Origin of the sequence: Lentzea rhizosphaerae (genome assembly GCF_042649515.1) — a bacterium.
GTDB classification, from domain to species: Bacteria; Actinomycetota; Actinomycetes; order Mycobacteriales; family Pseudonocardiaceae; genus Lentzea; species Lentzea aerocolonigenes.
The window spans coordinates 115,344-170,087 of sequence record NZ_JBHRZI010000004.1 but is presented as its reverse complement, the minus strand read 5'-3'; the positions used below and the strand labels follow the sequence as shown (position 1 = coordinate 170,087).

59 protein-coding genes (2 of these 59 running past the window's edge) are annotated in these 54,744 nt (G+C 69.5%); 34 read left to right on the top strand and 25 right to left on the bottom strand.

Annotation, left to right across the window (positions count from 1 at the left end; translation table 11 throughout):
- From ACFOWZ_RS02310 to ACFOWZ_RS02300, 3 genes are all read left to right on the top strand, one after another.
- On the top strand, nt 1-858 hold the 3' portion of the coding sequence (locus ACFOWZ_RS02310) for a sporulation protein (RefSeq protein ID WP_382367841.1). 84 nt of this gene lie to the left of the window's left edge; 858 of the gene's 942 nt are visible here — the last part of the coding sequence; the start codon falls outside the window, past its left edge; the stop codon is at nt 856-858.
- A gap of 113 nt (nt 859-971) precedes the next feature.
- Nucleotides 972-1,325: a DUF6292 family protein gene (locus ACFOWZ_RS02305; RefSeq protein WP_382367839.1), complete on the top strand. Its 354-nt coding sequence runs from the start codon at nt 972-974 to the stop codon at nt 1,323-1,325.
- A gap of 190 nt (nt 1,326-1,515) precedes the next feature.
- The gene (locus ACFOWZ_RS02300) at nt 1,516-3,240 is read left to right on the top strand and encodes an AfsR/SARP family transcriptional regulator (protein ID WP_382367836.1); all 1,725 of its coding nucleotides are present in this window, start codon (nt 1,516-1,518) and stop codon (nt 3,238-3,240) included.
- Here ACFOWZ_RS02300 and ACFOWZ_RS02295 read toward each other — a convergent pair.
- The 8 genes from ACFOWZ_RS02295 to ACFOWZ_RS02260 form a co-directional block, all read right to left on the bottom strand.
- Nucleotides 3,237-3,599 carry a peptidase inhibitor family I36 protein gene (locus tag ACFOWZ_RS02295; RefSeq protein ID WP_382367833.1) on the bottom strand — a complete coding sequence of 121 codons (363 nt, stop codon included), beginning with the start codon at nt 3,597-3,599 and terminating at the stop codon, nt 3,237-3,239. The genes ACFOWZ_RS02300 and ACFOWZ_RS02295 overlap by 4 nt on opposite strands.
- 1 nt (nt 3,600) lies before the next feature.
- The gene (locus tag ACFOWZ_RS02290; protein ID WP_382367830.1) at nt 3,601-4,011 is read right to left on the bottom strand and encodes a peptidase inhibitor family I36 protein; all 411 of its coding nucleotides are present in this window, start codon (nt 4,009-4,011) and stop codon (nt 3,601-3,603) included.
- A gap of 71 nt (nt 4,012-4,082) precedes the next feature.
- Nucleotides 4,083-6,248 (bottom strand): MMPL family transporter, encoded by a 2,166-nt coding sequence (locus ACFOWZ_RS02285; protein WP_382367827.1) that lies wholly within the window; start codon nt 6,246-6,248, stop codon nt 4,083-4,085.
- A 5-nt stretch (nt 6,249-6,253) separates the two neighbouring features.
- Nucleotides 6,254-6,805, bottom strand: coding sequence for a TetR/AcrR family transcriptional regulator (locus tag ACFOWZ_RS02280; protein ID WP_382367824.1), 552 nt, complete (start codon nt 6,803-6,805; stop codon nt 6,254-6,256).
- Between the two features lie 168 nt (nt 6,806-6,973).
- The gene (locus tag ACFOWZ_RS02275; RefSeq protein ID WP_382367821.1) at nt 6,974-9,406 is read right to left on the bottom strand and encodes a non-ribosomal peptide synthetase; all 2,433 of its coding nucleotides are present in this window, start codon (nt 9,404-9,406) and stop codon (nt 6,974-6,976) included.
- Nucleotides 9,403-10,404: an ABC transporter ATP-binding protein gene (locus tag ACFOWZ_RS02270; protein ID WP_382367818.1), complete on the bottom strand. Its 1,002-nt coding sequence runs from the start codon at nt 10,402-10,404 to the stop codon at nt 9,403-9,405. The genes ACFOWZ_RS02275 and ACFOWZ_RS02270 overlap by 4 nt, the downstream gene beginning before the upstream one ends.
- On the bottom strand, nt 10,401-11,840 hold the full coding sequence (locus tag ACFOWZ_RS02265; protein ID WP_382367815.1) for an ABC transporter permease: 1,440 nt from the start codon (nt 11,838-11,840) through the stop codon (nt 10,401-10,403). Before ACFOWZ_RS02265 ends, ACFOWZ_RS02270 begins: the two co-directional genes overlap by 4 nt.
- Before the next feature lie 62 nt (nt 11,841-11,902).
- Nucleotides 11,903-12,913 carry an iron ABC transporter substrate-binding protein gene (locus tag ACFOWZ_RS02260; protein WP_382367812.1) on the bottom strand — a complete coding sequence of 337 codons (1,011 nt, stop codon included), beginning with the start codon at nt 12,911-12,913 and terminating at the stop codon, nt 11,903-11,905.
- A gap of 203 nt (nt 12,914-13,116) precedes the next feature.
- Here ACFOWZ_RS02260 and ACFOWZ_RS02255 point away from each other — a divergent pair, with 203 nt between their 5' ends.
- Complete coding sequence (locus ACFOWZ_RS02255) at nt 13,117-13,293, top strand: DUF1905 domain-containing protein (RefSeq protein ID WP_382368279.1); 177 nt, start codon at nt 13,117-13,119, stop codon at nt 13,291-13,293.
- Here the strand turns inward: ACFOWZ_RS02255 and ACFOWZ_RS02250 are convergent.
- Together ACFOWZ_RS02250 and ACFOWZ_RS02245 are read right to left on the bottom strand one after the other, a co-directional pair.
- On the bottom strand, nt 13,266-14,399 hold the full coding sequence (locus ACFOWZ_RS02250; protein ID WP_382367809.1) for an endonuclease/exonuclease/phosphatase family protein: 1,134 nt from the start codon (nt 14,397-14,399) through the stop codon (nt 13,266-13,268). The two genes, ACFOWZ_RS02255 and ACFOWZ_RS02250, sit on opposite strands and share 28 nt — an antisense overlap.
- A 134-nt stretch (nt 14,400-14,533) precedes the next feature.
- Nucleotides 14,534-14,905 (bottom strand): hypothetical protein, encoded by a 372-nt coding sequence (locus tag ACFOWZ_RS02245; protein ID WP_382367806.1) that lies wholly within the window; start codon nt 14,903-14,905, stop codon nt 14,534-14,536.
- Nucleotides 14,906-14,999: 94 nt separating this feature from the next.
- On the opposite strand from ACFOWZ_RS02245, the gene ACFOWZ_RS02240 reads away from it, so the two are divergent.
- Entirely contained in the window at nt 15,000-17,651 is a 2,652-nt protein-coding gene (locus tag ACFOWZ_RS02240; RefSeq protein WP_382367803.1) for an AfsR/SARP family transcriptional regulator, read from the top strand.
- Here ACFOWZ_RS02240 and ACFOWZ_RS02235 read toward each other — a convergent pair.
- Complete coding sequence (locus ACFOWZ_RS02235) at nt 17,648-18,856, bottom strand: MFS transporter (protein ID WP_382368276.1); 1,209 nt, start codon at nt 18,854-18,856, stop codon at nt 17,648-17,650. The genes ACFOWZ_RS02240 and ACFOWZ_RS02235 overlap by 4 nt on opposite strands.
- Before the next feature lie 58 nt (nt 18,857-18,914).
- On the opposite strand from ACFOWZ_RS02235, the gene ACFOWZ_RS02230 reads away from it, so the two are divergent.
- Genes ACFOWZ_RS02230 through ACFOWZ_RS02210 form a run of 5 tightly spaced genes read left to right on the top strand, consistent with a single transcriptional unit; the run spans nt 18,915 to nt 22,332 of the window.
- On the top strand, nt 18,915-19,526 hold the full coding sequence (locus tag ACFOWZ_RS02230) for a DUF6928 family protein (protein WP_382367800.1): 612 nt from the start codon (nt 18,915-18,917) through the stop codon (nt 19,524-19,526).
- 32 nt (nt 19,527-19,558) lie between these two features.
- Complete coding sequence (locus ACFOWZ_RS02225; protein ID WP_030470107.1) at nt 19,559-19,891, top strand: putative quinol monooxygenase; 333 nt, start codon at nt 19,559-19,561, stop codon at nt 19,889-19,891.
- Between the two features lie 51 nt (nt 19,892-19,942).
- Nucleotides 19,943-20,221: a hypothetical protein gene (locus ACFOWZ_RS02220; RefSeq protein WP_382367797.1), complete on the top strand. Its 279-nt coding sequence runs from the start codon at nt 19,943-19,945 to the stop codon at nt 20,219-20,221.
- The gene (locus ACFOWZ_RS02215) at nt 20,218-21,897 is read left to right on the top strand and encodes a GMC family oxidoreductase (protein ID WP_382367794.1); all 1,680 of its coding nucleotides are present in this window, start codon (nt 20,218-20,220) and stop codon (nt 21,895-21,897) included. Before ACFOWZ_RS02220 ends, ACFOWZ_RS02215 begins: the two co-directional genes overlap by 4 nt.
- A 60-nt stretch (nt 21,898-21,957) precedes the next feature.
- Nucleotides 21,958-22,332, top strand: coding sequence for a YciI family protein (locus ACFOWZ_RS02210; RefSeq protein WP_382367791.1), 375 nt, complete (start codon nt 21,958-21,960; stop codon nt 22,330-22,332).
- Here the strand turns inward: ACFOWZ_RS02210 and ACFOWZ_RS02205 are convergent.
- Nucleotides 22,317-22,847, bottom strand: a complete 531-nt coding sequence (locus ACFOWZ_RS02205) for a hypothetical protein (RefSeq protein ID WP_382367788.1) — start codon at nt 22,845-22,847, stop codon at nt 22,317-22,319. The genes ACFOWZ_RS02210 and ACFOWZ_RS02205 overlap by 16 nt on opposite strands.
- Nucleotides 22,837-24,375, bottom strand: coding sequence for an FAD-dependent monooxygenase (locus ACFOWZ_RS02200; RefSeq protein WP_382367785.1), 1,539 nt, complete (start codon nt 24,373-24,375; stop codon nt 22,837-22,839). Before ACFOWZ_RS02200 ends, ACFOWZ_RS02205 begins: the two co-directional genes overlap by 11 nt.
- A gap of 56 nt (nt 24,376-24,431) precedes the next feature.
- On the opposite strand from ACFOWZ_RS02200, the gene ACFOWZ_RS02195 reads away from it, so the two are divergent.
- The 5 genes from ACFOWZ_RS02195 to ACFOWZ_RS02175 all read left to right on the top strand — a co-directional run bounded on the left by ACFOWZ_RS02195 (nt 24,432) and on the right by ACFOWZ_RS02175 (nt 28,837).
- Nucleotides 24,432-25,424: an ABC transporter substrate-binding protein gene (locus ACFOWZ_RS02195; RefSeq protein WP_382367782.1), complete on the top strand. Its 993-nt coding sequence runs from the start codon at nt 24,432-24,434 to the stop codon at nt 25,422-25,424.
- Nucleotides 25,421-26,149, top strand: coding sequence for an ABC transporter ATP-binding protein (locus ACFOWZ_RS02190; protein WP_382367779.1), 729 nt, complete (start codon nt 25,421-25,423; stop codon nt 26,147-26,149). Before ACFOWZ_RS02195 ends, ACFOWZ_RS02190 begins: the two co-directional genes overlap by 4 nt.
- A complete protein-coding gene (locus ACFOWZ_RS02185; protein ID WP_382367776.1) occupies nt 26,146-26,895 on the top strand; it encodes an ABC transporter permease in 750 nt (249 codons plus the stop codon). The genes ACFOWZ_RS02190 and ACFOWZ_RS02185 overlap by 4 nt, the downstream gene beginning before the upstream one ends.
- A gap of 111 nt (nt 26,896-27,006) precedes the next feature.
- Complete coding sequence (locus ACFOWZ_RS02180; protein WP_382367773.1) at nt 27,007-27,183, top strand: hypothetical protein; 177 nt, start codon at nt 27,007-27,009, stop codon at nt 27,181-27,183.
- A 523-nt stretch (nt 27,184-27,706) separates the two neighbouring features.
- Nucleotides 27,707-28,837, top strand: a complete 1,131-nt coding sequence (locus tag ACFOWZ_RS02175; RefSeq protein WP_382367770.1) for an HNH endonuclease signature motif containing protein — start codon at nt 27,707-27,709, stop codon at nt 28,835-28,837.
- Between the two features lie 261 nt (nt 28,838-29,098).
- On the opposite strand, the gene ACFOWZ_RS02170 is transcribed toward ACFOWZ_RS02175, so the two are convergent.
- The 3 genes from ACFOWZ_RS02170 to ACFOWZ_RS02160 are packed head-to-tail and all read right to left on the bottom strand — an operon-like array spanning nt 29,099 to nt 31,351.
- Nucleotides 29,099-29,767 (bottom strand): CE1759 family FMN reductase, encoded by a 669-nt coding sequence (locus tag ACFOWZ_RS02170; protein ID WP_382367767.1) that lies wholly within the window; start codon nt 29,765-29,767, stop codon nt 29,099-29,101.
- On the bottom strand, nt 29,764-30,189 hold the full coding sequence (locus ACFOWZ_RS02165) for a MarR family winged helix-turn-helix transcriptional regulator (protein WP_382367764.1): 426 nt from the start codon (nt 30,187-30,189) through the stop codon (nt 29,764-29,766). Before ACFOWZ_RS02165 ends, ACFOWZ_RS02170 begins: the two co-directional genes overlap by 4 nt.
- Before the next feature lie 4 nt (nt 30,190-30,193).
- The gene (locus ACFOWZ_RS02160) at nt 30,194-31,351 is read right to left on the bottom strand and encodes an LLM class flavin-dependent oxidoreductase (protein ID WP_030472437.1); all 1,158 of its coding nucleotides are present in this window, start codon (nt 31,349-31,351) and stop codon (nt 30,194-30,196) included.
- 87 nt (nt 31,352-31,438) lie between these two features.
- Here ACFOWZ_RS02160 and ACFOWZ_RS02155 point away from each other — a divergent pair, with 87 nt between their 5' ends.
- Nucleotides 31,439-31,567: a hypothetical protein gene (locus tag ACFOWZ_RS02155; protein ID WP_382367761.1), complete on the top strand. Its 129-nt coding sequence runs from the start codon at nt 31,439-31,441 to the stop codon at nt 31,565-31,567.
- Nucleotides 31,568-31,663: 96 nt separating this feature from the next.
- Complete coding sequence (locus tag ACFOWZ_RS02150; protein WP_382367758.1) at nt 31,664-33,187, top strand: nucleotidyl transferase AbiEii/AbiGii toxin family protein; 1,524 nt, start codon at nt 31,664-31,666, stop codon at nt 33,185-33,187.
- Here ACFOWZ_RS02150 and ACFOWZ_RS02145 read toward each other — a convergent pair.
- Complete coding sequence (locus ACFOWZ_RS02145; RefSeq protein WP_382367756.1) at nt 33,179-33,841, bottom strand: type 1 glutamine amidotransferase domain-containing protein; 663 nt, start codon at nt 33,839-33,841, stop codon at nt 33,179-33,181. The genes ACFOWZ_RS02150 and ACFOWZ_RS02145 overlap by 9 nt on opposite strands.
- 56 nt (nt 33,842-33,897) lie before the next feature.
- Between ACFOWZ_RS02145 and ACFOWZ_RS02140 the strand changes: the two genes are divergently transcribed.
- Nucleotides 33,898-34,791: a LysR family transcriptional regulator gene (locus ACFOWZ_RS02140; protein ID WP_382367753.1), complete on the top strand. Its 894-nt coding sequence runs from the start codon at nt 33,898-33,900 to the stop codon at nt 34,789-34,791.
- Here the strand turns inward: ACFOWZ_RS02140 and lexA are convergent.
- Nucleotides 34,788-35,444 carry a transcriptional repressor LexA gene (lexA, locus tag ACFOWZ_RS02135; protein WP_030472431.1) on the bottom strand — a complete coding sequence of 219 codons (657 nt, stop codon included), beginning with the start codon at nt 35,442-35,444 and terminating at the stop codon, nt 34,788-34,790. The genes ACFOWZ_RS02140 and lexA overlap by 4 nt on opposite strands.
- Nucleotides 35,445-35,502: 58 nt before the next feature.
- Here lexA and ACFOWZ_RS02130 point away from each other — a divergent pair, with 58 nt between their 5' ends.
- The 4 genes from ACFOWZ_RS02130 (at nt 35,503) to ACFOWZ_RS02115 (ending at nt 38,366) form a co-directional block, all read left to right on the top strand.
- Entirely contained in the window at nt 35,503-36,069 is a 567-nt protein-coding gene (locus ACFOWZ_RS02130) for a GNAT family N-acetyltransferase (protein ID WP_382367750.1), read from the top strand.
- A gap of 70 nt (nt 36,070-36,139) precedes the next feature.
- Nucleotides 36,140-36,730 (top strand): RNA polymerase sigma factor, encoded by a 591-nt coding sequence (locus tag ACFOWZ_RS02125; RefSeq protein WP_382367747.1) that lies wholly within the window; start codon nt 36,140-36,142, stop codon nt 36,728-36,730.
- Complete coding sequence (locus ACFOWZ_RS02120) at nt 36,723-37,799, top strand: CU044_5270 family protein (RefSeq protein WP_382367744.1); 1,077 nt, start codon at nt 36,723-36,725, stop codon at nt 37,797-37,799. Before ACFOWZ_RS02125 ends, ACFOWZ_RS02120 begins: the two co-directional genes overlap by 8 nt.
- A 9-nt stretch (nt 37,800-37,808) precedes the next feature.
- Nucleotides 37,809-38,366: a TetR/AcrR family transcriptional regulator gene (locus ACFOWZ_RS02115; protein ID WP_382367741.1), complete on the top strand. Its 558-nt coding sequence runs from the start codon at nt 37,809-37,811 to the stop codon at nt 38,364-38,366.
- Here ACFOWZ_RS02115 and ACFOWZ_RS02110 read toward each other — a convergent pair.
- Entirely contained in the window at nt 38,313-38,801 is a 489-nt protein-coding gene (locus tag ACFOWZ_RS02110) for a MarR family winged helix-turn-helix transcriptional regulator (protein WP_382367738.1), read from the bottom strand. The genes ACFOWZ_RS02115 and ACFOWZ_RS02110 overlap by 54 nt on opposite strands.
- Before the next feature lie 94 nt (nt 38,802-38,895).
- Here ACFOWZ_RS02110 and ACFOWZ_RS02105 point away from each other — a divergent pair, with 94 nt between their 5' ends.
- Both ACFOWZ_RS02105 and ACFOWZ_RS02100 read left to right on the top strand, forming a co-directional pair.
- Nucleotides 38,896-39,669, top strand: a complete 774-nt coding sequence (locus tag ACFOWZ_RS02105; RefSeq protein ID WP_382367735.1) for a DUF4142 domain-containing protein — start codon at nt 38,896-38,898, stop codon at nt 39,667-39,669.
- Nucleotides 39,670-39,684: 15 nt separating this feature from the next.
- Nucleotides 39,685-40,839, top strand: a complete 1,155-nt coding sequence (locus tag ACFOWZ_RS02100) for an FAD-dependent oxidoreductase (RefSeq protein WP_382367732.1) — start codon at nt 39,685-39,687, stop codon at nt 40,837-40,839.
- Between the two features lie 36 nt (nt 40,840-40,875).
- On the opposite strand, the gene ACFOWZ_RS02095 is transcribed toward ACFOWZ_RS02100, so the two are convergent.
- Nucleotides 40,876-41,232 carry a winged helix-turn-helix transcriptional regulator gene (locus ACFOWZ_RS02095; protein WP_382367729.1) on the bottom strand — a complete coding sequence of 119 codons (357 nt, stop codon included), beginning with the start codon at nt 41,230-41,232 and terminating at the stop codon, nt 40,876-40,878.
- A gap of 101 nt (nt 41,233-41,333) precedes the next feature.
- Here ACFOWZ_RS02095 and ACFOWZ_RS02090 point away from each other — a divergent pair, with 101 nt between their 5' ends.
- The 5 genes from ACFOWZ_RS02090 to ACFOWZ_RS02070 are packed head-to-tail and all read left to right on the top strand — an operon-like array spanning nt 41,334 to nt 44,641.
- Nucleotides 41,334-41,849, top strand: a complete 516-nt coding sequence (locus ACFOWZ_RS02090; RefSeq protein WP_382367726.1) for a nuclear transport factor 2 family protein — start codon at nt 41,334-41,336, stop codon at nt 41,847-41,849.
- On the top strand, nt 41,795-42,940 hold the full coding sequence (locus tag ACFOWZ_RS02085; protein WP_382367723.1) for an AI-2E family transporter: 1,146 nt from the start codon (nt 41,795-41,797) through the stop codon (nt 42,938-42,940). Before ACFOWZ_RS02090 ends, ACFOWZ_RS02085 begins: the two co-directional genes overlap by 55 nt.
- Before the next feature lie 23 nt (nt 42,941-42,963).
- On the top strand, nt 42,964-43,461 hold the full coding sequence (msrA, locus tag ACFOWZ_RS02080) for a peptide-methionine (S)-S-oxide reductase MsrA (RefSeq protein ID WP_382367720.1): 498 nt from the start codon (nt 42,964-42,966) through the stop codon (nt 43,459-43,461).
- The gene (locus tag ACFOWZ_RS02075; RefSeq protein ID WP_382367717.1) at nt 43,440-43,925 is read left to right on the top strand and encodes an MOSC domain-containing protein; all 486 of its coding nucleotides are present in this window, start codon (nt 43,440-43,442) and stop codon (nt 43,923-43,925) included. The genes msrA and ACFOWZ_RS02075 overlap by 22 nt, the downstream gene beginning before the upstream one ends.
- The gene (locus tag ACFOWZ_RS02070) at nt 43,922-44,641 is read left to right on the top strand and encodes a polysaccharide deacetylase family protein (RefSeq protein WP_382367714.1); all 720 of its coding nucleotides are present in this window, start codon (nt 43,922-43,924) and stop codon (nt 44,639-44,641) included. Before ACFOWZ_RS02075 ends, ACFOWZ_RS02070 begins: the two co-directional genes overlap by 4 nt.
- Nucleotides 44,642-44,721: 80 nt before the next feature.
- On the opposite strand, the gene ACFOWZ_RS02065 is transcribed toward ACFOWZ_RS02070, so the two are convergent.
- Both ACFOWZ_RS02065 and ACFOWZ_RS02060 read right to left on the bottom strand, forming a co-directional pair.
- Nucleotides 44,722-45,594: an SDR family NAD(P)-dependent oxidoreductase gene (locus tag ACFOWZ_RS02065; protein WP_382367711.1), complete on the bottom strand. Its 873-nt coding sequence runs from the start codon at nt 45,592-45,594 to the stop codon at nt 44,722-44,724.
- A complete protein-coding gene (locus tag ACFOWZ_RS02060) occupies nt 45,594-46,319 on the bottom strand; it encodes an SDR family oxidoreductase (RefSeq protein ID WP_382367708.1) in 726 nt (241 codons plus the stop codon). The genes ACFOWZ_RS02065 and ACFOWZ_RS02060 overlap by 1 nt, the downstream gene beginning before the upstream one ends.
- Before the next feature lie 93 nt (nt 46,320-46,412).
- Here ACFOWZ_RS02060 and ACFOWZ_RS02055 point away from each other — a divergent pair, with 93 nt between their 5' ends.
- The gene (locus ACFOWZ_RS02055) at nt 46,413-47,084 is read left to right on the top strand and encodes a TetR/AcrR family transcriptional regulator (protein WP_156094298.1); all 672 of its coding nucleotides are present in this window, start codon (nt 46,413-46,415) and stop codon (nt 47,082-47,084) included.
- A gap of 3 nt (nt 47,085-47,087) precedes the next feature.
- Here the strand turns inward: ACFOWZ_RS02055 and ACFOWZ_RS02050 are convergent, their stop codons facing one another.
- Nucleotides 47,088-47,834 (bottom strand): NPP1 family protein, encoded by a 747-nt coding sequence (locus tag ACFOWZ_RS02050; protein ID WP_382367705.1) that lies wholly within the window; start codon nt 47,832-47,834, stop codon nt 47,088-47,090.
- 335 nt (nt 47,835-48,169) lie between these two features.
- Between ACFOWZ_RS02050 and argG the strand changes: the two genes are divergently transcribed.
- Nucleotides 48,170-49,615, top strand: a complete 1,446-nt coding sequence (argG, locus tag ACFOWZ_RS02045; protein WP_382367702.1) for an argininosuccinate synthase — start codon at nt 48,170-48,172, stop codon at nt 49,613-49,615.
- Nucleotides 49,616-49,643: 28 nt separating this feature from the next.
- Here argG and ACFOWZ_RS02040 read toward each other — a convergent pair whose 3' ends face one another.
- On the bottom strand, nt 49,644-50,852 hold the full coding sequence (locus tag ACFOWZ_RS02040) for an MFS transporter (RefSeq protein WP_382367699.1): 1,209 nt from the start codon (nt 50,850-50,852) through the stop codon (nt 49,644-49,646).
- Between the two features lie 82 nt (nt 50,853-50,934).
- Here ACFOWZ_RS02040 and ACFOWZ_RS02035 point away from each other — a divergent pair, with 82 nt between their 5' ends.
- Nucleotides 50,935-51,858, top strand: coding sequence for a LysR family transcriptional regulator (locus ACFOWZ_RS02035; RefSeq protein ID WP_382367696.1), 924 nt, complete (start codon nt 50,935-50,937; stop codon nt 51,856-51,858).
- Here ACFOWZ_RS02035 and ACFOWZ_RS02030 read toward each other — a convergent pair.
- Nucleotides 51,827-52,675, bottom strand: a complete 849-nt coding sequence (locus ACFOWZ_RS02030) for a LysR family transcriptional regulator (protein ID WP_382367693.1) — start codon at nt 52,673-52,675, stop codon at nt 51,827-51,829. The two genes, ACFOWZ_RS02035 and ACFOWZ_RS02030, sit on opposite strands and share 32 nt — an antisense overlap.
- A 70-nt stretch (nt 52,676-52,745) precedes the next feature.
- Between ACFOWZ_RS02030 and ACFOWZ_RS02025 the strand changes: the two genes are divergently transcribed.
- Nucleotides 52,746-53,606 carry an EamA family transporter gene (locus ACFOWZ_RS02025; RefSeq protein ID WP_236703128.1) on the top strand — a complete coding sequence of 287 codons (861 nt, stop codon included), beginning with the start codon at nt 52,746-52,748 and terminating at the stop codon, nt 53,604-53,606.
- A gap of 25 nt (nt 53,607-53,631) precedes the next feature.
- On the top strand, nt 53,632-54,744 hold the 5' portion of the coding sequence (locus ACFOWZ_RS02020) for a neutral/alkaline ceramidase (RefSeq protein WP_382367689.1). It continues 888 nt past the right edge of the window; 1,113 of the gene's 2,001 nt are visible here — the first part of the coding sequence; its start codon is at nt 53,632-53,634; its stop codon lies off the right edge, out of view.

Here is a 54,744-nt window from a genome sequence, read left to right as displayed (position 1 = left end):
CAGGTCGTCACCGGGCAGGTGCGCATCCAGGGTGGCAGCGCGGACGCCGAGATCGGCCAGGTCGTGCTGTCGCTCGTCACCCGCGTCGAGGTCGAGCACGGCGACCACGAGTACGGCGGCGTGTCCGAGTTCATGAGGGTCGTCGTGCAGCAGGGCGTGCGGGTCGCCGCAGGTCAGCTGCTGGCGATCCCGTTCCAGCTGCCGATTCCGTGGGAGACCCCGATCACCGCGGTGGGCGGCGCGCCGCTGCCGGGCATGACCGTGGGCGTGCGGACCGAGCTCGTGATCGCGGGTGCGCCCGACAAGGGTGACCTCGACCCGGTGCTGGTCCACCCGCTGCCCTCGCAGGACGCGGTGCTCAACGCGTTCGGGCAGCTCGGGTTCGCGTTCCGCAGTGCCGACGTCGAGGCGGGGCGCCTGCACGGCGTGCCGCAGGAGCTCGGTTTCTACCAGGAGATCGAGTTCTTCCCGCCGGCCCACTTCGCCGGCCGGATCCAGCAGGTCGAGCTGACGTTCGTGGCCAACCCGCACGAGCTCTACGTGGTCCTCGAGGCCGACAAGCGCGGCGGGATGTTCTCCTCTGGCGGTGACGCGTTCGGCCACTTCCGGCTGTCGCACCAGGAGGCCCAGGTCGCCGACTGGGCGTCGTCCATCAACGGCTGGCTCTCGCAGATCGCCGAGCGCGGCGCCGCGATGTACGGCTACGACCAGCACGGACACCACGGCGGTCACCACGGTCGCGGTCCCGGCATGGGCACGGTCGTCGCGGCGGGTGCCGCGGGTGTCGTGGGCGGCATGGTGATGGGCGAGATGCTCGACGACGCGTTCGAGGACTTCGGCGACTTCGGCGGCGAGTGAAGAACGACGGCTGAGCGAGGTTTGCCCGGTTTCCGGTCGGCGGAACGGGGTATTCGGCCCCTGCGTCAAGCAGTCGGCGCTGTTGCCCCGTTCGGACGGAAGGCGGTGACGACGTGGTGGCGCTGGCGCAGGTGCTCGACTACGCGCTGCGAGTGACGCGGGAACTGGGTCTGAGCGGCGAGTCGTCGTGCGTGGACAGGGACAGGCCGTTGCGGGTGTACATCGCGGTCGACGGCAGGCTGCCGGGCCATCCGGACTGCGATGTCGCGCTGCTGTGGTCGGAGTGCCACGGGTGGGCGATCGCGGTCGAGGAGCCCGGCGGCTCCGAGCTGACCGTGGTGGCCCACCTGGGTGGCGCCGTGGAACCGCCGCCGCGCACAGTCGCGCGGTGGGTGCGCCGCGTGTTCGCTCAGCCGTCCCGGCCGGCGACGGTCAACACGGCCGTGCACAGTGGACACGTCGCCTGACCGGAAATCGGTTCACAAATGTTTTCGGGTAATTCTCGGCGGAATTGCCGCTTCTTGAAAAAATGTTTCAGAACTGCGGCGTTATTCCATGCGAGTGATCCACGTGTGCGACGTTTTGGATTGCGCCGAAGTGCATGCGACGAGTTCACCTGCTGTGCCACCCTGAACAAAGGGGAGGTACTGGGGGAGCATGGTGTACTTCAGAATGCTGGGTTCGTTGCGCGTTGAACGAGAGGGTCAGGAGATCGCGATCGGCACCCCGCAGACGCGCACGGTGCTGGCGCTGCTGGTGTGGCACGCGAACGACGTCGTGCCGCTGGGGCGGGTGTTCGACGAGCTGTGGGGTGACGCGCCGCCGTCGTCGTCGAAAGTTCAGGTGCAGGGGATCATCTCGCGACTGAGACGTCTGCTCGGCAGGGAGCGGATCCGGACCACGGCAACGGGGTACGTCCTGCGCGCCGATTCGGGGGAACTCGATGTCGAGCTGGTGCGCGAGGACCTGGCCAGGGCGCGGGAACTCGTCGCGAACGGTGACGTGGCGCTCGGCGCGACCCGGCTGCGGGAGGCGCTCGGCCGCTGGCACGGACCCGCGAACCCGGAGTTGGCCGAGCCGGTGGCCGGTCAGCTCGCCGAGCTGCGGATGACAGTGCTGGAGGAACGCGTCGACGCCGATCTCCTGCTCGGCGGCAGCGCGGACCTGGTCGGCGAGCTGACGGCGGTGGTGGCCGAACACCCGCTGCGGGAACGGGTGCGCGCCCAGCTGATGACCGCGCTGGCCCAGCGCGGCCGCGTGCCCGAGGCGCTGGAGGTGTTCCACGCGTACCGGCGCACGATGATCGAGGAACTGGGTGTCGAGCCGTCCGCGCGGCTGACCGCGCTGCACGCCAGGATCCTGAGTGGCGAGGAACGGCCGACATTTCCGTTGCGGCGCAAGGAACACCGGCCGAACCAGCTGCCCCCGGTGCCGTCCGACTTCGTGGGCAGGGCAGGCCTGCTCGCGGAACTGGCCGCCGCGCTCACCGCACCGGAGCGCGCCCGGCCGCCGCTCGTGGTCATCTCCGGCACGCCGGGCGTGGGCAAGACGTCGTTCGCGGTGCAGCTCGCTCACCGCGTGCGCGAGCGGTTCCCGGACGGCCGGCTCTTCGCGACGGTGCACGGTGACGACACAACGCCTGTGCTGCACCAGTTCCTGCGCGCGCTCGGGGTGCCCGCCGACCTCGTGCCGGACGGAGGGCAGGAGTGCTCGGCGCTGTTGCGCGACCTGCTGACCGGCCGCAGGGTGCTGCTGGTCGTCGACAACGCGGCCGACGCGAGCCAGGTGCGCCCGTTCGTGCCCGCCGAACCCGGTTGCGCGGTGCTGGTGACGAGCAGGCGCGCACTCGGTGAGCTCGAAGGTGCGCGACTGGTCCGTCTCGGGCTGCTCACCGCGGGCGACTCGGTCGAGCTGATCACGAGGATCGCCGGTGCGCCACCCGGTGACGCGCTGGTCGCGTGCTGCGGCGGTCTGCCGCTGGCGTTGCGGATCGCGGGCGCGCTGCTCGTCAGTCGTCCACATTGGACCTGCGACGATCTGGCCGGCCGGCTGGCCGATCACCGCACCCGGCTCGACTGGCTCGAGGCGGGTGACCTGGACGTGCGGGCGTGCTTCACCGCGTGCTACCGGCGGTTGCCCGCGGAGCACCAGACGTTGTTCCGCCGCATGGGTCTGCTGCCCGCGGCTCCGGTGCCCGCGCGGGTCGCGGCCGCACTGCTCGACGGCGGACTCGACCACGCGGAACGGGTGCTGGAGGACCTCGTGAGCTGGCACCTGGTGACCGTGGTCAGGCGTGGCGGCACCACCTGCTACGGAATGCACGACCTGTTGCGCTGTTTCGCCGCCGAACAGGCCGAACCCGACCAGCACGCGGTCGTTTAGCAAGGACGCAGCGACGACACCTGATTGCTCATGGACGGCAGCAGGTTCCCGAAGGTGTTGGGCGCCACTTCAGCGAGAAGTCCCCTGTAGTTGCGTCCGTCGTAGAGGCACCAGGGCACCTTGGTGCGGTTGAAGACGCTCGCAACGTTGTTGTCGATGCCGACGGGCAGCTCGGGGGCGCCTCTGGTGAACGAGGCGAACAAGCCCGTGGCGCCGGGGCCGGTCCACACGCAGAACCGGTTCACGGCGCACTGGTCGATGGAGGCGGTGGAGGCCGGGGAAGCGACGGCCGGGGCCGCTGCGAGCAGCGACCCCGCCATCACCACACCGGCGATCAGCGCCGATGTCGTGCGTGCCATGTCAGGGACACACCCGCAGGGAGGTGATCCTGTTGCGGTACTGGGCGTCGAGGTTGCCCTGGACGCCGGGCGGGATGTGGCCGAGCAGCGACGTGTAGTTGGCGCCGTCGTAGAAGCACCAGTACTGGCTGGTGCGGTTCCACGCGCTCTCGGTGTTGTTGTTGAGCCCGCTGGGGCCGGGAGCGGCACCCAGGTTGGCGTCACCGACGGCGAAGTAGCCCCACGGGCGGCCACCGTTGAGGTTGTTCCAGATGCACATCCGGTTGGCGGGGCAGTCGCTGTAGGCGGTGATCGACACGTCACCGGCGGGCTCGACGATTCCCCGGCTGGGAGTGGACGCACTCGCGGGCATCGACACCAGCGCGGCCGCGAACGCGGCGCCGGCCAGGACCGTCATCGTCTTGCGAATCAAGAGAGTTCCCCCTTCTCGGTGAGGCGGGGTTCGCCTCACCGAGAAGACTGGGGAATGCCGCTATGCGCCCGCTAACCGCGGCTAACCGCGCCGACGGGTTCCGGCTCGTCCGTCTTGGACAGCTCGTCGAGTGCCGTGCCCTCGACGTCGAGCTCCGGCAGCCAGCGCAGCCCCTTCGGCAGCCACCAGGCGCGCTCACCGATCAGGGCCAGCGCGGCCGGCACGAGCACCATGCGGACCACGAACGCGTCCACGAAGATGCCCACGGCCAGGGCGAAGGCGATCGACTTCACGGTCGCCTCGCCCGCGGGGACGAAGCCCGCGAACACCGAGAACATGATCAGTGCCGCGGCCATGACGACCGGGGCCGCCTGGCGGAAGCCCGTGGTGATGGCCTCGATCGGCTTGGCACCGCGGTGGTGCGCCTCGTGCATGCGGGACACCAGGAAGATCTGGTAGTCCATGGCCAGGCCGAACAGGATGCCGATCACCAGGATCGGGGTGAGGCTGATCAGCGGGCCGGTGGCGTCGAGGTTGACCGCGCTGGAGAGCCAGCCCCACTGGAACACCGCCACCGTGGCGCCGAGCGACGCGCCGATGGTCAGCAGGAAGCCGAGGACGCCGACGAGCGGCACCAGCAGCGAGCGGAACACCAGGATCAGCAGCACGAGTGCGAGGCCGACGACGACCGCGAGGTAGATCGGCAGCGCGCGGTCCAGAGACGTCGCCACGTCCACGCTCACCGCGGTGGCGCCGGTGACGTAGGCCTTGCCACCCTCCACACCGGACAGTTCGGTGCGCAGGTCGGCGACGAGCTGTTCGGTCGCGGGGCTGTCCGGGCCCGACTTCGGGATGACGGTGACCATCGCGGCGCTGCCGTCCGGGCTCGGCTGGGCCGGCGTCACGAGAGCGACGTCCGCCATCTTCGCGATGGGTTCCGCGGCCTTGGTGGCCGTGGCGGCGGCGCCGTTGCCCTCGACCAGGACGATGATCGGGCCGTTGAAGCCCTCGCCGAAGCCCTGCGCGAGGATCTGGTCGGCACGTTCCTGGGTGGAGCCGGCGGGCGGCTTCTGGATCAGCGTGGTGTCCATGGACGCCACCGGGATCGCGACGACGCCCAGCGCCACGACCGAGAGCAGCAGCGCGACGACGCGGTTGCGGGTGACGCCGCCCGCCCAGCCGCGGATTACCCCGCGGTCCTTCGGTTCGGCGTCGGGCTGCGAGCGTTCCTTGCGGGTCAGCACGCGGCGGCCGAGCATGCTCAGCACCGCGGGCACCAGCGTGATGGCGATCAGCACCGCGACGACGATCGTGGCGGCGGCCGAGACGCCCATCTGCGTCAGGAACGGGATGCCGGCGATCGCGAGGCCGACCAGCGCGATGACCACGGTGAGACCGGCGGTGACGACGGCGGAACCGGCCGTGCCGACCGCGGTGGCGACGGCGTGTCCGACGTCGGAGCCGCGGCGCAGTTCCTGGCGGTAGCGGTTGATGATGAACAACGCGTAGTCGATGCCGACCGCGAGTCCCAGCATCGAGGCGAGGACCGGCGTGGTCGACTGCAGGTCCATGAACCCGGACACGATCGTGATGCCGAGCGTGCCGATGCCGACGCCGATGCCGGCGGACAGCAGGTTCATGCCCGCGGTCACCAGCGAGCCGTACGTCAGCGCGAGGATGACGAGCGCCAGCACGACACCGAGGACCTCGCTGGGCCCGCCGACGTGCGGCGTCTCCTGCATCGCGGTGCCGGTGACCTCGACGGTCAGCCCGCTCGCCCGCGCCTTGTCGACGGCCTTGGTGAGCTCGGCCCGCTGATCGTCGGTGACCTCGCCCGGCTTCACGTCGTAGGTGACGGTGCTGTAGCCGACGTTGACGTCGCGGTTGACGCTGGGCGCGGCGGGGTCGAGCGGGTTGGTCGCCGACCGCACGCCCTTCAGCGCGGACTCGTCGGCCACCAGGTCGGTGATCGCCTTGACGTGCTGCGGCAGCTTCTGGCCCTCGGGCGCCTTGACGACGACACGGGCGGTCGCGGTCTCGCCGGAGCCGAACTTCTGCTGGATGCGCTCCAGGGCGGTCGTGGACTCCTGGCCGGGGATCGACATCGACTGGGACGTCTCACCGCCGAGCGTGAAGGCGCCGACACCGGAACCGACCAGCACCAGCAGCCAGATCAGGACGACGGAGAGCCGGTGCCTGTGCGCACCCAGTCCCAGTCTGTAGAGCAGTTTCGCCATGGTGGTCAGGCCTCCTGGTGGCCGAGTGCGTCGTAACAGGTAGCGAGGATCAAGGGGCGCCACGTCGTCTTGTCGCCCTCCTTGTTGGCAAGGAGGGTCAGCACGGCCATGGCGCTGAGCGCGCCGACGATCCGGACCGCGCGCGGGAGCTCTTTCTCGGGGTCGATGACGAACATCTCGTTGATCAGCAGTTCGTCCTGCGCCTGCTGCGGGTCCTCACCCGGTGCCGTCATCGACCGGAACAGCAGTGAGACCAGCCCGGGACGGTCGAGCGCGACGTCGGTGAGCAGCTCCAGCGCCCGGCGTTCCCGCGCGTGTCCGGCCGGCATGGGGGCGACGAGGTCGGCCACCTGCTTGCTCAGCACGCGGCTCTGCGCCCACGCCGCTTCGAAGAGAGCTTCCTTGCTCGGGAAGTGGTGCAGCAGGCCCGCTTTGGACAGGCCGACGGCGTCCGCGAGCGACTTCAGCGAGGTCTGCTCGAAGCCGTGCCGGGCGAAGAGCGCGGCGGCGGCGTCGAGGAGCTTCTCGTCGACTCCGGTCCTGGGCTGTCGTGGCATGCCGACGACTTTACGACGTTTACCGACCGGTTCGGTAGGTAAACCGACCGAAATGGTCGGTGGCGTTCGTCACCACAATGGGTGAGTGATCGAGATGTCCGCCGTGGTCGCCGCGCACCACCTGGATGGGGGAGGAGCTCGCCGAACGGTTCGACGAGCACTTCCAGATCAGCGCGCCGCTCTGGCGACCCTGGTGATCCCGCTCCACACCGCGCAGCCCACCGCGATGCACACCACCCAGACGATCGCCGCCGGCACCTCCGGTTGCAGGTGCGGGAAGACGGCGTAGTGCGTCAGGTAGATGGCGAGTGAGGCGCTGGCGAGCAGGCTGAGCGGGGTGAGCAGGGCGCGCGGCACCGGCAGGCGGGACAGTGACAGCAGCAGGATCAGGCCCGCGATCACGACGATCTCGCGGGAGAGGTCTTCCATGCGGCCGGGGACCATCGCGACCACGACCACCACGACGAGGCCCTTCTGCCACAGCGCGGCGTGGTTGATGGCACTGCGCTGGGCGAGCCAGCCCAGCGCGATGAACCACGCCGCGCCGAGAGTGGTCATGTTGCGCATGAAGAAGTCGCCTTCGACGGTGAACCTCAGCGCCAGCGTCAGGCCGAGCAACGCCAGCGCGAACGCGTAGCCGTGCCGTTGTTCCCAGCGCCTGAACGCCGGGATCACGAAGACCAGGGCGCACAACAGGAGGAAGTGCACCAGGACCTCGGCGAACCAGTAGCCGGCGGCGCCGACCCGTGTGAAGTTGTTGACCAGCAACACGTTGTCGAGCGTGACGTCGTCGGTGACCGCGGCCCGGTAGACGAGCCAGAGCGACGTCGGCACGGCGATAAAGGCGGTGGCGCGCAGGATTCGCACCGGATCGGCGGGCAGCAGGAAGCGGGCGAGGTTCCAGCCCGCCACCACGAGCAGCAGATGTGCGCCGCCGAGCAGCTTGAAGAACCCGACGTGCGAACCGACGATCAGCAGGATCGACAACGCCCGCAGCACGATCGTGGTGTCGATCATCGGCAGACGACCGCGCCTGCCGCGGAGTTCTTCCAGTGACGACACCGGCGTCGTCGGCCAGTCGCGGGGCAGGTCGCCCAGCAACCGTTGCAGCCGCACGGTCATCTGCACGTAGCGCAGGGAGTCGCCGCCCAGCGAGTTGAACGTCGCGTCGGACGGCACCGACCGCACGCCGAGAACCGTCGCGAAGATCTCGCGCACCGACGCCGACTCGGGATCCTGGGGCGCGGCGACGGCCTTGTAGTCGATTTTCCCGTTGGACAGCAACGGAATCGACGTCACCGAGTAGGCGCGTACGGCGGACGCGGGGAGGCCGGTGAGGGCGCGGATCAGCCGCACCGCGCGGTCGGCCGGGCCGAGCACCGCGACGACCAGACCCTCGTCGTCGCCCGTGCAGGCCACGCGGAGGCCGTCCGCCAGCAGGGAGCGTTCGACCTGGTCCAGGTCGACGCGCAGCCCGAACGGCTTCACGAACCGGTTCTTGCGGCCGGTCACCGAGTACACGCCGTCCTCGACCGAGCCGAGGTCTCCGGTCCGCAGCTCGAACGTCGTGCGGCCGAGCGCCAGGTCCGCGGGGGAGTGCGCGTAGCCGAGCATGACGTTGGGGCCGCGGAAGACCAGCTCACCGTCGTCCAGCAGCAGCTCGCCGCCGGGGATGGCGACCCCGATCGCGGACGGGTGGGTTGCTGCGAGTTGCGGCGGCAGGTAGGCCATGCGCGCGGTGGCCTCGGTTTGGCCGTACATGACGAAGAACTGCCAGCCGCGCTCCAGGCCCAGCGCGGCGTATCGTGCGACGTCCGCAGGGGCCAGCCGCCCGCCGGCCTGCGTCACGTACCGCAGCGACGGCACGTCCATGCCGGCGAACCCGACGCCGTCGAGGAGCCCGAACGTGTGCGGCACGCCGTGCAGGCTCGTCACGCCGTGGGAACGCACGAGGTCCCAGAACTCCGGCTCGATCACCGAGCGCCCGGTCAGCACCAGGCCGGCTCCGCGCGCGAGGTTGCTGTTCACGACGGACAGGCCGTAGCAGTAGTGCAGCGGCAACGACGTGATGGCTCGGTCGGACGGCCTGATGTCCAGGTAGGTGGCGATCGCTGCGGCGTTCGCGGTGAGGCTGTCGAGGCTCAGCCGCACCAGCTTCGGTGATCCGGTGGTGCCGGACGTCGACAGCAGAAGGGCGAGTTCGGGATGCAGGTCGTGGACGGTGCCGTGGTGCCGTTCGATCCACGTGCCGGAGGTCCTCGCGTCAGAGTCGTGCGCCGTGCCCTCGTGCCGGTCGTCCCACGAACCGGAGATCACCACATCCGGGTCGTAGGCCGACACGAGCGCCGGAACCTGCGCCGCCGCCGCGAGCACCACCGGGTGCCGCCCACGCAACGCCGCCAGGTACGCCACGATCGAGTCGATGTCGTTCTCCGCGGCGAGCAGCACGAGCCGGCGCGTCGTGCCGAGCCGTTCGCAGGCCGCCGCCACGCGCCGGTCCAGCTCCTCGTAGGTGAGCGAGCCGTCCTCGGTCACGAGGGCGAACCGGTTTCCGTGGACGGCCAGGTCGTCGGCGAACCCGAGGTCCGCGGTCGCCGTCACGGTGTGTCCCCGAAGAACAACGCCGGACCGTCGACCGACACCGAGACCGAGTCCCCGGCCCGCACCTCGACGCGTCCCTGGACTCGGGACCGCACCTGCGTGCCGTCGGCGAGGCGCAGCAGCACCGTCGCGTCGTGGCCGTGGAACCGCACGTCGTCCACAGTGGACATCACTCCGCCGGAGCCGAGGATCAGCTGTTCCGGGCGCACCAGGACGGTTCCGGGTCCGTCGCCGGACGTCCGCAGCTCGCCGAGCGGCGTGGCGACCAGGCCGGAGCGGGCGACGCCGGGGAAGGTCACCGCCTCGCCGACGAACAGCGCCACGCCGAGGTCGGTGGGGGAGGTGTAGATGGTCTGCGGCCTCGCGAACTGCGCCACGGCACCGTCGCGCAGCACCACCACGTGGTCGGCGATCCCCAGCGCCTCTTCCTGGTCGTGCGTCACGAGCAATGCCGTCGCACCGGCCGCCTTCAGCGTCGCGCGCACGTCGGCCCGGAGCTCCTCGCGCAGGCCGGCGTCCAACGCGGAGAACGGCTCGTCGAGCAGCACGACTCCCGGTCGTGGTGCCAACGCACGGGCCAGCGCGACCCGTTGCGCCTGGCCGCCGGACAGCTCAGCGGGCATGCGCGCACCGAAGCCCGCGAGTCCGACCAGGTCGAGGAGTTCCTCGACCCGTGAGCCGCGGTCACCTCGCCGGAGGCCGAACCCGACGTTGCCCGCCACGGTCAGGTGCGGGAACAACGCGCCTTCCTGCGGCACGATCCCGATCCCGCGCTGTTCGGGCGGCACGGCGGACGTCAGCTGCCGCCCGCCCAGCCACACCTCGCCCGACGACACGGGGTGAAAGCCCGCCAGCACGCGCAGCAACGTCGTCTTGCCGCACCCGGAAGGTCCCAGCACGGCGAGCAGACCGCCTTCCGGCACCTCGAAATCGACCTCGCGCAGCACGGGATCCCCGCCGTAGCCCGCGACCAGTCGTTTCACGCTCAAGCCGCTCACCGCTCACCTCCCAGGAACCTGTCCAGCACCACCGCCGGAATCGCTGCCACCACAAGAAGAACCGCCGCATAGGGCGCCGCCGCGGCATACGCGGCGACCTCCGTGCGCGTCCACAGCTCGGTCGCCAGGGTGTCCATCCCGGTCGGCCGCAGCAGCAACGTCGCCGGCAACTCCTTGGCACAGGTCAGGAACACGAGCGCGGTCCCGGCCAGGATCCCCGGCGCGGCCAGCGGCACCGTCACCCGCCAGCCCGTCTCCCAGCGCCCGACGCCGAGCGACCGGGAGACGTCCTCCAACACCGGTGGCGCGTGCGCCACACCTGTGCGCACCGCCCCGATGGCCAGCGGCAGGAACAACACCGCGTACGCGAACGCGAGCATCGGCGTTGTCTGGTACAGCGCCGGGGCGAACCGGATGCCGAAGAACACCAACGCGAGTCCAACGGTGATACCCGGCAGCGCGTGCCCCGCGAAACCGGCCAGCTCGACCCCTCGTACGAGCCGGCCCTGGTGCCGCGCGGCCAGGATCCCCACGGGCAACGCCAGAACGAGAGTCAGCAGCGCGCCGAACGCCGACACCGCGACCGTGTTCCCGGTGGTGGCGAGGACGTCCGCGACGGAGAACGTCGACGTGCCCGCCACCAGCCACCACACGAGACTGACCACCGGCACACCGAGCGTCAGCAGGACCAGCACGACCGTTCCCGCCAACGCCGGCACCCGCGCCCGTCCCAGCGGCACGGTCGACGGCTGCCGCCGGCCGCGATGCGCGACCACACCACGTGCTTTGCGTTCGCCGATGGTCAACGCGATCGCCAGCACCACCAGCACCAGTCCGAGAACCGCCGCCGGCGTGCGGTCGAACGACGCCCGGTAGCTCGTGTAGATGCCGAGCGTGAACGCCTCGTACCGCATCAGCGACACCGCGCCGAAGTCGCTCAGCACGTACAGCGCCACCAGCAGCCCACCGGCCAGCGCCGCGGGCCGGATCTGCCGCAGCGTCACGGAGAAGAACACCTGACGGCTGGTCCGCCCGAGTGACCGCGCGACCTCCTCCACCGCCGGGTCGGCCGTGCGCAACGCGGCCGCCACCGGCAGCAGCACGTACGGGTACGACACCAGCGTCAGCACCACGAACGCGCCCGCGAACCCGGTGAGGTCCGGCACCACGGAGATCCACGTGAACCCGGCGACGTACGACGGCACCGCGAGTGGCAGCACCAGCAGCACGCCGAAGGCCCTGCGCCCCACCAGGTCCGAACGCACCACGAGCCACGCGCCGAGCACGCCGAGGACGAGGCACGAGGCCGTCACCGCCACTGCGAGCGACAGGCTCCGCAGCGCCAGTTCCGCGGTCCGGGTCCGCGCGAGCACGTCCCACACGACCTCCCCGCCGCGTTCGAACGACCGCACGGCCAGGTACGCCAGCGGCAGCACGGCCGCCGCGGCGACGAGGAGGGAGAGCGTGGTGAGTGCAGGTGCGGCCCGGTGGGCGGGCCTCAGGACAACCCCGCTTCCTGCAACAGCTTCACCGTCTCCTGCAGGGACGAGAGCTTGGAGAGGTCGATGTCGGGGGCGTGCAGGTCCGTGATGGGCGGCAGCTGGTGCTTGCCGGGCTTCACCCCGGGATTGGCCGGGTACTCGGCGGTCACGTCGGCGAAGTGCCGTTGCGCCTGCTCGGACAGCAGGAACCGCACGGCCTTCTGCGCGGCCTCGCTCTGGTTGCTGCCCTGGACGATCCCGACGCCCGCCACGTTGACCAGCGCGAGCGGGTCACCGCTGCCGGCGCGGTGCAGCCTGGCCTTGACGTTCGCCTCGCCGCCCTTCTCCGCGACCATCGCGTACCAGTAGTAGTGGTTGATCAGTCCGAAGGGGAGCTGGCCGTCGTCGACGGCCTTGAGGATGCTGTTGTTGTTGTCGAACCGCTTGGGCTCGTTGGCGGCGAACTTCGTCAGCCAGTCCTTGGCGAACTCCTCGCCCTTGAGCACGCGGACCGACGTCACGAACGCCTGCCACGACCCGTTGGTCGGCGCGTACCCGATCTTGCCCTTCCACTTCGGGTCGACGACCTCTTCGACCGTCTGGGGCAGCTCGCTCTCCTGCACCACACGGGGGTCGTAGGCGACGACGCGAGCACGCGCGCTCGTGGCCACCCACCGCTTGTCGCGCGCCTGGTAGTTCTCCGGCACCATGCCGAGCACGTCCGCAGGCAGCTCGGCCAGCCTGCCCTGCGCGCCGACCGCGCCGAGCGCGCCCGCGTCCTGCGAGAAGAACAGGTCGGCCTCGGTTCCCTGACCTTCTTCCAGCAGCTGCGCGGCCATTTCCCCGCTGCCGCCGTAGCGCACCTGGACGTCGATTCCGACGGCGGCTTCCAGCTGGTCGAGGAGGGCGCCGACCAATTGTTCGTTGCGGCCCGAATAAATGACCAGGTCGTTCGCGGAACTGCAGGCCGTCAACGTCGACGCCAACAGAGCGGCGACCAACGTCACGGTGCGTGCACGACGCCTCACCAGCAGTCCTCCTCGACTCGCGCCCCAGGTCAGAGCGGGCGCAGACAAGGTAAAGCTAACCTAAGGCAGCATTCAAGACGTGGAGGCCATTACGTGATGCGACGACGGACACATCACCTGTTTGGCCCCGTAATGTGGGCATGCTCGTCTTCGACGCGGAATTGTGGCTCTGGGACGCCCGGCGTATGGACACGTAACCTTTCCTGACGCGTGGGCTCGGTGTCTCGACGTGGTCGACGTCGGTGTTCCCGGACAAGCAGTCCGGCTGCTACGTGCTGCCGATCAAGGCCGCTGTGCGCAAGAAGAACGACGTGGTGCCGGGAGACGTCGTGGAGGTGACCGTCGAGGTCGTTCAGGCGCTCCAGTCGATGTCGGCGTAGATCGCCGCGTGGTCGCTGGCCGCGTGCACCTCGTTGGTCAGGGTTTCGTAGACATCCCAACGGTTCTTCGTCCGCGGCCCGCGCCACACGCCCTTGCGGAAGACACCGCCGCCGGTGGCCTTCGCGAACAGCTCCGGGGTGAGCAGGACGTAGTCGATCTTGCCCTTCTCGTTCACGCCGCGGTACGTGCCGAGGCGGTGGTCCCAGTCGAAGTTCTCGTGCTCGCTGATGTCGCGCAGGCCGGTGCGCTGGAAGAGCGGCCGCAGCGCCTCGCTGTCGGCGGTGTCGTTGAGGTCGCCGACGACGGCGACGTGCTCGTGGCCCTCGTCGCGCAACCGGTTCACGATGCGGGCGATGCGGACCGCCTGGCGGAACCGGCGGCGGGCGCCGATCGGGTCGCCGGGAGCGCCGTAACCCTTGGACTTCAGGTGGTTCACGAGCACGACCAGTTCGGGGCCGGCGGGTGTGCGCACGTGGTACTCGGCGCAGTCCCTGGAGAAGATCACGCCCGAGTTGTCCTTGGCGTACACGTGGGTCCGGATGGTGATGACCTCGTGCGCGTCGCGTGTCAGCAGGCCGACGTTGATGCCGCGCTCGTCGTTGCCGTCGATGAGGTGGACCTCCTCGTACGGGGTCCAGCCGACGTTCTTCAGCATGCTGGCGGAGAACATGTGCAGCAGCTCGCGGGACTCGGCCTCGACCACGCCGAGGACGTGGGCGCCGACGTCGCGCATCACCTGGGCGGTGTGCCGCGTGGCGAGCTCGCTGATGGGTTCGGTGGTGAGCTCCACCCAGCCGACCCAGGACTCGCGACCGCTTGCCACGACTGAGGTTTCGCCGGTGCGGTGCCGCGCGAGGAACCGGCCGCGGATGCGTCGCAGGATCGCGTACCTGCTGCGGTCGCTGCGCAGCAACTCGAGCGTTGCCAGGTGTTCGAGCAGTTCTTCCTTGACCTCTGGCGAGTAGGTCTCGGCGGCGATGAGCTCGTTGAAACGCGCGTGGGCGGCCAGAACCGGGGCCGCGTGCTTCGTCGCGCCCCTGGCCATCACCTTGGGGCGCTCGAACATGTTCTCCACGTTGAACGACCCGATTCGCGTGGTGCTCATCGGTTCCAGGGTCGCATGTGGAGGAACGCCTCCGCCCTGGTCTGGTCGGGTGATCTTTCGCTGGTCTGGTGGTGGAGGGCCCCGCGGCTGGGCTGCCGGCTGGTGTCCGGGGCCCTCCAGGTATCAGAACCCGATCACGGGCAGCGGCTGCCGCCGAGGATCGACACCTTGTTCGGCATGCCGTGGTCGATCTTCTTGTCGCCCTTCGTCCGTGCCGGTGCGACGAAGCACTTGTTGAAGCGCTCGCCGCTCTCCTTCACGAACTCCAGCTCGATCGCGCGAGCCTGGTTGCAGTGGTTGTTGTAGTAGACCGTCGTGCTGACGTTGCCGTCGCCCCAGGAGATGTTGATCTTCTTGCCTTCCGGCGTGCGGCACTTCGCCGACTTGCGGTGCACTTCCTGGACGGACACGTCGCCGGAGGTCTCCGCGCTGGCGACGGCGGGAACGAGCCCTCCGAGTGCGAGCCCCAGACCCGCGACTGCCAGGACGAAATTACGAGACTTCACGAATACCCCTTGATATCTGAATCCGGAGAGATGTCCCGCGAACCGTTCGGTCCGCGACCACGACGTTGCACCTTCGATCGAGAGCGAACCTAGGATGAACCTTGAATTCGCTGCTGAGGGGTGGGAAGTGGAGTTCGGGCTGCTCGGTGCCGTCGAGGTGCGAGACCGGGGTGAGGTGGTCGAGATCGGCCACGTCCGCCAACGGTCCGTGCTGGTCGCGCTGCTGGTGGAGGAGGGGAGGCCGGTACCGGTCGACCGGCTGCTCGACCGCGTGTGGGGCGAGCGGGCGCCGCTGAGAGCGCGCGAGACGCTGTACGGATATGTGTCAAAGCTTCGCAAGGTTCTCGGGGTCGACATCGAGCGTTCTCCCGCCGGTTACCGGCTGGCCGTGGATTCGCCTCGGGTCGACTTGTTCCGATTCAGGGCACTGGTGCGGGAAGGCGATTTCGACGCGGCACTCGCGTTGTGGCGCGGGCAGGCGCTGGACGGGCTCGAGTCGCCGTGGTTCGACGCGCTGCGGGAGAGCCTGCACGCCGAACGCGAGGCCGCCGAGCTGGACCGCAACGACGTGGCGCTCGCGGACGGCAGGCACGCCGCGGTGCTGCCCGCGTTGCGGAGGGCAGCCGACGAACGACCGCACGACGAACGCGTTGCCGCGCAACTGGTGCTGGCGCTGCACCTGTCGGGCAACGACGCGGAGGCGTTGCGGCACTACGACTCCGTGCGCCGCCGGCTCGCCGACGAGCTCGGGGTGGATCCGAGCAGGCCGTTGCAGGAGGTCCACCAGCGGATCCTCGCCGGAGACGTGGAACCGCGCCCGAGCGGGCCTCGGCAGCTGCCGGCGCCGCACCCGTGGTTCACCGGCCGCTCCGACGAACTGGCCGCACTGGGGTCGTCGGGCACCGTCGTGATCACCGCGATCGGTGGCACGGGCGGCATCGGCAAGACGGCGCTCGCGTTGCACTGGGCACACCGGCACGTCGAGGAGTTCCCGGACGGCCAGTTGTACGTGAACCTGCGCGGGTTCGACCCGTCGGCTGAGCCGACGCCTCCGGAGACCGTGCTGCGGGAGTTCCTGGAGGCGTTGGGGGAGAAGACGATCCCCGCCGGGCTGGACGCGCTGGCCGCGCGCTACCGGAGCGTGGTCGCGGGCAGGCGGATGCTGGTGCTGCTCGACAACGCCCGGTCCACCGAGCAGGTCGTGCCGCTGCTACCGGGCTCGACCGCGACGGTGCTCGTCACGAGCAGGCTCAAGCTGGCGGGGCTGGTGGCCGCGCACGGCGCCAGGTCGGTGTCGCTCGACGTGCTGCAGCCCGCCGACGCCCGCGAGTTCCTGGCCGCGCGGCTCGGCGTGGAGCGGGTGACGGCCGAGCCCGGTGTGGTCGCCGACCTGGTGAGCTGGTGCGGCGGGCTGCCGCTGGCGTTGTCGATCGTCGCCGCGCGGGCCGCGATGGAACCGGACTTCCCGCTGGCGGTGTTCGCCGAAGAGCTGCGCGAACAGCCGCTCGACGCGCTGGACGCGGGCGAGATCGGCACGAACCTGCGCGCGGTGTTCTCGTGGTCGGTGGCGGCACTGCCGGACGAGGCGGCGCGCGCGTTCGGGCTGCTCGGCACCGTCGGCACGGCGGACGTGTCGCTCGCGGCGGTCGCGGCGCTGCTGGACCGGTCCGTCGCGCGGACCCGGATGGTGCTGCGGGAGCTGGAGAACGCGCACCTGGTGCAGCAGCACGTGCCCGGCCGGTACCGGATGCACGACCTGGTCGGGTTGTACGCGGCGGACCTCCCGGCTTCCCCCGGCTCCCGGCTGGCGGACTTCTACGCCGCGACCTCCCGTGCCGCCGCGCTCACGCTGGAGCCGCACAAAGCCTTGCCGGAGCACGAAAGCGGTCACGTCCTGTCGTTCGCGGACCAGGCCGCGGCGATGGCGTGGTTCGACGCCGAGCACGCTTGCCTGATGACCGAGCAGCGGCTCGCGCTGGAGCGAGCCGATTTCGAGGTCGTGTCGATGCTCGGCCACACGATGAACAGCTACCACCTCCGTCGCGGACGCACCTCCGACGACGTGGACGCGTGGCTGATGGCGTTGCGCGCGACCGAGGCCCTGGGCGACGAGTTCAGGCAGGCGACCGCACACATGTGCCTCGGCGCGGACTACGTGGAGCTGGGCCAGTCCTCGTTGGGGCACAAGCACTTCGCTCGCAGCCTGGAGCTGTTCGCGCGAACCGGCGACCACGTGGCGCACGGCTCCGTGCACCGGTTGATCGCGTGGGCCGCGGAGTTCGAGGGCGACCTGGAGAAGGCGCTGGAACACTCGTTGCTGGGACTGGAGAAGTTCCGCGCGGCCGGTGCGGAGATCCGCGAGGCCGAGTCGCTGAACGACGTCGGCTGGCGGTACGCGTGCCTGAACCGCTACGCCGAAGCCAGGACGTACTGCGAGGACGCCAGGCTGCTCAACGCCAAACTCGGCCACACCGAGGGCTCAGCGGCCACTTTGGACAGTCTCGCGCACATCGCCCACCACGACGGCCGGCACGCCGACGCCGTCGCGCACTACCGCGAGGCGCTGGCGCTGTACCGGGAGCTGGACAACTCGGCGGAGCAGGCCACGGTGCTGGAGCACCTCGGTGACGTGCACGCGGCGGCCGGGGAGGACGACCTGGCGCGCGAGCAGTGGGGGCGGGCTCTGGAGCTGTACCGGGTGCAGGGGCGGGTGGCGGAGGCGGCGGCCCTGGAGCGCCGCGTCTAGACCCTGCTCATCTGACGGCCGCTCTCGATCAGCTCGTCGGTGAACGAGTCGAGTGCCTGCGCGAAGTCGCGCTGGTCCGGTTCGTGCCAGTCGTCGAGCTGGTCGAGCAGCCACTGCCGCCACGCCCTGACGAGCTGGGCGAACACGTCCGCGCCCTCGTCGGTGAACCGGTAGCCGTCGTCGCTGAACGCCAGGTGCCCCGATCGCACGAGGGCCTGCGCCGTCGGTTCGAAGATGCCGCCGGGCACCTCGGTCATCTCGGCGATCTCGTCGAGGGTGGCCACCCCGTCGTCCCCGAACGAGCTGCCCATGGTGCGCAGGAAGCTGATGCCGGACGTGGCGACGCCGAGGTCGGTGTAGTTCGTGGTGCTCTGCACGACGATCACCGGCACCTGCATCACCAGGCCGATGCCCGCGCCGAGCACGACCATGAACGCGCCCATGACCCAGTAGCTCGTGCTCGCGTCCAGAAAGGACAGCAGCAGGAGGCCGATCGCGAGCCCCACGGACCCGGCCAGCGGGAAGATCCGGTACCTGCCGGTGCGGCTGATCACGTTGCCGGTGAGCAGCGCCGTGGCCATGAGCCCGGCGATCAGCGGCAGCATCCACAGCCCGGAGGCCGTCGCCGACTCGCCGCGCACGTACTGCAGGTAGATCGGCAGGTAGGTGATGCCGCCGAGCATCGCGAACCCGACGACGAAGCTCAGCACACCCGACACCGTGAAGACCCGGCTGCGGAACAACCGCATCGGCAGCATCGGTTCGGCCGCGCGCTGCTCGACGAACACGAACGCGACCAGCAGCACGACCGATCCGGCGGCCATCCCCAGGATCGTCGGCGACGTCCACGGGTACTCGGTGCCGCCCCAGCTCGTGACCAGCGTCAGCCCGGTGGCTGCGAGCGCGATGAGCGTGCCCATCGACTCCGACCAGCCCGCGAAGAACGACCCGGCCAGGAACAGCACGAGGCTGACCACGAACGTCTTCTTGCGCCCGTAGAGGTCACCGAACTTGCCGATCAGGACCGTCATGACGGTCTCGGCGAGCAGGTAGGACGTGACGACCCACCACAGGTGCGCGCCGCCGCCGAGGTCGGCGACCATCGTCGGCAGGGCGGTGGACACGATGGTCTGGTCGAGGGCGGCCAGGAGCATGGCCAGCAGGACGGTCGCGACGACGAGGTTGCGCCGGCGGGTGTCGATCATCTCGGGCACTGGGGGATGATCGCGCAGGTTTTGTGACGTCGCAGAGGGAGGAGGTCAGGTGGGGTCCAAGGCGATGCTGCTGGCGTTCGGTGAGGTGCGGACGGCGTTGCGGAAAGGAGGAGAACCGGACCGGGACGAGGCGGAAGCGGTGATCCGCGCGCTGCGACCGGGTTGCGCGGTCGAGCCGATCGAGGACAGCACGCTGGCCGACGAGGTGTACCCCGGCCACGCGCTCGCCTACGTCGCGGTGCTGCCGGACGCGACGATCGTGTGCGACCAGGAGCTCATGATGCTCCCGCCGCCGGATCACGTGCGGGAGTTCGCCGCCGGGCGGCCGATGATCGTGTTCAGCTGGCACTCGGGATCGGGGGCGTTCGGCTTCGGGGAGTGGGACGCGGACGGCACGTTGCTCCGCGAGCACCACGCCGAGTCGGACGACCAGTACGAGTTCGCCCAAGCCACGATGCACGAGATGTTCGGCTTCGCGCCGGAGGGTGTGCGCGGTGAGGTCGATGCGTCGGAGATCGTGGTGCACGGCTTCAAGGTCACCTATCCCGACCAGGCCGAACGTGACGCCCGGCTCGACGCCCTGGTGGCGGAGATGGTCCGGCAGGGGCCGCAGCGGATGGCGCCGGACGGTTCGCTGGTCCCCGTCACCGAGTCCCCCTAGGCTCGGGGCGCGATCACGCGAAGGAGGCAGCCTTGATCTTCATCACCGCGAAGTTCCGCGTCCTGCCCGAATACGCCGACACCTGGCCCGAGCTCTCCCGCGCCTTCACCGAGGCCACCCGCGGCGAGCCCGGCTGCCTGTGGTTCGACTGGTCGCGCAGCCTCGACGACGAGACCGAGTACGTGCTCGTCGAGGCGTTCCGGGACGGGGACGCGGGGGCCGCGCACGTGCAGTCCGCGCACTTCAAGGTCGCGCAGGCCGAGCTGCCGCCGTACCTGCAGGAGACGCCGCGGATCGTCAACGCCGTGCTGGAGCAGGACGACTGGTCGTTGCTGGGCGAAATGGCGGTTGGGCCACGCGGGTGAGCCTTGGTCAGATCGTTTGGCGCAGGACAGGGGCTCCGTGAGGATGGCGCGATGGACGCCTTCGTGGAGTTGTCCGCCGAGCTGACCGGGTTCTCGGCGGAGGAGCTGAGGTCGACCGGACTGGTCGAGCAGTACCGCGCGCTGGCACAAGGCGCGTCGGAAGCCGACATCATCGAGCTCTGGTACACCGGGGTGTGGCGCGGGGTGGTGCCGAGTGCCCGCGCCTACGCCGAAGGGCTGGCGTGGAAGGCCGTCGGGGTGGCCGCGCCGGGCACCAGTGCGCCCGGTTTCGGGAGCTGGGAGCGCAGACCCAGAAGAAGCACCTCGTGAGGGCCGTGGTCGTCGGCGCTGGGTTCGCCGGCTCGCTGGTCGCGAAGGTGTTGGGGGACAACGGGTTTCGCGTGCTCGTGCTGGAGGCGGGGGCGCACAACGACCACGACGAGGCGGTGCGCAGGTTCCGGACCGCGCTCGTCAAGACGCCGCTGGCGCCGTACCGGACCACCGCCGCGGCGCCGTCGAGCGACTGCCTGATCAACACCGGGCCGTTCGCCTATTGCAGCCCCTACCTGCGCATGAACGGTGGCACCGGCACCGCGTGGACCGGCATCACGCCGCGGATGCATCCCGAGGACTTCCGCACCGCCGACCTCGGGCACGGCCGCAACTGGCCGCTCTCCTACGACGACCTGGAGCCCTACTACCGCGCCGCGGAGTGGGAGATCGGGGTCGCGGCCGACGCCGACGAGCAGCGCCAGCACCTTCCCGTGGCGGACGGCTACCGCTATCCCATGCACGCCCTGCCCCGCACGTACCTCGACGAGGCGATCGCGTCCGTTGTGGATGGTCAGAGCATCGACGGGAACGAGCTGCTGGTCGTCGGAACTCCTCAGGCGCGCAACGGGATTCCGGTGCACGGCTACCGGCCGCACGGGCAGCTGTGCGCGGGCTACGCGAGCTGTGTGCCGATCTGCCCGGAGAACGCCAAGTACACGCCGCACCGCACGCAGAAGCAGTGGTCCGCCGCCGTCGAGCTGCGCACCCGCTGCGTCGTGAACCGGGTGCACGCCGATGAGTTCGGGCGCATCACCAAAGTCTCCTACCAGCGCTACGAGGACGACACGAGCGGCAGGCACACACGGCACGAGGAAGAGGCGGATCTCGTCGTCCTCGCCGCGCACGCCATCGAGAACGCCAAGCTGCTGCTGATGTCCGGGCTCGCGAACAGCAGCGACCAGGTGGGCCGCAACCTGATGGACCACCCGGCGCTGCTGACGTGGGCGTTGATGCCGCAGCAGATCGGCCCGTTCCGCGGTCCCGGCTCGACGACGGGCATCGAGGTGTTCCGCTCCGGCCCGCAGCGCTGCACGCGGGCACCGTTCCGGATCGAGATCGGCAACTGGGGCTGGGGCTGGTCGGCGGGCAGTCCCGTCTCGGACACGGCCGAGTTCGTCGCGGCGGGCCTGCGCGGCAAGGCGCTGCGGCAGGCCGTCGCGGACCGGGTCGGCCGGCAGTTCGCGCTGCAGTTCGAGATCGAGCAGGAGGCCGATCCGGCGAACCGGGTCACGCTCGGCACGGACCTCGACGCCCTGGGCAACCCGCGGCCGAGCGTCCACTACGGACTGTCGGACTACGTCAAGGACGGTCTGCTGGCGGCGAAACGGGCGTCGGACCGCATCTTCGAACTCCTCGGCGCCGAGGACCACACGTCGTACAAGCCGGACGACGAACGGTACTTCGAGCACGACGGCGAGCCGTTGAGGTACTGGGGAGCGGGCCACGGCGGTGGCACGCACGTGATGGGGGACTCGCCGCGCGACTCGGTGGTGGACCGGTGGCAGCGGTGCTGGGACCACCCGAACCTGTACGCGGTGGGCTGCGGGAGCATGCCGTCGCTCGGCACGTCGAACCCGTCGCTGACGATGGCGGCGCTCGCGCTGCGGACGGCCGGCCACCTCGTGTCGCGCCGTCCGGAAGAAGTCGTCTGCACAATGTCGAAAGCTCCGTGACGTCGTTCGACGCAGGGGTGGCAGCTGTTCGACGCTGCCAGTCGACACCGAGGAGAGAACATGCGGTTCATGCTCATGCACCGGGTCCCCGAAGACGACCCGGCCTCGTGGGAGCCGAACGCCGAGCTCATCGACCGGATGAACGCGTTCGTCGAGAAGCTGACCGCGGACGGCGTCATGCTCGGCGCCGAGGGCGTGCAGAAGGTCGGCGCCGTGGTGCGCAGGCGTGGTGCGGCGATCAGTGCGATCGACGGCCCGTTCGCCGAGGCCAAGGAGGTCGTCGGCGGGTTCCTGCTGATCAACGCGAAGGACCTGGCCGAGGCCACGGCCGTCGCGCAGGAGTACATCACCTGCTTCGCCGGCGTCGAGGAGATGTCGGTCGAGGTGCGGCAGGTCGCGGAGTTCGAGGACCTGGAGCCCTACCTGAACAGGTAACTCAGTTCGACGACGAACCACTCGCCGTCCACCGTGCACGACCCTCCCGCGTGGAGCTGCACGTCCTCGCCGTCCAAGGCGGCGAGGACGTGTGGCCCCTCCAGGTCCAGGGTCGTGTCGGCGACCGTGCGCACGCTGACGTCGTCGGGGCGGATGTCGAGCGGCTCGTCCAGGTTCTCGCCGAGGTCCTTCAGCTCGACGAGCCGGTTGCGGTAGAAGGTCGTCCCGATGTTCGTCAGCCGGTGCACGGGCGACACGGGCCGGTAGACCCAGCCACCTCGGTGCTCGGAGATGAACCGCGGCTCGCTGCCGTCGAGCCAGTCCATGCGGCCCTGCGAGCCGTCGATGCTCAGCACGACGTACGGGTTGTGGTGCAGGTGCCACGGGTGGGTCTCGCCCGGTTCGAGCGTCACCTCCCACACCCTGATCACCGGGTCGTCGTGGAGCACACGACTGCCGACGTCGGCGAGGACGATCTTCTCCCCGGCCGGTGAGAGCACGACGTCACCTCGCAAGGCGCACCTCCTGCAGATAGCGGTCCTGGACGTTCTGCCACGACGAGGCGGTCCAGGGTTCGACGTGAGCGACGTGCGCGTCCGGTCGCAGCAGCACCACGGCGTCGCCGAGGCCGAAGCGGTCGCGCACGGTGGATCCCGGGTCGAAGTACGCGCGGGAACGCAGGCCCGAGTCGTGCGGCGCGTCCCAGCGGCTCACGATCACCTGACGCAGCCCGGCTGGGCCGTCGGGCAGGTGCGGGCGGCGGCGCGCGTCGGTGAGGTGCAGGGCCACGAACTCCTCGCGGCACAGCTCGTGCAGGTGGACCGGGCCGCGCAGGCCGAAGATCCGCAGGTCGGGCACGCGGTCGCCGACGCGCAACGGGCCCGGTGGGCGCGTGATCGACCAGTCCTCGCCCAGCCGCACGCCGAGCAACGTGCGAGTCATCGCGTCGCTCCAGCCCGCCACCGACTCCAGGCGGCGGTCCATCACGGCGCGCGCCGCCTCGGCCATCGCGCCGGAACCGTGGACCGCCACCGGCCTCTGCTCGGCCTCGTAGCCCTCCAGCAACTCCGCGCCCGCCCACCCGCGGTGCACCCACGCGAGCCGCCACGGCAGGTTGGACGCGTCGAGCACGCCGGTGTTCAGGCCCAGCGCCCACATCGGCGTGATCAGGTGCGCCGCGTCGCCCAGCAGGAACACCCGGTCGCGTCGCCACGACGACGCCACGCGGTGGTGCACGGTGTAGACGTTGCTGCCCAGCACTTTCAGCTCGTCGACCTCGCCGATGAAGTGGCGTGCCTTGTCCCGCAGCTCGTCCGACGACGGCGCCTCCCGTCCCGCGGCGAGGGGGAACACGAAGCGCCAGCAGTGCGGCTGCCGCACGAGGACCATCCACTCCTCGCGGTCGCCGAAGTAGGCGAGGTACGGGTAGTCGCGCGGATTGCCGACGTCGAGGTCGCACACGAGGTCGACCAGCACGTACCGCTGCTCCAGCGTGTGCCCGGTGACCTCGACGCCGAGCCGTTCGCGCACGGTCGAGCGCCCGCCGTCGCAGCCGAGCACGTACGCCACCTCGACCTCCACCTCGCCGTCCGGAGTCGACAACCGCAGGACGACGTGATCCGCGTGCTGCGTGAAGTCCACCAACCGGTGCCGCATCCGCAACGCGCCCGGCGCACGTTGTTCCAGCACGGACGCGAGCGCGGGCTCCAGCTCGTGCTGCGGAACGTTGACGACGAACGGGAACCGCGTCTCGCCGGCCAGCGCCGAGGTCAGGACGCTTCCGGTCGACGTCCCGGTCGCCCGGTCCAGCTCGCCGATCTCGTCGAGGCGCAGCGAGGCCTCCAGCACCGGGCCGAGCGCGTCGTACCGGTCCAGGACCTCGAGCGTGCGCGTCAGGACGGTGCCCGCCCTCGTCTCGCCGGACAGATAGCAGGCCGCCTCGAAGACGACCACCGGCACGCCGTGCGCGACCAGCCCCAGCGCGGTGATCAAACCGATCGGGCCCGCGCCGATGACGGCCACGGGCGGATTGGTCGTGTTCATTCGTCCTCCCCGACCTCTATGTTCGACCAGAAGGACGTTTCCGGGGGAGGGGAACAATGCGGAAAGTCGTCGCAGCTGTCCTGGTCGTGTTGGCCGTCGCCGCCTGCGGCACACCGCCACCGAGGGACAACACGGGCTTCAGCAAGATCAACTATCTGACGTCGTTCAGCACCTTCGGCCGTGACGCGTACGTGTACATCGCGTTGGAGAAGGGCTTTTTCGACGCCGAGGCCATCGAGGTCACGGTCACGCCGGGCACCGGCAGCGTCGACGTGCTCAAGCTGGTCGCGGGCAACCGCGCCGACTTCGGCATCGCGGACTTCACCGCCACCGCGATCACCGTCGCCAAGGAGAAGCTGCCGGTCACCGCCGTCGCGGCGATCCACCAGCGGTCGCTCGCCGCGATCGTCGCCCTGGAGGGCAACGGGATCTCCAAGCCGGCCGACCTGGCAGGCAAGAAGATCGGTGACCAGCCCGGCTCCACGAACCAGGTGATGTTCCCGGTGTACGCCAAGGCCGCCGGCATCGACCCTGCGCAGGTCGAGTTCGTGCCGTCGCCTCCGCCGTCGCTCCCGCAGCTGCTCGCGGCCGGGCAGGTGGACGGGATCGGGCAGTTCGTCGTCGGCACACCGTTGATCGAGGCCGCGGCGAAGGGGCGGAAAGCGGTGGTCCTGCCGTACGGCGACCTGGTGCCCGACCTGTACGGCAACGTGCTGGTGACGTCGAAGCAGATGGCGCAGAACGATCCCGGTCTGGTGCAGCGGTTCACGGCCGTGCTGCTGCGTGCCCTCGACTACGCGGTCGAGCACCCGGAGGAGACCGGTCAGATCCTCAAGAAGTACCAGCCGACCCAGGACGCCGCCGTCGCGCGCGCCGAGCTGGACCTGATGAAGTGGTACGTCAAGCCGGTCGGCTTCCGCGGTCCCGTCGGCGAGCTGACCGAGCCGCGGGTCGAGACGATCCTCCGCACGCTCGTCGGGGCCGGTGCGATCCCGGACGGGTCGGTGCGTCCCGGCGACGTCGCCTCGTTCGACCTGGCGCCGAAGTGATCTCGCTCCAGCTCCTCGCGCGGACCTTCGGGCCGGTGCACGCGCTGGCCGGCATCGACCTGGAGGTGGGCGGGCACGAGTTCGTCGCGGTGATCGGCAGGTCCGGCTGCGGGAAGTCGACGTTGCTGCGGCTGATCGCCGGGCTGCTCGCCCCCACCTCCGGGCGGATTCTCGTGGCGGGGCAGGAGGTCACGAGGCCGCGCCGCGACGTCTCGCTCATGTTCCAGCGCCCGGCGTTGCTGCCGTGGCGGTCGGTGCTGGCCAACGTCCTGCTGCCGGCCGAGGTCCTCGGTCTGGGCGACCATCGCGATCGTGCTCTCGAGCTGCTGGACCTCGTCGGGCTCGCCGGGTTCGAGAAACGGTTGCCGCACGAGCTGTCCGGCGGCATGCAGCAACGGGTGTCGCTGTGCCGATCATTGATCCAGAGCCCTCGCGTGATGCTGATGGACGAACCGTTCTCCGCCCTGGACGCGATCACTCGGACGGAGCTTTCCGAGGAACTGCAACGGGTTCAGCTGGAGCACCCGCGCGCGGTCGTGTTCGTGACGCACTCCATCGACGAGGCCGTGCTACTCGCCGACCGGATCGTCGTGCTGAGTCCGCGCCCCGGCCGGATCCACGAGATCGTCGACGTCCCCTTGCCGCGGCCGCGTGCGCTCGGGCAGGTCGAGCTGGACGAGGTGAGCCGGTCGTTGCGCGGCTTGCTGGGCGAGGTGACGGCGTGAGGATCGCGTTGCCGGTGCTGGGAATGCTGGTGATCGTCGGTCTGTGGTGGCTCGCGACGATCGTGTTCGGGATCGAGCCGTTCCTGGTGCCGTCGCCGGCCGACGTCGTCGCTTCTTTCCTGGAGCTGCCCGGATATCTGCTCGAACAGACGCTGATCACGTTGTGGGAGGCCGTGTCCGGCTTCGGACTGTCCGTGGTGATCGGTGTGCCGCTGGCACTGCTGATCGTCGGGTCCCAGGTGCTGGAGCGGATGTTCTACCCGTTGCTGGTGGCGCTGAACGCCGTGCCGAAGGTCGCCATCGCACCGATCGTGGTGGTGTGGTTCGGGTTCGGCATCTCCTCGAAGGTGCTCATGGTGGTGCTGGTGTGCATCTTCCCGATCGTCATCTCCACCGCATCGGGCATGAAGTCGACGCCCCAGGACCTCGTCGAGCTGTTCCGGTCGCTGGACGCCTCGCGCACGCACGAGTTCTTCAAGCTGCGGCTGTGGCACGCGCTGCCGCAGATCTTCGTCGGCTTGAAGGTGGCGGTGACGCTCGCGGTCATCGGGGCGGTGATCGGCGAGTTCGTCGGCGCACGCGGGGGACTCGGGTACGTGATCTCCACTTCGGGGGCCAGCGCGGACACCTCACTGGCGTTCGCGGCGATGGCGTTGCTCGCTGTCATCAGCGTCGCTTTGTTCTACGGCTTGACGTTCGCCGAACGGAAGTTGTTGCCGTGGGCCGAGGAGCACCGGGACTTCTAGCTTGAGTTTTAACCGGTGACGGCGAAGCCTGGACCCTCGTTGATCATGGGTGAAGCCCTTGGTTGATCATTCTTCTTGTCTAGGGAAGAAGATCGCTACCGAGGGCTTCAGTTGATCAGTGTGCAGGACGCCGGTGAGTCCGGCGCGGGCGGGGACCTGCCCTGGTTCCGGCGGGAGTTCTACCGGTGTCTGTCCAGGCGGGCGGACGCGTTGTTCGAGCTGTGTGACGCGGTGCTGTGTGCCGATGGGCCGGTGCGGGTCGATCGCGGAGTTGTCGCTGGCCGGTGAGCATCGTCGCGGGCATGGCAGCGGCTACGCCGCGCTGGCCCGCGGCCATGTGGAGATCGACCGGCTACGGACCACGCTCGCCGGCAGCCGACCAGTGGACCTGGCTGCTGATCGCCACCTACACCCAGCTACGCCTGGCCCGTCACCGCACACGCGATCTGCGCCGCCGCTGGGAGAAACCCGCCGCGGAGCCACAGCACCTCTCCCCGGCACGCGTCCGCCGCGGGTTTCGGAACCTCCACAGACACACCACCTGTCCCGCCCAGGCCCCGAAACCGTCCCGGCCCGGACCCGGCCGCCCCGCGGGCACACCCAACAAACACCCCGCACCACGCCACAACGTCTACATCGTCACCAGCGCAGACAGACGCAAACACAAGCACCACAACACAACCGAGCCCAGCCACCAACACCCCGACCAAACCGGTTAAAACTCAAGCTAGACGATCAACGCCGCGTTTTCACTCGATCGTGAGGCCCTGAGCCCCCTTTGCGGTTTTTGATCACGAATAAAATTGGGGGCATGGAAGCGGTCGAGGTCCTCGATGCTCTCGATTATCACCACAAACAGATTGCCTATCACCAGGCGCAGTCGTTGCGCGTGCTCGCGGACTACGCGATCGCCTGTGAGGGCGAGGAGTTCTTCGACGCCGAGATCGCGGCGGCGATGCGCTGGACGTCGCGCTGGACCACCGACCAGATCGCGCTGGCGTTGGACCTGGCGTCCAGGCTGCCGCAGACGCTCGATGCCCTGGAGAAGGGGGAGATCGACTTCTACAAGGCCCGCGTGCTGCACGACCAGACCATGCCGCTGTCGGCCGACTTGGCCGCCGAGGTGGAGGCCCGCGTGCTGGCCAAGGCCGCGGGCCAGACCGGCGCACAAATGCGTCAGCTCACGCGCCGCGTGGTGATGAAGGTCGACCCGGAAGGCCACCGGGAGCGCGCTGAGGAACGCAAGAAGCAACGCTGCACCGGCCTGGACGCGGTCGAGGACGACATGGCGCGGATCTGGGCTTTCCTGCCCGCCCACCTGGCCGCCGCGTGCTCGGCACGGGTCGACGCGATCGCGCGTCAGGCGCACACGCCGTCCGATCCGCGCACGCTGGATCAGGTTCGCGCGGACGTGTTCGCCGACCTGCTGCTCGCCACGCCCGACAAGACCAGCGCGGTCAAAGTCGAGCTGTACGTGACAGTCTCAGCCGCCACGCTGATGGGCTTGTCCTCACAGCCCGGCGAGTTGGCTGGCTACGGCCCGATCACCGCCGAACTGGCCCGCAACCTCGCCGGAGACGCCACGTGGCGACGACTGCTGACCGACCCGACCACCGGCGAGGCCCTGGAATTTGGCACCAGCACCTACCGCCCACCCGCAGCGTTGCGCCGCTTCGTCTGGATGCGCGACCGGACCTGCCGCTTCCCCGGCTGCATGCACCCCTCGCACGAATCCGACCTCGACCACACCGTCCCGTTCCCGCGCGGCTCGACCTCGGCGGCGAACCTGGGCGCGTTCTGCCGCCGACACCACCGCGTCAAACACCGCACGGCCTGGCAGGTGAGCCAACCAAACCCCGGCAGATTCTGCTTCCGCAGCCCCGCAGGAAAAAACTACGAACGCCACCCCGAACCAGTACTCGGCGACCCACCGCCATTCTGAAAAATTCGCAACCCGCACCTAAGAATCCCCACCGCAACCGGCGGCCACCGCACGGCACTGAACCACGCCCCGCAACCACCCGAGCAAGGTGACCACAGAAATTCGGTCCGGCACACGCCCGACGAAGGAGGGCATGTGCCGGGTCGGCGAAGCCGTGCTGTCACACCAGACGAGAACCTGTCGGGCAATTCGTTGATCAGGTACCAGGCGGGTCGAGGTGAGCGGCGATTGAGCGGTTGTTGCCGAGGGCAGGACAGGCGTCTAGTTGGCCGCCCCGCCCGCAGCGAGCCGCATCAGGTCGGAGTCGAGGTCGATCGACAACTCGGTCCCGCCCGCACTGCCGAACTCGTGCTGGTAACGCCCCCACGACTCGTCGCGCACCGTCTTCTCGAACCCGGCGGCCATGAGCGCCACGAGTTCGAGGGCGGCGCGGTCGATGCGCTTGTTCAGCCCGGTGTCCGTCCAGTCCTCGGTCGCCGCGAACAGCGACGTCGGCACCACGACGGTGCGCAGGTAGGCGAACAGGCCGCGCATCTGGTCGTCGACCACGAGCGCGTGCCGTGCGGTTCCGGCAGTGGCGGCCAGCACGACGGGCTTCGCGATCAGCAGGTCGTTGTCGAGGATCTGGAAGAACGACGTGAACAGCCCGCTCGCGCCCGCCTTGTAGACCGGCGTGCTCGCGACGATGCCGTCGGCGTGCTGCAGTGCGGTGATCGCTTTCTGCAGACGGGCGCCGATGTGGTTGGACACCAGGGCGTTCGCCATCTCGCCGGCCAGTTCGCGCAGCTCGATCGTCTGGACGTCGACGGTGAGCTTCTTCTGGGTGCCGAGCGTGGCGACGCGCTGGGCGACGCGGTCGGCGAGCAGGCGCGTGGACGACGGGTCGCTCGTGCCGGCCGACACCACCACGAGCTGGAACTGTGTGGTCATTTCTCCTCGTTTCCGGCCAGTTTGCCGGTGATCACGGCTAGCTGTGAGATCTCTTCTGGCGTCAGCACGCTCAGGGCGCGCGTGACGCTGCGGGCGTGCGGGCGGCCGATGGCGCGCTGGGTCTCGCGGCCCGCCGGGGTGAGCGACAGGCGCACACCCCGGCGGTCGCCCTGGTCCGGGCACCGTTCGACCAGGCCGCGTTCGACCAGGCGGTCGACCATGCGGGACAGAGCGGGCTGGCTCAGCAGCACGTGGCGGTTCAGCTCGCTCAGCCTGAGCGGACTGTCGCACTTGGACAGCTGGTACAGCACGTCGTACTCCCGCATGGTCAGCTCACCCCAGACGTCCTCCGCGTTGAACTGCTTCATCAACACGGCGTAGGCCTTCATGAGCGACTCCCACGCCTCGTTCGCGCGGGTCATGGTCTTACTCGGCGTCCTGGTAGGGCGAGCCACCCGTGACGTTGTCGCCCCGGTTGGCGTTGGGCCTGGGCTGACGCGCGGGCTTGTCGCCGTACTTCTCCTTGACGCGCAGTGCGTGCGTCGGCGGCTTGGCGGTCTCCGGGTCCTGGCGCGACTCGATCTCCTTGCGCAGCACCGGAACCACCTCTTCGCCCAGCAGGTCGAGCTGGTTCAGCACGGTCTTCAACGGAAGGCCCGCGTGGTCCATCAGGAACATCTGGCGCTGGTAGTCGCCGAAGTGCTCGCGGAAGGTCAGCGTCTTGTCGATGACCTCCTGCGGGCTGCCGACCGACAGAGGCGTCATCTCCATGAAGTCCTCCATCTTCGGGCCGTGCCCGTAGACGGGGGCCTCGTTGAAGTAAGGGCGGAACTCCTTGATCGCGTCCTGTGACCGCTTGGCGATGTACGCCTGACCACCGAGGCCGACGACGGCCTGCTTCTCCGTGCCGTGGCCGTAGTGCGCGTACCGCTGGCGGTAGAACTTGATCAGCCGCATGTAGTGCTCTTTCGGCCAGAAGATGTTGTTCGCGAAGAAGCCGTCGCCGTAGTAGGCGGCCTGCTCCGCGATCTCCGGCGTGCGGATCGAGCCGTGCCACACGAACGGCGGCACGTCGTCCAACGGCCGTGGCGTGGAAGTGAAGCCCTGCAACGGCGTGCGGAACTTCCCTTCCCAGTCCACGACGTCCTCGCGCCACAACCGGTGCAGGAGGTTGTAGTTCTCCAGCGCCAGCGGCAGGCTCTGCCGGATGTCCTGACCGAACCACGGGTAGACCGGCGCGGTGTTGCCGCGGCCCAGCATCAGGTCCATGCGGCCCTTGGCCAGGTGCTGCAGCATCGCGTACTCCTCCGCGATGCGCACCGGGTCGTTGGTGGTGATCAGCGTCGTCGCGGTGCTGACGATCAGCTTCTTCGTCTTCGCCGCGATGTGGGCGAGCAGCGTGGTGGGCGCGGACGAGAAGAACGGCGGGTTGTGGTGCTCGCCGATCGCGAACACGTCGAGCCCGACCTCCTCGGCCTTCTCCGCGATCTGCACGATGGCGTCGATGCGCTCGGCCTCGCTGGGGGTTTCGCCGCTGACCGGGTCCCTGGTGATGTCGCTCACCGAGAACACTCCGAACTGCACGGTCCCCGCCTCCTTCGATCTGAGTTCCATGCGTTTGCATCTACCTTAACGCACGGGCGGCCGAGCTATTCCCATTGCGCTGATCACATGCTGGAGGTGCGGGACGTCCGCAAGAGCTACGGCGACGACCCCGTGTTCTCACCACTGGCCTTCACCGTGAGGGCGGGGGAGGCGGTCGCCGTCGTCGGCGGCAACGGACACGGCTTAGGCAAGTGAGCTCGCCAGTGGACCGGGCGGCGCTGCTGCTCTATTCGTTGTGCGTGGTGCAGGTGGTTCTCGGCTAAGGTCATCGCCCTCGAAGAGGGGGAGATCATGTTCGCGGGTGAGTTCGAGTTGCACCTGACCGGCTCGGAGTGGCAGGTCGACGAGCTGGGGGAGTTCGCCGGGCGCCACGGGCTCAAGTTCACGCACATCGAGCTGGAGCGGGGTGATGTGCCGTCGCAGCCGATGCTCACGATCGGTGCCAAGGGCACGATCGACGAGGTCAGGGCGATCGCCGACGGCTGGCGCGCGAGGTTGTTCGAGGCCGAGCTGCACCTGGTGCGGGTGAAGATCGAGGCAGCGCCGTGGAACGACGGCGTGCCGCAGACCGACGACGACGCTGATCCCGCGCTGTACTTCGAACACCACGTGAAGCTGCGGTTGCACGGGTCGTGGCGCGACTACTACATGGGTCTCTACAAGGCGATGGAATCGCACGACGCCCATGTCTCCCGCAACGCGCGCCGCATCAGCGAGGACGGCACGGAACAGCGGTTCGTCACCCAGCGCTGCTTCGGCGTCGGCAGGTCCACGGCGAAGCAGCGGTTGAACGCGCTGCTCGAAGACCTGAGTGCGTTCGAGGTGCTGGAGGTCGAGGAGGAGTACGTCGTCGAGGACGACGCGCTGCACATCGACAACGGCTGGATCCACGGCAAGACCGGACTCAGCCACGACGAACGCCTGCGCCGGGCACCGCGCTGGGTGCGGGGCTTTCCCCCGACCTTCCACCCGCTGGAGATCAAGCCGGGCCAGGACATCACGCAACGCGCGGTGTTCGACCCCGCCCTCAAGCAGTTCTCCCACGCCTTCCGCGGCGGTGAACCGAGGTTCGGCGACCCGGCGGAGGGAGCGCGGTGGCTCGACGCGCGCAGGAAGGCGATGGCGCACGTCCTGAATCTGATCGGGAGCTCGGACTGGGCCGAGAACCTGGTGCTGCGCGGCAGCGTCGTGATGCGGGCGTGGTTCGGCGACGCCGCGCGGGAGCCCGGCGACCTCGACTTCGTGGTCACCCCGCGGTCCCTCGCCTTCGAGAGCCCGAGGGCGCAGCAGCTCATCGACGACATCGTCGACGCCGTGGCGGACGATCCCGGCCCCGGCGTGTGGGCGAGCGGGGCCGAGACCTCGCACATCTGGACGTACGAGCGGGTGCCCGGACGGCGGATCGTGTTCCCGTTCGCCGTGGACGGCCTGCCCGACGGTGCGGTCCAGATCGACCTGGTGTTCAACGAGGAACTGCCGATCGCCCCGGAGCCCGTGGAGGTCGCCGGCACGACCCTGCTCGCCGCCGGTCAGGAGCTGTCGCTCGCCTGGAAGCTCCAGTGGCTCGTCACGGACAGCTACCCGCAGGCCAAGGACCTCTACGACGCGGCGCTGCTCGCGGAACGCACCACCGTGAACACCGGTCTCGTGATCGAGCTCCTGGAACCCGAACTGGGTGACCGTGCGCTGGACTTCGACCGGAAGTCCGTGCTGGCGCTCGACCACGTCGACTGGGACAACGCGCCGTCCGAGCTGCCGGTCACCAAAGCCGACGAACCGGCTCTGCTGCAACGGATCGCGGCGTCCCTACGCTGACAGCAGCGAGGCGACGCGCTCCGCCGTGGCCACGGTGGACTGCGGGTTCTGGCCCGTCACGAGCGTGCCGTCCACGACGACCGTGCTCGACCACGGCTCACCCGTGGTCACGCGTCCGCCGAGCTCCGCCAGCCGGTCGGCGACGAGGTAGGGCACGTTCAGGCCGCCCTGGCGCTCCTCCTCGTTGCTGAACACCGTCATCTCCTTGCCGGCGAACACGAACGTGCCGTCCGCGCGGACCGCGCTCAGCAGGCCGGCCGGCCCGTGGCAGAGCGCCGCGACGACCTTGCCGCCGTCGTGGAAGTCCGCCAGCAACGCACCCAGTGCCGGGTCGGACGCCAGGTCCGCCATCGGGCCGTGGCCGCCGGGCAGGTAGATCGCGTCGAAGCCGGCGGCGCCCAGCTCGGACAGCGTCACGGGCGTGCGCAGGTCCTCCAGTGCGGTGACGGCGTCGTCGAACCGGCCGTCCAGGCTCGCCTTGTCGACCGTCGGCAACGCGCCGCCGGGCGTCGCCAGGGTGACCTCGACGCCGGCTTCCCGCAGCACGCGCACCGACTCGACGACCTCCTCGGCCCAGAACCCCGTGGGGTGGCTCGTGCCGTCCGCCAGGGTCAGCGAGTCGGCGGCGGACACGACCATCAGCAGCTTCTTCATGTCCGCCATACCATCACGAATTCGCAGGACGTGTCGGCTGAGCCATAAGCTGCCTTATGGCCGAGAAGTTGACAGACCTCGATCTGCTCGCGACGTTCCTGGAGATCTACCGGGGCGGCTCGATCACGGCCGCGGCGAACAGGCGTGGTCTCACCCAGCCCGCGGTGAGCGGCCAGCTCGCGAGGTTGGAGAAGGAACTCGGCGAACCGCTGTTCGTCCGCGGCGGCCGCGGGGTCACGCCCACGGCCAGGGCCGACGAGCTCGCGCGCCGCGTCGGATCGCACATCGACCAGCTCAGAACCGCTCTCGACCCCGCTCCGGCCGTCGAGGCCACGGTGCGGGTCGGGGGAGCCTCCGAGTTCATGACGGTCCGAGGGCTGGCCGCGCTCGCTCCGCTGACCCGGCGCGGTCTCCGGTTCGAGATCACGCTCGGCCTCGCGAACGATCTCCTCGCCGCGCTCAGGACGGACGAGCTCGACGTCGTGCTGTCCGCGGTCCGGCCAGGCGAGGGCTTCACCGCGGCACCGCTGACGGACGAGGAGTTCCTGCTGGTCGGGCCACCGTTGCTGGCCAGGACCGTCGACCAGGAGCTGCTCGCACGAGACCCGGCGCGAGCGCTCGAACACCTGCCGCTGGTCGCCTACTCCGACGACCTGCCCATCATCCGGCGGTACTGGCTCAGCGAGTTCGGCGAGCGCCCGAAGAACCCGACCGCCGTCGTCGTGCCGGACCTGCGCGCGGCCTTGGCCGCGGTGGTCGCGGGTGCGGGCGTGTCGGCACTGCCGCGCTACCTCACCGAGTCCGCGCTCACCGCCGGTGCCGTCGAGCTGCTGCATCACCCGGAGGTCGCGCCGCTCAACACCCTCTACGTCGTGACGCGTGGCGCCACGACTCCGGCCACGGACCTCGTGGTCGAGCACCTCAGGTCACGCGACTGGGGCGTGCTTTAGACGCTGCGGAGCACCGAGACGACGATGCCGAGGATCACGGCCTTGTCGCCGTCGATCACCGGGTAGTCGGGGTTGCGCGGTTCGAGGTACACGTGGCCGCCCCGGCGCTGGTACACCTTCACCGTCGCCTCCTCCTCGATCATGGCGGCGACGATCTGCCCGTTGTAGGCCTCGTGCGTCTGCCGCACCACGACCATGTCGCCGTCGCAGATCGCGGCGTCGATCATCGAGTCACCGCGCACGCGCAACGCGAACACGTTGCTGCCGCGGCCCACCAGCCCACGCGGCAGGTTCAGCACGTCGTCCACGTGCTCGACGGCGGAGATCGGCGTGCCGGCGGCGATGTCACCGACGACGGGCACGGAGATCGAGTCCTCGGAGACCTGGCCGGGCACCGCCGTCCCGTCCAGGAAGACCCGCACGTCCATCGGCCGCGTCACGGAGGCGCCGCGCTTGAGGAAACCCTTGTCCTCCAACGCCGACAGGTGTTTCGACACGCTGGACGAGGACTTCAGCCCGACCGCCTCGCCGATCTCGCGGGTGCTGGGGGAGTAGCCGTGCTCGACGACCCAGTCGCGGATGGCGAGGAGGATCTTCTGCTGGCGTTCCGGCAGCACCGTCGTGTCGAGCTCAAGATCGTCGTAGGCGGTCACCGGGCAGATAGTAGTAATCCGGTTGCCGGACACGATCGGGTGGTCGTTTGATCACGGCATGAGCTCATCCTGGGTGGGGAACCTCGTACGGCTCCGCGGCGTGGAACCGGAGGACTGGGAGGTCTTCCACGGCATCGTCGAGAACAGCGTGGACATGCGGAGGATGGACAAGATCTACCCGCCGCGCTCGGCCGCGAGGCAACGCGAGTGGGCCGAGAAGACGGCGCTCGAGAAGCCGGAGGACGACACGTTCCAGCTCGCGATCGAGTCACTGGCCGACGGCGCGCTCGTGGGGTCGGTGTCGACGGCGCTGATCGACCACCGCGCGGGACGGTTCTCGTACGGCATCGCCATCGGTGGTGACCACAAAGGACGCGGCTACGGATCGGACGCGGTGCCACTGCTGCTGAACTTCATGTTCGGCGAGCGGCGCTTCCACAAGTGCGAGGCGAGCGTGTGGGCGTTCAACGAACCCTCTCTCGCGTTTCAGCGCAAGCTCGGTTTCACCGAAGAGGGCAGGCTGCGCGACCACGAGTTCCACGCGGGACGCCACCACGACGTGGTGCTGTTCGGGATGACGGCGTCCGAGTTCGCCGCACGCCACCCGTTCCCGAGCGAGATCTGATCACAGCCTCCACCATGTGGCGGTGAGCACACGCCGGGAACGCTCCTGGGGCCTGCGGCCAGGTAGGGGTGTGCGAAGCGACGTGGCGCCAGTGGCGCTGACACCCGAAGAGGCGCCCGCCGTGCTCGATGAGGCAGCGCTGCTCACCCTGTACGAGTCGACGGCCGAGCGGTTGCACCGTTACGTGGCCAGGAGAGTCGGTGCCGACACCGCGCAGGACGTCGTGTCCGAGGCGTTCCTGGTGCTGTGGGACCAACGCGCGGGACAGGCCTATGAAGCCGATGCCGTGCGTGCGTGGCTTTACGGCGTGGCGACGAATCTCTTGCGCGGGCACGTGCGCGCGGAGGAGCGCAAGTTGCGTGCGTGGAGCAAGGCCCACGCCGCGCGCACGGACGAGGCGGACATCGGTGACCGGGTGAGCGCCGCGGCGGACGCGGACGTGCTCGCGGGACCGCTCACCGCGTGGCTCGCCGAGCTGCGCGTCGAGGAACGCGAGGTGCTGCTGCTGCACGCGTGGGCGGACTTCACGCCCGCCGAGATCGCCGTGGCGCTCGACGTTCCGGTGGCCACCGTGCGCACCAGACTGCACCGCGGCCGCTCCCGGCTGCGCACCCGCCTCGCCGCGACCGAACACGACTTCACCGAGGACCGCCATGTCTGAGCCGACCAAGCCCGAGACCCTCGACCGGGTGCTCGACGCCGCGCTGGCCCGTGCCGCCGACGAGCCCGTCCACTTCGACGTCGCCGCGGGCAGGACCGCGTTGGCCGCGGCGCTCAAGGCACGTGCGGAGGAACCCGCGGAGCTGCCCGCCGCCGTCGGAGCAGGGCACCGGCCGCGCCACCGCACCCGTTGGCTCGCCGCCGCGGCCGCCGTCGCCGTGCTGACCGGTGGTGGCCTGGTCGCGTCGACCGTCGACCTCACCGGCGTCGGCAGCAACTCCGCGACCGCCGCCGAGGAGCTGATCCGTGCCGCGGACCTCGCGTCCCGCGTCGTCGAACGGCCCCTGTCGCCCGGTCAGTACCGGTACGTGCGCAGCCGGTACGCCGGCATCACCGTGGAGCTGGGCTCGACCAAGGCGTACTCGAGCGAGCAGGCCACCGAGCAGTGGATTCCCGCCGACCGCCGCGACGAGTGGATGCTGAGGTTCAGCGTGCAGGCTCCGGAGTGGCTGGACGGTCACGAGGGCGAGGGCAAGCCGGACGGTGGCCCGTTCAAGGACGGTCAGGAGTTCCGCGGCAAGTGCGGCAAGTACTCCTACTACGCCGAGGGCCAGCCGGACCGCTGCACCGCGGGCTCCTTCTCGAACCCCACGCCCGAGTTCATCGCCTCGCTGCCGAAGGACCCGAAGGAGCTGTACGCCAGGCTCAAGGAAGAGGGGCAGACCGACGACTCGGGTGTGCTGACGTCGGCTCGTGAGGCGCTGCGGTCGGGCCAGTTCCCCGCGGAGGTGCGGGCGAACATCTTCCGCGCGCTCGCGCTGCTGCCCGGACTGGTCGTCACCGACAAGAAGGCGAACCTCGACGGCAAGGAAGGCGTCGCGCTGGGCATCAAGTACTACGACGACTTCACCGAGATCATCATCGACCCAGAGAACGGTGACTTCATCGGCGGCAGGGACACCGTCGCCGAGGACCAGCCGGACGACAAGGGCGCGCTCGAGAAGGGCACGGTCCGCCAGTCCTACGCCGTGACCTCGGCGGTCGTGGACTCGCTCGGCGCCCGTCCGTAAGTTAGGCGCGTGCCCAAGTCAGCCGACCGCGGTCGCCGCACCCGTGAACAGCTCCTCGACGCCGCCGCCGGGCTGGTGGGCGAGGTCGGCTGGGGTGCGGTGACCACGCGGCTGGTCGCCGAACGGGCGGGCGTCAACGCGGCGCTCGTGCACTACCACTTCTCCTCGGTGCAGGAGCTGTTGTCGACGGCCGCCCTGCAGTTCGCCGCGAAGGTGCTGGAGGAGTCGGCGCAGGCGCTGTCGCTCGCGGACCCCGCCGACGGCATCGAGCGGATGCTGGAGGAGCTGGCGCGCTACACCGGCACGGACCCCGAGTCGTTGCTGCTGGCCGAGGCGTTCCTGGCCGCGCACCGGCTTCCCGCGCTGCGGGCCGGGCTGTCGTCGCTAGTCGCGGAGTTCCGCAAGCGCGTGGCGGACTGGTTGCGTGCCGCGGACGTTCGTGACGCCGAGGCGGTGGCGTTGTTGTTGGGAGCGTCCATCGACGGGTTGGTGCTGCACCGCGCGTTGGACGAGTCAGTCGACGTCCGCGTGGTCGCGGCCCCGTTCCGGCGTCTCGTCACGGGCTGACCAGCGCGGTTCGCCCCCGGCCTCGGTGAACGCGGTCAGCGCCTCGACCAGGCCGTGCCGCAGGTGTCCCGGCATGCGGGCCACGATCGAGCTGATCTCGGCACGCCGGCGCACCATCACCTGGCCGACGACCCGGCGGCCCTCCTCGCTGGCCACCACCACGACCTCGCGTTTGCTGGAGGGGTTCTGCTCGCGGTCGACCATGCCGGACGTGATCAGCCGGTCGATCATGCGCTTGGCGGTGGACGGGTTGACCTCGAGGAGGTCGGCGAGCGCGGTGAGGCTCATCGGGCCGCGGTCCTCCAGCAGCACGACCATTCTGAACTGCGGCAACGTCAGCGTTTCCTCGACCGCCGCGAGCGAGCGCGCCGACACGGCGATCAGCAGGCGGGACGCGGTGAGGACCGCGTCGGTCAGGTCGTCGACATCGCTCACCCGTCAGTTCTACAGGTCCCGCTTTCGGTAACGAACCGATAACCATTGCACTGTGCAACGGTCGGCGCTTCCTGCTCCGTCCGTACCTCCCGGCATGCGGATACTCCTCGTCACACTGCTGATGGCGTTGCTCGGCTCCCCGTCCGCGTTCGCGCAGCCGGACCTGGGCCCCGACTACGTCCAGACCCAGTTCGGACCCATGGGGCCGGCCGGACGCGACCTGTTGCAGAAGGTGGCGCTCGCCGGGTTGTGGGAGGGCCCCGCCGGGCGGATGGGCCTGGAGAAGTCGGCCAACCCGCTGGTGCAGGAGGCCGGTCGGCACCTGATCGATGGTCACGCCGACCTGGACCGGCGGACCATCCAGCTCGCCCGGACACTGGGCGTGGACCTGCCCACGCAGCCCAACGCCGACCAGCAGGGCTGGTTGAACGAGATGCAGGCCGCCCCCGCGCGCAGTGCCGAGTTCGACCGGATCTTCGCGAACCGGCTGCGCGCCGCGCACGGCGGTGTCTACAAGTTCCTCGCGAGCGTGCGCACCGGCACGCGCAACACCGCGATCCGCGACTACGCCAAGGTGTGCATGGACACCGTGCTCGACCACATGACGGTGCTCGAAGCGACCGGGATGGTCGACTTCTCCGACACCAAGGCGATCCCGCTGGCGCTGGTGGCGCAACCCTCCTCTGCCGCTCCCGTGACACCTCCTCGTCAGGCGCCGGTCGTCAGTCAGAACACCTCGCAGCAGCAACAGCAGCAGGACGTCGGCGGCGTTCCGGACGGCCTGATCGGCCTGGGTGTGCTGGTGGCGTCGGCGATCGTGATCTGGCTGTGGAGCGGCGGGCGGAGCAGTCGCAAAATGCACCCGTGATGCTAGATTGGGCATATGCCTAAGTCGAACGCCCAACGGGCGTTGGTGGTGGGAGCGGGAACAGCCGGGCTCGCGACGGCGTGGTGGCTGGAACGTGCCGGTTGGGACGTCCTGGTCGTGGAGAGGGCGCCGTCGTTCCGCGCGGGCGGCTACATGATCGATTTCTTCGGCCCCGGCCACGAGGTGGCGCGGCGGATGGGCCTGCTGCCGGCCCTGGAGGCGCGGCGGGCACCCATCTCGTCGGTGACCAGCGTGGACGCCCGCGGCCGCTCGCGCGCCACGATCTCCGCCGAGGCTTACGAGTCGGTCGCGTCCGGGGTGATCAGCCTCCTGCGCGGCGACCTGGTGTCGGTGATCCGGGACGACGTGCAGGCTCCGATCCGTTATGGCACAACGGTTTCTGAGATCGATGACGGTGCCGTGACGTTCTCGGACGGTTCTCGCGAGTCGTTCGACCTGGTCGTCGGTGCGGACGGAGTGCACTCGCGGGTCCGTGAGCTGGTGTTCGGCCCGTCGTCGCAGTTCGTGCGGTATCTCGGGCACCACACGGCGGCGTTCTCGTTCCAGGACGCCTCTCTGAGCGCCCGGATCGGCTACCGCTACCAGATGCTGACCGTGCCGCACCGGATGATCGGCTGCTACGTGGTGCGCGACGGGGCGATGGCGGCGCTGATGCTGTACCGCTCCTCGTCACAGGCCTTGCCGACGGACCCGGCGGCGGCGCTGCGCGACCGGTTCGGCGACCTCGGCTGGGTGGCGCCGTCATTGCTTTCCGTTGTGCCAAAGGACATCTACTACGACGAGGTGTCCCAAGTGGACATGCCGACATGGCACCGCGGCAAGGTCGTACTGGTCGGTGACGCGTGCGGGGCGGTCTCGCTGTTCGCGGGTCACGGCGCGTCGCTCGCGATGACGGGCGCTTGTGTTCTGGCGGAAGAGCTCTCCGGTGGCTTCGAGGGCGCGTTCGACCGCTACCAGGCGCGGATGAAGCCCGCCGTGGAGCACACCCAGGAGTTCGGGCGGCGGTTCATCGGTTGGATGGCGCCGTCGTCGCGGTGGCGGATCTCGTTGCGCGACCTGGCCTTCCGGCTGTCGGGGCTGCCGGTGGTGCGGGGGATGATCCGCGGCTCGGTGATGCCGGACGTCGACGGCGTGCTCACACCTGCTTGAGAAGTGGTGGACGCGCTCGCGGTCCACCTCGGCCGCCTATCGGGCGTCGTAGTTCTCGCGGTTCTCCAGCACCTCGGCGATGTGCTCCTCCGCCCACCGGCACAACGCCAGCAACGGCTCGTGCAGCGTCAGCCCGAGCGGCGTCAGCTCGTACTCGACCCGCGGCGGGACCTCGGCGTGCACGTGCCGCGTCACCAGCCCGTCGCGCTCCAGGTCCCTGAGGGTCTCCGTCAGCACCTTGCCGCTGATGCCCTCGAGCTGCGTCTTCAGATCACCGAATCGCAGACGTCCGTTGCCCAGCACCGCTACCGCCATCGCCGTCCACTTGTTCGCGATGCGGGCGAGGCTCGTGCGCGAGGGGCAGGTCGCCGCAAGCACGTTCCAAGCCGGCACGACCCAAGGTTGTGACATGGCGCACATCCGTCCGTTAGTTACGTTGAGGTAATTGGTTACCAAAGGTGAGCATAGGGCAACACCAGCGAAAAGGAGAAGCCATGACCACCCCGCTCGCCGTCATCACCACCTACTTCGAGGCCCTCGAGTCCGGTGACTTCGCCACCGTCGCCGCCCAGTTCGCCGACGACGTCGTGTGGCACCAGCCGGGCGACAACCAGTTCTCCGGCGTCCACCGCGGCAGCGAGGCCGTCGGCGCGATGATCGGCGGGATGATGAGCGTGTCCGAGGGCACCTTTTCGTTGCGGCGCAACGCTCCGTTGATGGTGAACGGTGACGTCGTGGCGGCGTCCGTGCACTGGACCGGCAAGCGGTCGGGGGCCGAGATGGACGGGGTCGGCGTCGACGTGATGCGCGTCGCCGGCGGCAAGGTGGTGGAGGTGTGGCTGTTCACCGCCGACCCCGCCGAGGAGGACGCGTTCTGGGGGGCCGCGCGGCTCGAAGTCGTAACGCTGCCGCATGTCTGCCACCCGTTCGGGCTAGATCACGACAGACTGTGCGCGTGGAACGGGAACGCAGGTGGGCGGACAAGGGTGAGGCCATCGGGCACGGCGTGAGCTGGCTCGCGCGGTGGAGTCTGCGGACGGCACTGGCCGTGCTCGGCTTCTGGATGGTGTTCTGGCTGGTCGGGAAGCTCTGGGTGGTCGTCATGCCCGTGCTGCTCGGCCTGCTGATCACCACGGTGCTGTGGCCGCCTGCCCGGTGGCTCATGTCCAAGGGGCTGAACTCCGCGCTGGCGGCCACGATCGTGCTGGTCCTCGGGCTGGCGGTGCTGGTCGGGGTGATCGCGGCGATCTCGTCGTCGATCGCGTCCGGTGTGCCGGAGATCGCCCAGAGCGCGCAGCGGGCCATCACGCAGCTGCAGGACTGGGCCGGTGGGCCGCCGCTCAACCTGCGCGACACGGACCTCGACCGCCTGATCGCCCAGGGCGTGGAGCAGGTCAAGTCGAGCATCGGGTCGATCGCCAGCGGGCTGCTGACCGGTGCGGGCGCGGTGACGTCCGGCGTCGTGACCGGGCTGGTCGCGCTGCTGCTGGCGTTCTTCTTCGTCAAGGACGGCTCCCGGTTCACGCCGTGGCTGCGCGGCGTGATCGGTGAGCGCGCGGGCGGCCACGTCACCACCGTGCTGGAGCGGGTCTGGGTCACGCTCGGCAGCTTCATCCGCAGCCAGGCCGTCGTGTCGCTGATCGACGCGGTCTTCATCGGCCTCGGACTGGTCATCCTCGGCGTCCCGCTGGCGATTCCGCTGGCGGCGCTCACGTTCCTCGGCGGCTTCATCCCGATCGTCGGCGCGTTCATCGCCGGCGCGCTGGCCGTGCTGGTCGCGTTGGTCAGCAACGGTCTGACCACGGCGATCATCATGCTGGTGATCGTCATCGTGGTGCAGCAGGTCGAGGGCAACGTGCTGCAGCCCATCCTGCAGTCGCGCAGCCTGCGCCTGCACGCGGCGGTCGTGCTGCTCGTCGTCACTGCGGGCACGTCGCTGTACGGCATCGCGGGCGCGTTCTTCTCCGTACCGGTTGCCGCGGCGGTGGCAGTCGTGGTGCGCTACCTGGGTGAGGTCATCGAGGCCAGGTCAGTGCCCGTAATGGATACGTCACAACTCGACGGGGATGAACCGGCAGAGACCGAACGTTCTCCTGAATGAACACCGAACAGAGGAGAACCACTGTGACGGAGAAGGCTGTTCTCGCGGGCGGCTGCTTCTGGGGCATGCAGGACCTGTTCCGCCGCCACCCCGGAGTCGTCTCCACCCGCGTCGGCTACACCGGCGACCCCAGCACGCCCAACGCCACGTACCGCCGCCACGGCAACCACGCCGAGGCGATCGAGATCGTGTTCGACCCGGCCCAGCTGAGCTACCGGCAGATCCTGGAGTTCTTCTTCCAGATCCACGACCCGTCGACCCGCAACCGCCAGGGCAACGACATCGGCGCCAGCTACCGTTCGGCGATCTTCTACACCGACGATGCGCAGAAGAAGGTCGCGGAGGAGACGATCGCGGACGTCGACGCCTCCGGGAAGTGGCCGGGCAAGGTCGTCACCGAGGTGACGCAGGCGTCGGACTTCTGGGAGGCCGAGCCTGAGCACCAGGACTACCTGGAGCGGTACCCCAACGGTTACACGTGCCACTACGTGAGGCCGGAATGGCAGCTCGGCGAGAGGTAGAGATCGTCGCGCTGCACGTCTCACCCGTGCACGCCTACGAGGGCCGTCCGTCGGACGGCCCTCGTCCCGATCCCGGGCCTGTTTCGCGTGACCAGGTGGAATTGCGGGCGGGGTTGGGAATCGTCGGCGACCGCTATTACAACCACCCCGCCCACCGCAACGCGGCGGTCACGATGATCGCGGCCGAGTCGCTCGACCCGTGGCCGGTGGACCCGTTGGTGGCGCGGCGCAACGTGGTGGTGCGCGGGTTCGACGTGGACTCACTCCCGCGTGGCACCGTGTTCAGCCTCGACGGTGTGCGGTTCGAGGTTCATCGGCCGGCGAACCCGTGCGCCTGGATGGACGCGGTCATCGCGCCGGGCGCGTTCAAGGCGTTGCGGGGCAAGGGCGGCATCCGGTGCGTGCCGCTCGACGACGGGGTGCTGCGCGTCGGAAGATCTTCATTGGCCATAGTGGGTGCATGAAGTGGTTGCGCCGCAAGCCGACGATCATCACCGCGGTCGGTCTCGTCGTCGTGCTGACCGCCGCAGTGACGCTGTGGAACGTCAGCAGCTCCCGCACCTTCCAGTTCTTCGGTGAGCTGGTCGACCGCGTCGAGACCACCGACAAGGTCGTCGCGCTGACGTTCGACGACGGCCCCCACCCCGCCGGCGGCCGGTACGTCCTCGACACGCTGGCGGAGCAGCAGGTCCAGGCCACGTTCTTCCTCATGGGCCGCGACCTCGCCACGTACCCCGAGCTCGGCAGGAAGATCGCCGTGGCCGGACACGAGATCGGCAACCACACGTACAACCACCAGCGGATGGTCGGCGTGCTGCCGTCCACGGTGGCCAGGGAGATCGAGGACACCGACACGAAGATCCGCGAGACCGGCTACCGCGGTGACATCCACTTCCGGCCGCCCAACGGCAAGAAGCTCTTCGCGTTGCCGCACTACCTCAGCGAGCACGATCGCAAGACGATCATGTGGGACGTCGAGCCGGACTCCGCGGGAACGCCCACCGCGCAACAGATCGAGCAGGACGTCCTGCAGCGGACCAAGCCGGGCTCGATCATCCTGCTCCACCCGATGTACGCGGGCCGCGACCAGACTCGGCTGGCCCTCAAGCCGATCATCCAGAAGCTGAAGGAACGCGGGTTCCGGTTCGTCACCGTGTCCGCGCTCCTCGCCGCTCGCTAGATCAGGTCGGCGAGCTCGACCCGCCGCAGGAACTCGCTGCGCACGCGGTCCGCAACAGTGTCCTCGTTCTTCATGGGCTGTCAGATCAGGTCGGCGAGCTCGACCCGCCGCAGGAACTCGCTGCGCACGCGGTCCGCAACCTTGTTCACGACCTCCGCGCCGTCGTCGGACGGGTCGACGTGCACGCGGAACGGCGGCCTCGAAGCGTTCACGACGCCCACGATTGCTTCAGCGACAGCTGAAGCTGATGCCCAGGCGGGCTCCAATTCGGCGAGGCGGGCACCGACCTGGTCCATGAGGCCGGGATAGAGCTCCTCGTACGCGGCGGCGACCTCGCCGTCGGCCGGGCTGCCGCTGTGCGCGAAGTGGTTGGTGCCGTGGGTGAACGCTCCCGGCACGACGATCGTGGTCTCGATGCCGAACCGCAGCAGCTCCGCGCGGTAGGAGACCGCGACCGCGTCCATCGCCGCCTTGGCCGCGAAGTACGGCGCGAGGTACGGGGGAGTGCCGCCGCGCGTCGACGAGGAACCCACCCACACGACGTGTCCGGAGCGCTGTGAGCGCAGGTGCGGCAGGGCGGCGCGGTTGACGCGTTGGGTGCCGAGGACGTTGATGTCGTACAAAGCCGCGTACTGCTCCGGTGTGAACGCCTCAGCCGGGCCGGTGACCATGTGGCCTGCGTTGTGCACGACGACGTCCAGCCGTCCCTGCTCGGCGACGATCAGCTCGATCGCCGCGTCGGCCGACGGTTGCGACTGCACGTCGAGCTCGACGGCATGGACGTCGACGCCGTTCTCGGCACCGAACGCACCGAGCTCGGCGACGGCCGGGGCGTTGCGGCCGGTGGTCTCACGCATGCCCGCGTAGACGGTGTGCCCGGCGCGCGCCAGTGCCCGCACCGCCAGGGCGCCGAAACCGCTGGACGCTCCCGTGACGACGATGATCCTGCCCATCAGATGATGCCTCCGTTCGCACGAATGGTCTGGCCGTTGATCCAGCGGGCCGGGCCCGCGAGGAAGGAGATGACCTCGGCGATGTCGCCGGGTGAGCCGATGCGCTCGAGCGGCGCCTGCTTCGCGAGGGTGTCGATCGTGGCCTCGTCCTTGCCCTCCAGGAACAGGGCCGTGGCGGTGGGGCCGGGCGCGACGACGTTCACGGTGATGTCGCGGCCGCGCAGCTCGCGGGCGAGGACCAGCGTCAGCGCCTCGACGCCGCCCTTGGACATCGCGTAGGCGCCGTACCGGGGGAAGCGCAGGCCCACGACCGACGACGAGACGTTGATGATCGCGCCGCCGTCACGCACCCTGCGCGCGGCCTGCTGGGCCACGACGAACGTGCCGCGCCCGTTGGTGCGCTGGACCCGGTCGAACACCTCGAGGTCCATGTCCGCGACTGTGCCGAGCGGCATGATCCCGGCGGAGTTCACGACGACGTCCACGCCGCCGAAGGTCTGCTCCGCCAGGTCGAACGCGGCGGCGACGGCCACCTCGTCCGCGACGTCGGCCTGTGCGGCGACGGCCTGGCCGCTGGCCGCCCTGATGCCCTCGACGGCCGAGTCGGCCTCCGTCTTGTTGCCGGCGTACACGATGACGACGGCCGTTCCGTCCGCGGCGAGACGCTCGGCGGCTGCCCGTCCGATGCCCCTCGATCCGCCGGTGACGATCGCAACGCGAGTCATGACAGTGCTCCTAGCTGCTGTTTCCGTCGATAACGCAATCAACGTAGCACTGATATCGAATCACCGCTACCTGTCATGTGTTATCGTCGCTACATGGACACGAGGGAGCGGTTGGTGAAGGCCGCGGCCGAGCTGCTGATCGACGGCGGCAAGGAGGCCGTCTCCACCCGCGCGGTGGCGTCCGCGGCGGGCGTGCAGGCGCCGACGCTGTACCGGCTGTTCGGGGACAAGGACGGCCTGCTCGACGCCGTCGCCGCGTACGGCTTCTCCGACTACCTCGCGACCAAGCACGCGATGGGCGCCAGCGACAACCCGGTCGACGACCTGCGCCGCGGCTGGGAGCTGCACATCGGGTTCGGCCTGGCGCGGCCCGCGTTCTACCTGCTGATGTACGGCGAGCCGCGCAAGCGTGAGGCGCGGCTGGAGGCGGACGCGATGCTCCGCGAGATCATCAGCCGCATCGCGGCGGTGGGCCGGTTGACGGTCCCGGTCGAGCAGGCCGCGCAGTTCGTGCACGCGGCGGGAATGGGCGTCGTGCTGTCGTTGATCGCGACGCCGGAGGAGGAACGGGATCTGGAGCTGATCACGTTCTCGCGCGAGCAGGTGATCAGGGCGATCACGACGGACGTGCTGCCGGACGAGCCGACCGACATCCCGAGCCGCGCGATCGCGTTGCGCGTGGCGCTGGAGGAGGACCCGCCCCTGATGCTGTCTCCAGCGGAACGGGCCCTCCTGGCCGAATGGCTGAACCGCGTGGCCAAGTAGGCCTTACGCGTTCGGGTCGAACGGGATCCCGGCGGGCTTGGCGTTGGCGAGGTTGTGGTTGAACGCGCTGTCCTTGATCGCCAGCGAGGCGCTGCCGAAGTTCGCGTTCACGAGGATGTCGCGCACCCCGGCCGGGAACCGGTCCCAGCTGACCAGTGCGGGGTACTGGTAGACCCCGTAGTGGTTCTCCGCCTGCTCGTTGAAGCCGGCCAGACGGAAGCAGTGCGTGCTGGCGCCGTCCTTGTGGTAGATGATCTTCGCGTGGGTGCCTTCCCAGGCCACCTTGTCACGCGAGTAGGTGCTGTACTTGCCGTGCGCCGACGTCGAGACGTACTGGGCCACGTCGTTCTGCACCCAGATGACCACGTGCTCGATGTCGTGCCGGTGCCCGCAGCAGTCCCAGCCCGGCACGGCCTGGTCCTTCTCGAAGTACAGGTCGTACAGGTAGGCGCACCAGCCGTTGTTGCACTTGGAACGGCTGTAGGAGTTGGTGTTGTCCAGGTCGGACCTGTCGTGGCACTGGCCGTTGAGCGCACCGGAGTTCTTCAGGCCGGTGGCCACCTGACCGGTCGGTGAGATCGCCGGGGTCGGATAGCAGCCGTCGCCGTCGTAGTCGAACGCCGGCTGCCACTTGCCGTCCTCCGCCGTGAAGTTGGCGGGGATGGCCTGCGGCGGGTCGGCGAGCGCGACACCGGGGAGCAGGGCGGTGATCAGGAGCGCGCCGGCCAGCGCGGGTAGGAGTTTCCTCAACAGTGGCCTCGATTCCGGGGGAGCAGGGTTGCGGAGAGGCTTGCGAGGCAGAAGGTGGTACATGAACGGCGTTCACGTCTAGGTGGTTCGCCGAATCTTTGCCGACCGGCAATTTCACAGCTGCGGAACGGAATCGATCACGTCACGGTGGAGCCGGTCGTGCTGCGCCCGTTCGTCCGAGGCCGGCCGCTGCGGTACAAGTGCCTCGACGCCGCGCTGGCCCGGCTCGCGGTAGACCCCGTCGTGTGGCTCACTACCAGCGACGACATCGCTGAGGCGCAACTAACAGAGCCCCCAACGTGCATGCTCATACATTGTCGTGCATAATTCTCAACGTGTCCAAGGTGCTCACTTCACTTCCCGCCGGCGAACGCGTCGGCATCGCCTTCTCCGGTGGTCTCGACACGTCCGTCGCGGTCGCGTGGATGCGTGAGAAGGGCGCGGTGCCATGCACGTACACCGCGGACATCGGTCAGTACGACGAGCCCGAGATCGAGACGGTCCCCGGTCGCGCCGGCACGTACGGTGCCGAGATCGCGCGTCTGGTGGACTGCCGCTCGGCGCTCGTCGAGGAGGGGCTCGCGGCGCTGGCGTGCGGCGCGTTCCACATCCGCTCCGGTGGCCGCGCGTACTTCAACACCACCCCGCTCGGGCGCGCGGTCACGGGCACCATGCTCGTGCGCGCCATGCTCGACGACGACGTCCAGATCTGGGGTGACGGTTCTACCTACAAGGGCAACGACATCGAGCGGTTCTACCGCTACGGCCTGCTCGCGAACCCGTCGCTGCGGATCTACAAGCCGTGGCTCGACGCGGAGTTCGTCACCGAACTCGGTGGCCGCAAGGAGATGTCCGAGTGGTTGCAGGAGCGGGACCTGCCCTATCGCTCCAGCACCGAGAAGGCCTACTCGACCGACGCGAACATCTGGGGCGCGACGCACGAGGCCAAGTCGCTCGAGCTGCTCAACGAGGGCATCGAGATCGTCGAGCCGATCATGGGCGTCAAGTTCTGGGACCCGTCGGTCGAGATCGCGACCGAGGACGTGACCGTCGGCTTCGACCAGGGCCGCCCGGTCACCATCAACGGCAAGGAGTTCGGCAACTCCGTCGACCTGGTGCTGGAGGCGAACGCCATCGGCGGCCGTCATGGTCTCGGCATGTCCGACCAGATCGAGAACCGCATCATCGAGGCCAAGAGCCGCGGCATCTACGAGGCGCCCGGCATGGCGTTGCTCTACATCGCCTACGACCGTCTCGTGAACGCGATCCACAACGAGGACACCGTCGCGGCCTACCACAACGAGGGCCGCAAGCTCGGCCGCCTGCTGTACGAGGGCCGCTGGCTCGACCCGCAGTCGCTCATGCTGCGCGAGTCGCTGCAGCGCTGGGTCGGTTCCGCGGTCACCGGTGAGGTCACGCTGCGGCTGCGCAGGGGCGACGACTACTCGATCCTCGACACGTCGGGCCCGGCGTTCAGCTACCACCCGGACAAGCTGTCGATGGAGCGCACCGAGGACTCGGCGTTCGGCCCGGTCGACCGCATCGGCCAGCTGACCATGCGCAACCTCGACATCGCGGACTCGCGCGCCAAGCTGGAGCTCTTCGCGGGCCTCGGCATGGTCGGCACCCGCCAGTCGGCGCTCATCGCGGCCCAGGTCGAGCCGACCAAGCTCATCGGCGAGGTGCCGGACGGCGGCGCGGAGGTCATCGCCTCGCGCGGCACCGTCTCGGCGGCCGACGCGCTGCTCGACTCGGCGGCGATCGAGTCGGGAACGGACTGATTCCGGCGCTCCCGGTCCCTCGTGTCGATCACGCGGGACCGGGAGTGGACCGCCGTGCAACGGCCAGTGCCGCCAGGAGCACGAGCAGCAGTCCCGCGAACCACGTCATCACCGTCGTCGGCGCGAGGAACCTCGTCGCGAGACCGATCGACACCGACGGCACGCTCATCCCCAGGTAGGCCACGAAGAACAGGCCCGCCAACGCTTCCCCGCGCTTCTCCGGCACCGCGGCCTTCGTGACGGCACCGATCGCCGCCTTGAACTGCACGCCCGCGCCGACACCGGCGATCGCGCCGCCTGCCAGGAACAACGGGAAGTTCGCCGCGTACATCCCGGCGACGACCAGCACCACACCGATTCCCTGCCCGCCCAGGCCGAGCCTGCGCAGTGCCGTCAGGGACAGTCCGCCCGTGACGGTCTGGGCGAGCGCCGCGCTGCCGAACACGGTGAACACCACGAGACCGGCGAGCGTCCGCGACGGGTGGTGCAGCTCGCCCGCCACGAAGCCCGGCGAGACAGAGGTGAACACGCCGAACACTGCGAACGCCGAGAACGCACCTGCCGCGGTGGTGAAGCCGTGGTTCGCGCGAATCCGTTGTGGACGGTAGGCGAGCGGTTGCCTCGCAACGGTTTCCGGCGTCAACGCCACAGCGACGATGCTCGCGACCAACAGCACCGCCAGCACGACGTACGGGGTGGTCAACGGCGAGGAGACGTGCTGGGCGAGCAACCCGGCCACCAGTGCACCGACACCGAGGCCGCCGAGGTTGGCGGCGGTCGAGACGATCTCGAAACGGCGCGGGGAGGCGCCGGGGCGGTGGCGGGCGTGCAGGTCGTGGAGGAACGCGGTGGCGGTCGCGGCGATCATGCCGACACCCAGGCCGTTGGCCACGCGGGCGAGGACCAGGACCGGCAGCGACGTGCTGGTCAGGAAGAGCAGTGCCGACACCACCTCGAGGCCCAGGGCGGGCAGGAGGACGGTCTTGCGGCCGACCCGGTCCGAGACGTGGCCCGCGAGGACGAGGCTGATCACGACGCCGACGGCGAAGGCCGCGAACACGACGGTGATGGCGAAGGTGGAGAAGCCTTCGCGGGCGACGTAGAGGGGAAAGAGCGGGGCCGGGACGGTCGAGTAGGCCATGGCGACCAGGAAGGCCGCGCCGACTGCCCAGAAACCGGCGCCGTGCCTGCGGGAGACGGGTCGCTGGGAGACCGGCGAGTCGAGGAGCAAGGACATGCCTCCACCCTGCGTGCCTCGATTCATCACGTCCAACGAAAGTTGAAGCTGACGATCATCAGTTTCTGAGATACTCGCTGGTGTGGACCTCCGCCAGTTGGAGTACTTCGTCGCCGTCGCCGAGGAAGGCAGCTTCACCCGCGCCGCCGCCCGCGTGCACGTGGTGCAGTCCGCGGTCTCGGCCGCGATCAAGACCCTCGAACGCGAGCTCGGCGCCACCCTGCTCGACCGCAACTCCAAGCGGGTCCTGCTGACCGACGCCGGCGAGGCGCTGCTGCCCAGGGCGCAGGCCGTGCTGGACGCCGTCACCGAGGCGAGGGATGCCGTGGACCAGGTCCGAGGTGGGCTCAGAGGCACGGTGCGGCTCGGCACGCTGAACTCGGTGACGCTGGCCGGGCTGCCCGCGCTGCTCGGCGAGTTCCACCGGCGTCATCCCGGTGTGCTCGTCCGCACGAGTGTGGCGGCCGCGGGTTCGCTGGGGCTCGTCGAGCAGCTGCTGGACCGGCGGCTCGACCTCACGTTCGTGTCGCTGCCCGGTGAGGTGCCGGACGGGATCGTTCTCGACGAGCTGACTCATTCGGTCATGGATCTCGTTGTGCCCCGAGGACATCCGCTGGCGACGCGCACCGAGGTGCCCATCGTCGACCTGGCCGGAATGGACTTCATCGACTCGCCGCTGGGCTACGGCAACCGGGCGGTGGCGGACCGGGCGTTCGCGGCGGCCGCCGTGCCCCGCCGGGTGACGCTGGAGATGTCCGACATCTTCACCGGCGTCGACTACGTGCGGCACGGGCTCGGCGTCGCGTTCCTGCCCGGTTACGTCCTCGCCGACGCGCAGGGCGTGGCCCGGCTGAAGGTCACCGGGGCGGACCTGCGCTGGCCGCTCGGGCTCGCGCGACCGGCTGACCGTGCGCCCGGCGCGGCCACCAGGGCGTTGATCGCGGTGGTGCACGAGTTCTTCGCGCGCGAGAACCTCAGGAGCGGTACGCCTGGCACGCCAGCGTGATCAGGTCGCCGAGGTGCTGCGGTGGCTGGTCCTTCCACCACGCGAGCCACACCGGGATCGGCGGCGCGTCCACCACCGCCCGGTACGCCACGCCGGGGCGCGGGTTGAGGCTCGCGGTGGCCTCGGAGGTCATGCCGACGGCCTGTCCGGCCGCGATGAGCGTCAGCCACTCGTCGACACCACGCGTGTTGCGGACGACCGCGGGTGCCTGGTCCGGCTGCCACAGGTCCAGGGTGGTGGTCCCGGTCCGGTCGTCCACCGCGATCCCGTACCGGGCGAAGTCGGCGAGTTTGAGAGAACGCTTGCGCGCCAACGGGCTGTCCGTGGCCACTACGCCGTAGCGCCGTTCGGTGCCGAGCAACGCGGTCTCGAACCTCGGGTCGTCGAGGGCCTTGCGCACGACCGCGACGTCGGCGGTGCCCTCGGCGAGGCCCGCGGTCACCGAGTTCGTGTAGACGAACACCAGCGGCACGCCGGGGTGCTGTGCGGCCCACGCCTTCTGCACGCGCCGCGTGTGCTTGCCGAGCGCGGACCAGGCGTAACCGATGCGCAGCTCGGTCAACGACTGCGCGGCGATCCGGTGCAGGTGCGCGACCTCGTCCAGCACTCGCCGGGCGCCGGCGAGCACCTGGGCGCCCACGGCGGTGAGCGCGACGTGCCGGGTCGACCGCTGCAGCAGCCGCACGCCCAGCGACGCTTCCAGCGCGGCGACCGACCGGGACACCGACGCCTGGGTGAGGTCGAGCTCCCTCGCCGCGTCGGTGAACGTCCCCGCGTCGACGACCGCCACGAACGCCCGCACGTGCCGCAGATCCATGCGTTCAGCGTATAGGTGGCACAGCTCATGCATTTCCCGTATCGATGCCGTGGACGCAGGATCCAAAAGTGTGAAGAGCATCGGTGGATTCGCGACGATGACCGCGAGTGCGGCCAGCAACCAGCTCGGCGCCGCGGTGGGCGCCCAGGCGTTCGCCGCGATCGGCCCGGCCGGTGTCGTCGCGGTGCGGCAGCTGGTGGCCGCCGCGGTGCTGCTCCCGATGGCACGACCGGATCTGCGCAGGTTCACCTGGGCGCAGTGGTGGCCGACGATCGGACTCGGCCTGGTCTTCGCGACGATGAACCTCAGTCTGTACATGGCGGTCGACCGCATCGGGCTCGGCCTGGCCGTCACGCTGGAGGTGCTCGGGCCGCTCGCGGTCGCGCTGGGAGGCTCGCGCAGCCGCCGGGACGTCCTGTTCGTGCTGGTCGCGGCCGTGGGCGTGTACGTGCTGGTGCTGCCGGGGCCGAGCAGCGACTACCTCGGCGTCGGGCTCGGGCTGCTCGCCGCGGCGTGCTGGGCCGCGTACATCCTGCTCAACCGGCTCGTCGGCGCACGGCTGCCCGGGCTGCAGGCACCCGCCGTCGCCACCGCGATGTCCGCGACGCTCTACGTCCCGGTCGCGGTGCTGCTGGTGCTGCACGGGAAGTTGACCGGGATGTCGCTCCTGTACGCGATCGGCGCCGGCGTGTTCTGCAGTGTCGTGCCGTACGCCGTCGATGTGATCGTGCTCAGGAAGGTGCCCGCGCGCCTGTTCGGGCTGGCGATGAGCGTTCACCCGGTGCTCGCGGCGCTCGCGGGACTGTTGGTGCTGGGGGAGGAGCTCGCACTCCACCATTGGGCGGGAATCTTGCTCGTCGTCACCGCGAATGCACTCGCAGTGACTTGCTCGCAGTGGCCTGGATCACCTACCGTTCAGCGCGAAATGTGAATCCAATTCACTTAGCGGGGTGTCCATGCGGACCAAGATCTTGACGCTCGTCGCGGTTCTCGCCGGTGCGGCCCTGGTCAGCGGACCGTTCGCGTGGGCGGAACCCGAGCCCTACCTCGTGGGCAGGGGCATCTCCGATGTCACGGGCCCCGCCGCCGAGAACGGCATGATGGGCTACTCGAAGTTCGACCAGAAGACGACGGGCATCGTGCAGCGGCTGCGGTCGCGGGCGTACGTCGTGGTGGACCGGACGACGAACAAGCGGGTCGCGTACGTCAACGCCGACCTCGCGATGATCTTCCGCGCGGTGCAGGAGGGCGTGCTCGGCAAGCTCCAGGCCAAGTACGGCAGCACCTACACCCGCGAGAACCTGCTGCTGTCGGCCACCCACACGCACTCTGGGCCCGGCGGCTATTCGCACAACCTCGCCTACAACCTCTCGATCCTCGGCATGCAGCCCCAGGCCCTGCAGGCCGTGGTCGACGGCATCACCGAGTCGGTCGTCGAGGCGCACGAGGACCTCAAACCCGGTTCGATCAGCCTCGGCTTCGGGGAACTCACGAACGCGTCGGTGAACCGGTCGCGCGTCGCGTTCGACCGCAACCCCGACAAGGGTTTCTTCCCGCAGGGCATCGACCCGCAGATGACCGTGCTCAAGTTCCGCCAGTCCGGCACCGACGTCGGCGCGATCAGCTGGTTCGCCACGCACAACACGTCGGTCACCAACGCCAACACGCTGATCAGCCCGGACAACAAGGGTTACGCGGCCTACCAGTGGGAGCACGACGACAAGGGCGTGCGGTACCTGGACAACGCCGCGGGCTTCGTGGCGGCGTTCCCGAACACCAACGCCGGTGACATGTCGCCGAACCTCAACCTCAAGCCCGGTTCCGGCCCCACCGAGAACGAGTGGGAGAACGCCCGCATCATCGGCGAGCGCCAGAACCGCAAGGCGCAGGAGATCTACCGCGGCCCGCAGTCCGCGGTGTCGGGCGGCGTCGACTACCGGATGCGGTTCGTGGACATGTCGACCGTGCAGGTCGAGGGCCGCTTCACCACGACCGGCCAGCCCGGCACGACGTGCTCGGGCGTCGTCGGCGCGTCGACGATCGCGGGCAGCGTCGAGGACGGCCCTGCG

Excerpts from the sequence above, each read along its gene's own strand:
- ACFOWZ_RS02075 (WP_382367717.1), top strand. The coding sequence starts at position 43,440 with ATGGCAGCTCGGCGAGAGGTAGAGATCGTCGCGCTGCACGTCTCACCC.
- ACFOWZ_RS02280 (WP_382367824.1), bottom strand. The coding sequence starts at position 6,805 with ATGCCACGACAGCCCAGGACCGGAGTCGACGAGAAGCTCCTCGACGCC.
- ACFOWZ_RS02055 (WP_156094298.1), top strand. The coding sequence starts at position 46,413 with ATGGACACGAGGGAGCGGTTGGTGAAGGCCGCGGCCGAGCTGCTGATC.
- ACFOWZ_RS02060 (WP_382367708.1), bottom strand. The coding sequence starts at position 46,319 with ATGACTCGCGTTGCGATCGTCACCGGCGGATCGAGGGGCATCGGACGG.
- ACFOWZ_RS02155 (WP_382367761.1), top strand. The coding sequence starts at position 31,439 with ATGCTGGAGGTGCGGGACGTCCGCAAGAGCTACGGCGACGACCCCGTG.
- ACFOWZ_RS02145 (WP_382367756.1), bottom strand. The coding sequence starts at position 33,841 with ATGAAGAAGCTGCTGATGGTCGTGTCCGCCGCCGACTCGCTGACCCTG.
- ACFOWZ_RS02220 (WP_382367797.1), top strand. The coding sequence starts at position 19,943 with ATGGACGCCTTCGTGGAGTTGTCCGCCGAGCTGACCGGGTTCTCGGCG.
- ACFOWZ_RS02170 (WP_382367767.1), bottom strand. The coding sequence starts at position 29,767 with ATGACCACACAGTTCCAGCTCGTGGTGGTGTCGGCCGGCACGAGCGAC.
- ACFOWZ_RS02100 (WP_382367732.1), top strand. The coding sequence starts at position 39,685 with ATGCCTAAGTCGAACGCCCAACGGGCGTTGGTGGTGGGAGCGGGAACA.
- ACFOWZ_RS02090 (WP_382367726.1), top strand. The coding sequence starts at position 41,334 with ATGACCACCCCGCTCGCCGTCATCACCACCTACTTCGAGGCCCTCGAG.
- ACFOWZ_RS02200 (WP_382367785.1), bottom strand. The coding sequence starts at position 24,375 with ATGAACACGACCAATCCGCCCGTGGCCGTCATCGGCGCGGGCCCGATC.
- ACFOWZ_RS02140 (WP_382367753.1), top strand. The coding sequence starts at position 33,898 with ATGGCCGAGAAGTTGACAGACCTCGATCTGCTCGCGACGTTCCTGGAG.
- ACFOWZ_RS02175 (WP_382367770.1), top strand. The coding sequence starts at position 27,707 with ATGGAAGCGGTCGAGGTCCTCGATGCTCTCGATTATCACCACAAACAG.
- ACFOWZ_RS02285 (WP_382367827.1), bottom strand. The coding sequence starts at position 6,248 with ATGGCGAAACTGCTCTACAGACTGGGACTGGGTGCGCACAGGCACCGG.
- ACFOWZ_RS02150 (WP_382367758.1), top strand. The coding sequence starts at position 31,664 with ATGTTCGCGGGTGAGTTCGAGTTGCACCTGACCGGCTCGGAGTGGCAG.
- ACFOWZ_RS02210 (WP_382367791.1), top strand. The coding sequence starts at position 21,958 with ATGCGGTTCATGCTCATGCACCGGGTCCCCGAAGACGACCCGGCCTCG.
- ACFOWZ_RS02130 (WP_382367750.1), top strand. The coding sequence starts at position 35,503 with ATGAGCTCATCCTGGGTGGGGAACCTCGTACGGCTCCGCGGCGTGGAA.
- ACFOWZ_RS02105 (WP_382367735.1), top strand. The coding sequence starts at position 38,896 with ATGCGGATACTCCTCGTCACACTGCTGATGGCGTTGCTCGGCTCCCCG.
- ACFOWZ_RS02250 (WP_382367809.1), bottom strand. The coding sequence starts at position 14,399 with ATGAGCACCACGCGAATCGGGTCGTTCAACGTGGAGAACATGTTCGAG.
- ACFOWZ_RS02240 (WP_382367803.1), top strand. The coding sequence starts at position 15,000 with ATGAACCTTGAATTCGCTGCTGAGGGGTGGGAAGTGGAGTTCGGGCTG.
- ACFOWZ_RS02165 (WP_382367764.1), bottom strand. The coding sequence starts at position 30,189 with ATGACCCGCGCGAACGAGGCGTGGGAGTCGCTCATGAAGGCCTACGCC.
- ACFOWZ_RS02030 (WP_382367693.1), bottom strand. The coding sequence starts at position 52,675 with ATGGATCTGCGGCACGTGCGGGCGTTCGTGGCGGTCGTCGACGCGGGG.
- ACFOWZ_RS02300 (WP_382367836.1), top strand. The coding sequence starts at position 1,516 with ATGGTGTACTTCAGAATGCTGGGTTCGTTGCGCGTTGAACGAGAGGGT.
- ACFOWZ_RS02195 (WP_382367782.1), top strand. The coding sequence starts at position 24,432 with ATGCGGAAAGTCGTCGCAGCTGTCCTGGTCGTGTTGGCCGTCGCCGCC.
- ACFOWZ_RS02070 (WP_382367714.1), top strand. The coding sequence starts at position 43,922 with ATGAAGTGGTTGCGCCGCAAGCCGACGATCATCACCGCGGTCGGTCTC.
- ACFOWZ_RS02295 (WP_382367833.1), bottom strand. The coding sequence starts at position 3,599 with ATGGCACGCACGACATCGGCGCTGATCGCCGGTGTGGTGATGGCGGGG.
- ACFOWZ_RS02235 (WP_382368276.1), bottom strand. The coding sequence starts at position 18,856 with ATGATCGACACCCGCCGGCGCAACCTCGTCGTCGCGACCGTCCTGCTG.
- ACFOWZ_RS02120 (WP_382367744.1), top strand. The coding sequence starts at position 36,723 with ATGTCTGAGCCGACCAAGCCCGAGACCCTCGACCGGGTGCTCGACGCC.
- ACFOWZ_RS02065 (WP_382367711.1), bottom strand. The coding sequence starts at position 45,594 with ATGGGCAGGATCATCGTCGTCACGGGAGCGTCCAGCGGTTTCGGCGCC.
- ACFOWZ_RS02040 (WP_382367699.1), bottom strand. The coding sequence starts at position 50,852 with ATGTCCTTGCTCCTCGACTCGCCGGTCTCCCAGCGACCCGTCTCCCGC.